We start from the raw sequence: 57,671 nt of genomic DNA, 5'->3' as shown, positions 1-57,671 counted from the left end.
GCAAAAAAACAATTGGAGTCTTTCGAAAAAGCGTATAAAAACGCCGAGATCCGCTTTAATAACGGTATTCTGAACAGCACCGATTTCAATGTTTCCAAAAATAATTACATAAAAGCCCAGTCCGATATTATTCAGGCAAAATACGATTATACATTTAAGCTGAAAATTCTCGACTTTTACCAGGGAAAACCGATCACGTTCTAAAAAAAACTATGGCTGCAAAAAGCTCCAACCGCCTGATCTATATTTTAGGTGCGATTGTTTTGGTATTATTGATTATTGGCCTGGTGGCCAAGAAAAAAGGCTGGGTCGGCAAACCGGCGGGCACCGCTGTAACCGTAGATAAAGTTAAACGTGCCGACATTACTGAACGCGTAAGCGCCTCGGGAAAAGTGCAGCCGGAAGTAGAAGTGAAGATCAGCCCGGACGTTTCCGGTGAAATAATTGAACTGCATGTAGCTGAAGGCGATTCGGTAAAAAAAGGCCAGTTGCTGTTAAAGATTAAGCCGGATAATTACCAAAGCATGGTTGATATGCGCGTGGCAGCCGTGAACCAGGCAAAAGCCAACCTTGCCCAGGCCCGGGCGCGGCTTTCGCAGAACATTGCCAACAATGTGCAGGTAAAACAAACGCACCAGCGCAATACGTCGCTTTTCAAGGAAAAAGTAATTTCGCAGGCTGAATTTGAAACCAGTAAAGCCAATTTCGATGTAAGCCAGCAGGAAATAGAATCGGGTCGGGAAAGCGTAAAAGCGGCAGAATACGGCGTACAAAGTGCCATTGCCTCTTTAAAAGAAGCCCGCGAAAACCTGAATAAAACCACGATCTATGCACCGGTAAGCGGTACTATTTCCAAACTGGGCGTAGAGCGCGGCGAACGGGTAGTAGGCACGTCGCAAATGGCGGGTACGGAGTTGCTGCGCATTGCCAACCTCAACACCATGGAAGTGCGCGTAAACGTGAATGAGAACGACATTGTGCGCGTAAAACTCGGCGATTCGGTAATTGTAGACGTTGATTCTTATTCGAACCAGGACCAGAAATTTAAGGGCGTGGTAACCCAGATTGCCAATACCGCCAAAGATGCTTTAACGCTGGAAGCAGTAACGGAATTTGAAGTGCGCATCCGCCTGCTGAATGAATCTTACAAAGAACTGGCGCGCACCAGAAAACGCAATCCTTTTCGGCCGGGCATGACCGCCTCAGTAGATATTATTACTGATCAGAAACGCAATATTGTAACCGTTCCCCTGGCTGCGGTAACGACCCGTACCGCCAATTTCCTGACCGGCAAAGAGAAAAAAGAAGACCGCCGGAAGGATAAGAACGAGGCAGAAGATGAAAATAAACCGAAGGAGGAATTGGTGGAGATCGTATTTCTGCTCGAAAACGGCAAGGCGGTAGCTAAGAAAGTAAAGACCGGGATTTCCGACTTTGATAACATTGAAATTCTGGAAGGTTTGAAAGAAGGGCAGGAGGTAATTTCCGGACCGTTCCGGGCGGTTTCCAAAACCCTGAAAAACAACGACAACGTAGTGGTTAAAGATGCGGAAACCATTGCAAAAGAAGCCAGCGAAACCAAAGGCGACGACAAAGAATAAACCGGAAAACGGTAGGTAAAACATACAAAAAACCGGTCCCGAAGCAATTCGGGACCGGAATTTTATTTTTAAAGCGAAACTAAAATTGGAAAAAATAGCGGTAATTGGCGGCGGCAGTTGGGCCACCGCACTCGTAAAGATCCTTTCGGAAAACAAATCGGAAATTCACTGGTGGATGCGCCAGCAGGACGATGTAAAACACTTGTTGCAGTACCGGCATAATCCGCGTTATTTAAGCGGTGTAAGCTTCGACCTGAACTACGTAAAACCGTTCAACGACCTGGCTGCGGTAGTAAAAGCATCGGATTGGGTAATTCTGGCGGTGCCGGGAGCTTTCGTGCAAAACGCTATTGCTTCGCTGCCCAAAACTGCTTTTGAAGGCAAGGTGATGGTTTCGGCCATAAAAGGCATGATTCCGGACGAAAACTGCCTGATAACTGATTACCTCGAAAAGCATTACAACGTACCCGCTTCGCACCAATGCGTAATTGCGGGCCCCTGCCACGCCGAGGAAGTGGCGCTCGAAAAGCAATCGTATCTTACTATCGGCTCGCACGACCTTGACCATGCAAACCGATTCTGCGAATTGCTCCGCAACCGGTACGTAAAAGCCAACCCGCTGGATGATTTGGACGGTATTGAATATTGTGCCGTTATGAAAAACATTATTGCCATGGCCTGCGGAATTGCCCACGGTCTGGGTTTCGGAGATAATTTTCAGGCAGTAATGGTGTCGAATGCGATGGATGAAATTGAGCGTTTCCTGACCGCCGTTATGCCGCAGCACCGCAACCTGGTAGGTTCGGCTTATTTAGGCGATCTGCTGGTAACGGCCTATTCCCAATTCAGTCGTAACCGTACGTTCGGCAATATGATCGGCAGGGGTTACAGCGTAAAATCGGCCCAATTCGAAATGAACATGATCGCGGAAGGTTATTACGCCGTGAAAAGCATTTTCGAACTGAACAAGACATATAAAGTTGATATGCCAATTACCACAGCCGTTTATAATATTCTTTACGAACGTATTTCACCAGCGGTAGAAATGGAAATTCTGAAAGAAAAATTCAAGTAAAAAACGGTAGGGTTTCAAGCATAAAAAGTAAAAGGCCGGATAATGATTTATCCGGCCTTTTTTATGAATCAGAATCAGGATTTTGAGGGCAATTGTCTGCACTATGATTCTTTTGATTTTTATGATTCCTTTGTTTTCGGCTATTATTGAGGTGCAGGTAGCGACCTGTAAGCGCGTTATCTGATCAATAGTTTGAACACGATTATCATGATTTAAAAGATGGGCAGGATTTAATCTGTCTGAATTAGGATTTATAAGATTTGAGGATTAAAGGATTTTCAATTGTTGCGAATTGAAAAGTAGTGTGAAACACTACAGCCCTAAAGTCAACCACCCCAAGCTCGTTCCTGAAAAGGAGGGAGCTTTTCTGTCAGCTGAAGGAGACGGGGATGAAGTCTGAACACGATTTTTATGATTTATGGGATTGGCAGGATTATTTTTCTGAATCAGAATTTGAGAATTTACAGAATTTCTCTTTCAAATTCCTTTCAAGCCTATCGCCAGCGCAGCGTCACATGAAATCAAGGACTGAAGATAACTAAACTAAAAGAAAGTTCACTACGAAGGGAAGCTGACACCAGTTTCTGTGCGAGCGGCCTCCAAGACTTCCGGTGCCGAGGAACGAGGCAGCCCGCAAGGGCAGGAAGGGTTGCAGCCGCGAACGCAGAAACGAAGCCACCCGGCTTGAGGGAGAAAGCTTAATTAATAATTAAAAATTAAGAATTAAAAACTAAAGCAAGCTATAAAAACGCTATCCTTTTAGGCTCAAGAACTCAATAGCAAACATTTAACCAACCCGATGGGACCTCTCCTGACGTCGGGATGACTAAGAAAACGCTGTCATGTATAACATAAAAACTGTTTTCAGCTTAAATGCTTTCAAGATCTAAACCAAAACCCTTTAGCTTCTCATAAACTAAATGCACGGGCAAACCCATTACGTTAAAGTAAGAACCTTCGATCCGCTCAATGCCAATCATGCCAATGAATTCCTGAACCCCATAAGCCCCCGCTTTATCAAGCGGTTTAAAATGCTCCAGGTAAAAATCGATCTCCTTTTCGCTTAACTTCCGGAAATAGACTTTGGAAACATCATGAAAAATTTCCTGTTTTTGGCGCGATTGCAGGCAGACGCCCGTAATTACCTCGTGCACATTGCCCGATAAACGTTGGAGCATTTCCTTGGCTTCGGCCAGGTCTTTGGGTTTGTTCAGTACGCTGTTTTGCAGCCACACAATGGTATCGGCGGTAAGCACTACTTCATCGGCCTGCAGATCGGTTTTATAAGCGGCAGCTTTGTGTCCGGCTAAATGTTCAGCAATTTGTTCGCGTTGCAGATGCGGTTCAAAGTCTTCGGCTACGTCTTTGATCTTAATGGTAAACGGAATGCGCAGGCCGCTTAGAATTTCTTTACGGCGCGGCGAATTAGAAGCCAGGATCAGTTTCACGGGCAAATTCCTCTTCTTTAATAGAACTAAAAACAAATCCGCAGATCACTTTCGGGTAAAAAAACGTAGATTTCTGGGGCATAATGGCACCGCTGTAGCAAACTTTTTTTACCTGCTCCATCGATACTTCATTCGTAATAAAAGCGGCTTCTGCTGCGTGCGTATCTACCTTGGAAATACATTCGGTAAAGTTTCGCACGTAACTCAGGCCCGGGTAATTCCGTTGCGCTTCCGAGGCAATGCCCAGCACTTTCTCGAAAACGAAGAAATGCAGCACCGTCAGATCCAGTTCCTTTACTTCCGGCGTGGTTTCCCAATCGATCATACCGTGCACTTCCGGTTTCAGCCGCAATTTATAAGCCTGGCCGTCTAAATATAAACCAAAAGCCCAGGGCTTGCCGGCAATTACTTCGTTCAGTTCAAACGGGTCTTCCTTGGGCGTAACGACAAAAAATTGTTCCAGCTTTTGCAGAAAATCTTCTTTCGGGATCGGGAGTTTCTCCAGCAAACGGTGCGTAGGCAGAATGCGCAGGTCATCCGATTCGGAATTGGTCAGGTACATTAAATGATAGTTGTAAGCCTCGTTCCCGGTATGGTGCGGGTTGGCGGCCATCATCTTTTTGCGGTATTCCAGCGAGCCTTCGTAGCGGTGATGGCCATCGGCAAGCAGTACCTGCTTTTCTTTTAAAACGCTGATAAACTGCTCAATAACCCTGGCGTCCTGAATGATTGCTAATACATCGCGGGCGCCCTGGTAATCTTCCGTTTCGTAAACCGGGTCCAGCATGGCTTCATCCATAAATTGCTCTAAACGGAAATCAGGATCGGCATAAAGTCCGTGGGTGGCGCTGCTGTTGAGCAGGGTTTTTTCCAATAATTCTATCCGGTCGTTTACCGCATCGGGAATGGTGTTTTCGTGGCGCAGCAAAATCTTCTCATCCCAGTCGTAGGCTTTAATGTGGCACAGAAAACCTTTGCGCACATAAGCTTTATTCGATCCGGCTAACTGAAAATGCTGGTAATAAACGTAAATGGCCGGCAGCTCATCCTGGTGCAGCACCTGGTCACGTTTCCATTCGTGCAGCAGTGTGGCAGCATTTTGGGCCGGTTCTTCGCCCCGGGGCACTGATAAGTGAATACTATTTAAAGGATTCTGGTAGAGGGCTTCGCGCTGCTTTTTAGAAACCACATCGAATAAGGGCGACGTGAGCGAATCGATCTCAGGGGTAAATTTAGAATGATAGCGCCAGGCGCGGAGTGGCTTTATTTCGGCCATGTTTTCGTATGTTCGATTTTCGAAGTTTCGACTTAAAACCTAAAAACGGTACCGTTTTCACCTTTTAAAGTCAGAGGTATTAATTCTTAATTTTTAATTAAAAAAATCAGGGCGCAATGCGGTTAATCTGCCAGCCGCCGTGTTCGTGTCTTTCATATACTATGCGGTCGTGCAGGCGGTTAGGGCGGCCTTGCCAGAATTCCATATAAGTGGGCACCAACTGATAGCCACCCCAATGATCAGGGCGAGGGATTTCTACCGTAGAGCTGAATTTCTCGGCATAGCTGCGTTCGGCCTGTTCCAGAGCGGCACGGTTATTTACCACCTGGCTTTGGGGCGAGGCCCAGGCCCCGATTTGGCTGCCTTTCGGGCGCGAATGGAAATAAATATCGGAAGCCGTTTCGGAAATTTTCTCTATTTTCCCTTCTATGCGCACCTGCCGTTCCAAAGCCGGCCAGAAAAAAGTAATGGCTGCATACGGATTATCGCTGAGATGCTGGCCTTTGCGGCTCAGATAGTTCGTAAAAAAGATAAAGTTGCCGTTTTCTATACCTTTTAAAAGCACCACGCGCGACGAGGGCCGGCCATTGGAAGTCGCGGTTGAAAGCACCATAGCCGTAGCCTCTTCTACCTGGGCTTTTAAAGCTTCATTCAGCCACAATTCAAACTGATTGATCGGGTTAGGCACTACGCTTTGCTCGGTCAGTTCTTCCCGGGAATAATTCTTCCGGATATCGGCAAGGGAAAGGGGGTGGTTCATAGTTTTGGGCATTGCTGTTCAAAATTAAAAAAAATAGCCGGTAAGCCTTCATTTAATTCCTGAAAACCTATTGTTTGCCAAATGGTTTTTAGGGTATACAAGACTAAATACTGAATGGAACAATTTTTTTTACGATTATCGGTTATTTAATTAACATTTTTGCCATTTAAGGAGTATGTTGTGCGTACTGTGAAATGGCATAACCGGAAACGGTAGTGTTTTAGGCTTGAAAAGTATAATAAGAATGCAAATGACAGATATTAAAGCCGGCAGCATCCTGATCTCTGAACCTTACCTGGGCGACCCGAACTTTGAACGGACCGTGGTGCTGATATGCCGGCACGACGAGGAAGGAAGTTTCGGGCTTGTGCTGAACCGCCGTTCCAATTTAAAACTGGCCGACGTACTCGATTATTTCGATAACGGCTTTGAAATGGAGCTTGGGATTGGCGGACCTTTGCAGCACAACACGCTGCATTATATTCATAACCGCGCCGATTTTCCGGATGCTATAAAACTGAGCGAAACCTTGTTTTGGGGCGGGAATTACGATTTTGTAAAAAGCAAACTCGAAGCCGGTGAAATAGACCCGGAAGAGATCCGCTTCTTTTTAGGTTACTCCGGCTGGACGCCCGGGCAGCTGGAAGAAGAGATTGAGAAAAATGTTTGGATCGTGAACAACAATGCCTCGAAAAAATTATTTACTTTGAATACCGATACGCTCTGGCGCCAGATCCTGAAAGAAATGGGCGGGAAGTACAAGATCCTTTCTAACTACCCGGTAGACCCGAGCTTAAACTGATACCGATTTTAAAAAAAATACACCAACCGTAAATAAACGCTAACCCCCGAGCTAATGACCTTAGAGAACGAAAAACCGACGAACGAGAATAACGCTAACCAAAATAAACCCGATAATACCCCGCCGCCTGCGCCCAAGGAAGACGCAATGAGTATTCTGGAAAAACGTCTGGCCGAGATCAACGCCCGAAAAACCGGAGGTGCTGAGCCCGCGGCCCCAGTTGCACCAACGGCTTTTGCCGAAGGGATGCCCGCCGAACCCATAGCACCCTCAGCCGCCCCGGCCACGAATTCCATTCCTATGCCGGAAGCACAAGAAGAGCAGAACATTCCGGAAATACGTATTGAAAAAACGGAAGAAACTCCCATTGCAAAGACCGAAGAAACTTCGATTGCGTTGCCGGAAAACATGCCCCGCACCGAACCGGTATCTACAACTTCCACTACTACTCCAACTCCAACTCCAACAGAAACTCCTGTTTCCCTGCCGGATGCTGCCACAGTCGCCGGTGGTGCTATTGCAGCCCGCGAAGTAATTCCTCCTACAGAATTGCCCATTACCCCTGTAAGTGAGCCTGCAAGAGAACCGGAAACATTTGAGACCCGCGTTGCCGAAACCCCGGCTTCAGAAACCGGACAGGCGATCGGTACTTTTTCAGGCCAGGAACCTACCGTTTCTAAAACAACCGAAGCAGAACGGGATGCAGCCTTAGGCGATGAGAATTCAATCGGGAACGTAATTTCTGGTGCTATTGCTGCCCACGAAGTAATTCCGGAAATTATGCCGGCGCAGCGCAAAGCCGAGGAAATTGAAAATGCCGGTACGTCTGAAACGACTGCTTCCTCCGATAAACCGGTAGAAGTTTACGAGTTAAGCACAGAAGACGAACAGTTTACCGATACCGATTATGCGGCTATGCCGGCAGCAGAACTCGAGCGGCAGTTAACGGCCATTCTGAAAACCGATAACCGCAAAAACTACCGGCAGGTAAACGAAATGTACCGCGAATATGAATTGAAACTGGCCGCCGAAAAACACGAAGCGCAGGAAAAATTCATTGCCGAAGGAGGAACCGCCGACGATTTCGAATACCGGTTATCACCGGAACGCCAGCAGCTTGAAAAAGCCATGCAGCAATTCCGGGAAAACCGCCACCGCGATCTGCGCAGCGAAGAAGAACAGAAACATAAAAACCTGCAGCGCAAACAGGAGCTTATTTCCCAGCTTCGCGAAGTGGTAGAAGCCGCCGAAACCAAAAGCAGCGCCGATAAAATGAAAGCCATTCAGGAAGAATGGAAAGCGATCGGGCCGGTGCCGCAAAACGAAAGTCAGCAGCTCTGGAACTCGTACCACGCCTTGCTCGATATTTTCTACAACAACCGCAGCATTTACTTTGAGCTGAAAGAGCTGGACCGCAAACGAAACCTGGATGCTAAACTGCAACTGGTAAACCGCGCCGAAGCCTTGGTAAATAATCCTTCCATTAATGCCAGTTTGCAGGAACTGCGTCATTTGCACGAAGAGTGGAAAAATATTGGCCCGGTACCCAACGAACAGCGCGACCAGATCTGGGAACGTTTTATTCAGGCATCGGAAAAAGTACACGAGCGCAAAAAAGAATTCATGGCCGGCCGCCGCGAAGTGGAAACCGCCAATCTTGCCCGTAAAACCGAAGTGCTCAGCCGCCTGGAAACTTTCCAGAATTACAATACTGACCGCATAAACGACTGGCGCGATAAAACCGACGAAATTCAGAAAATTAAAGAAGAGTGGGATGCCATTGGCTTAGTGCCCAAAGAAAATGCCGATGTGATCAACAAAAAGTTCTGGGGCATTTACAAGGCTTTCTTTCACAATAAAAATCAGTTCTTCAAAGCCCTGGATGAGCAGAAAATGCAAAACCTGAAACTTAAAACCGAACTTTGCGAACAAGCGGAAGCGGTGAAAGACAGCACCGACTGGGACGCTACCAAAGAACAATTGATCCAGCTTCAGAAAAAATGGAAAACCATTGGCCGCGTTCCGGATAAATATTCCGATAAGATCTGGGAGCGGTTCAGGGCAGCCTGCAACGAATTCTTCGATCGCCGCCAGGCCGAAGCCCAGCACAAAGAAGCGGAACTGGATAAACTTTCAGAAGAAAAAACCACGTATCTGGAAGAACTTACCGAGCGGGTTACCCAGCACCAGCACCAACACCCGCAAGCGGGTAATCTGGAACACCTGAAAGAAATGGTAGCCAAATGGCAAAGTTTCGATGGCGGAAGCGGCCGCAGCAATGCCCAGGCCGAAGAAAAATTCTTTGCCCTGATGGAAAAATACCTGGATACTGTACCGGAACTGAGCAACGAACAAAAAACGGATGTGCTCTTTAAGCTGCAGATGAACAAACTGAAAGGCGGCCCCGATGCTACGAATAAACTTTATCAGAAAGAGCAGAGTATTCGCAAGGAGATCAGCCAGCTGGAAAATGACATTCGTACCTTAAAAACGAATATCGAATTTTTTGCCCGTTCTAAAAACGCTGAAGTGCTGCGCCAGGAATACGATGCCCGCATTGCCGAAGCTAACAAAAGGATAGAATTGTTGCAAAAACAGCTGAAAGAGATCCGGAGCTAATAATTTTTAGGATTGATTTTCAAAACGTTATTAAAAAGATGAAAAAAAGTAGCGGCAAAAACTTGTAAAATAAATTTGAGCCGCTACTTTTGCATCATCAATCGGGCCACAAGCCTGAACGGTAGAAGCCTCCATAGCTCAGCTGGTAGAGCAACTGACTTGTAATCAGTAGGTCGTTGGTTCGATTCCGACTGGGGGCTCAAAAAGAAAAGCACTTTCGAATATTTCGGAAGTGCTTTTTTGTTTTATTTTACAATTAATAAGATTCCGGAAAATGAAGCGTACAAACTTTACCAGAAATGCCTTGCTACTTGCCGGTTTTGTTTTTTTAGCTGGTTTTTCCTTCCGTTATGATATTAAATTTACAGCCGGTGGAGTTACCGATAATTTACCGGTGCCAAAAAATGTTAAGGATCTGCTGTTTTACGTGCAGCGCGATCCGGACGCCAATACCGTGATTTATCAGCTGAACCGCACCGGGGCCGGGCTCCTAAATGAAGCTGAACCAATCAGCATTTTCTGGATCCGGTATGCCGAAGGCGGAAGCCGGAAAGAATTAAATTACATTCAGCGGAAATTTGCCTACGGACTAAACACTAAAAAACTGGCGAAAGACCACTATGAACTGACCTTTGTTTCGTATAGCAAGCTGAAACTTTACCTGCGCAAAAACAGCCAGGGCGCTTTTCAGGTTTATACCGGCATTAACCAGGAACAAGTTATTTTAGACCGCGTGTTCGTGCGCATTGAAGGCGGTACTTTCTGGGTACCCAACGTTCTTTATGTAGAATTGAAAGGCCGGGATGCTGTTTCTGAAAAAGCGGTAATGGAACGGTTTAAGCCTTAAAGGTTGCGACTTTTTATACCGGAAACCATAGCGTTTTTATTAATTGTTTTCTTAAAATCACGGCCGGCAAAAAACAAGTTTACCACTAAAGGATTTATTCGTATTCTGGCGGTTCCTAATGGTTATTTTTTCGGCGTAATCTTCAGCAATTCTCCTTTCGATTCGTCCGTTACCAGGTATAAAGCGCCATCCGGTCCTTCCCGTACATCGCGAATGCGCCGATTCCGGTCAGTAAGCAAATGTTCTTCGCCTGTTACTTTGTTGTTCTCAATTTTCAGGCGCACCAGTCTTTGGTCGCGCAATGCGCCTACAAACAAATTGCCCTGCCACTCCGGAAACGCTTTGCCACTGTAAAACTGCGCACCCGACGGGGCAATTACCGGATCCCAGTAATATACCGGGCGCTCAAAACCGGCTTTATCGGTTACCGAATTTGGAACCGGTGCGCCCGAATATTCTTCCCCGAAGGTAACCAATGGCCAGCCATAATTCTTTCCTTTCTGGATCAGGTTTAGCTCGTCGCCGCCCTGCGGTCCCATTTCTACTACCCAGAATTGCCCTTTTTCGTCGAAGGCGGAGGACTGCACATTGCGGTGCCCCAGGGTCCAGATCTCGGGCATAGACCCGGATTGGTTTAGAAAAGGGTTTTCCGGTGCCGGTTTGCCATCTGGTGTGATGCGCAGAATTTTACCCATATGGCTGTTCATGTGCTGGGCCTGCGGCCGGATCTCTTTATCGGAGCGTTCCCCGAGAGTTACATACAACATACCATCCGGACCAAAAGCTAATCTGGAGCCAAAATGCATGTGGCCGTCATAGGTAGGCATTGCCCGGAAAATTACTTTTACCTGCTCCAGTCGGGTTTGGTCGGCAGAAAGCACGCCGCGGGCTACGCTGGTTGCATTGCCGCCTTTGCGGGGCTCAGAATAACTCCAGAAAATGGTGCGGCTGGTACTAAAATCAGGACTCAGGGCTACATCCAGTAGACCTCCCTGATCCTTATAATCCACCTGGGGTAACCCGGTTAGAGGTTGGCCCATAGCCCCGGAAGCCGAAATGATCCGCATCCGGCCGGGTTTTTCAGTTACCAGCAGGTTGCCATCGGGGAGGGGTTCTACCGCCCAGGGCTTTTCAAGTCCCTTGGTTAACACCTGCACCTCAAACGCGGCATTTGTTTTTATGGCGCAGGCACGGGTTTGTTCCGCAAAAGCTGGTTTCTGGTTTGGGGAATTGGGTTTGCGGGTTTCCAGCGGGTTGCATTTTTGAGGGTTTTGCTCGTTGCTGCCCGCCTGGCTTTGGGTTTGTGTAGTCTGGTCATGGCTGGTAGTCTGGCTCTGACAGGAAGCTCCGGTTAAAGCAAACACCATGGTAAGCGAAGCAAATAAAGACGGTTTTATCATGCGGGGTTCAGTAAGAATGTGGCCGAAAATCTTATAATATAAGAGGCGATAATGCTAAAAATAACTGCCGCTTAAATCTGCACTACGGCTGGCGGCCCTTAACTGTTTTACTCATAATAAATAAGGGGGTAAAGTTTATTGCTGGCTGATTTATTTCCGAAGATTTAAAATATAATGCCCGAATTAACCAACCCGATGTTTTTTGTTTTGACAAAAATTAAAATAAATAAGGCTGAACTTTTTGAAAACCAGCCAGATAGAACTGAATAAAAAAATGCTATCTTTTTTTAAGAAAAAAGTAGGCGTTAAAGTTTGGAATTTAAACTCAGCTTGCTACTTTTGCATCATCAATCGGGCAGCAGCCTGAACGGTAGAAGCCTCCATAGCTCAGCTGGTAGAGCAACTGACTTGTAATCAGTAGGTCGTTGGTTCGATTCCGACTGGGGGCTCCAAATTTGAAAAACCAGTCTTTAGGCTGGTTTTTTCTTTTTTAGCCTCTTTGTAATGTTCACATAATGAAGAAGTTAACTTGAAAATCGAGTTAACTCTTGGAGTTCGATAACCCTGTTTTTGACGGTCAAAGTACACTCCTTCCGGAAATACTAAGGTTTGGAGTCTTTGCTTATTCATGAAGTTAGCGCTTTCCCATGATTCACAGAGCGTTACACTAAAATTTAAGCCTAATTCAATGAATTTTTGATGGTTCGATAATGGTCCGTCGAGTTCTGCCAATTGTGCTTCGGTTGTCCTTAGCTCATCCTTTAATTTCTGGCTATACTTTTCATAAAGTTCTTTTGGGATTTCTCTAAATACAAAACGCTCTTCTAGGTCTTCTAATTTCTTTCTGGTTTCTGTAGCTTGCTGCTGAATGAGTTTTGATTGTTTTTTATTATTCTCATTCATTTCTCCGTAAACACCAGCTAATGCTTCTTTTAGAACTGGGATTAGCTCTCGGTCAACCTGGTACTTTTTAAGTAGCTCCAAGTAATTCTCATGCATCGTTTTAGCGCTCTTGTTGCACTTGCAGCCAATCTTATTGCATTTGTAATAATGAAGGCCCTTTTTCTTTACTTCATAGCCAGTAAATGGTGTGCCACAAGTTGCACAACGGATATGTTGCTTTAAAGGCAGATTCTCATCCTGTAACTGTACCTTGTAGCCTTGAGGATTTACAGACTGAATATCATTAACTTGTAAGAATAATTCTTTTGAGATTAGCGCTTCGTGTCTGCCTTCTATTAGCTCACCTTCTTCTAATAAACTGTTAGTAATGATGCCACAATAAAAGGGGTTTTTAAATATATGAGTAAGCTTTTGGTTGCTTACACGCAAACCCATGCTGTTAAGCTTGGCTTTGATGGAGGTATTACTCAGGCCTTCTTTGGCTTTCATCAGGAAAGCTTGTTTTATTAGTTTTCCCGTCTTATTGATAACAATACAATTCTGCCCATCTTTTATCGCCCTTTCATAACCAATTGGAGGTTTGCTCACCCAGTAACCTCTGCGCAAGGCTTCTTTCATGCCAGTTACTGATTTTTCCCTTCTTTGATCATTATCATACTTCCCGAATAATAACTGCATGCTCTGGTTGAGTTTACCAGCAGAAGTTGTAGCATCGGTTGGCTGTGAATAAGAAGAAATGGAAACGCCAATCTCCTCTAATTGATCTGCCAGATAAAGGGCATTTCCACCAGTACGGGAGAAGCGGTCGAAGCTATAGACAATGATGGTACTAACTTTAGCTTTTTGCCTTTTTACAAAAGAGAGCATTTTAACGAATTCTTTTCTTTCGTCTTTTTTAGCGCTTTCATAAGTTCCGCCAAAGTACTCCAGAACTTCATAGTTATTCCGCTGGGCATATTGCTGGCAATATTTAAGCTGGGTTTCTAAACTATTCCCTTCATCCGCCTGCTCCTTTGAGGAAACGCGGGTATAGATTACAGCATATTTGCCAAGTTTCTTTACTATCTTTTTATTCTTCTTGGCAAAGGAAGCGAACTGGTTAAATTTATTAGTTGCCATTGCAATATTGGGTTTGAAAAATGGAATAATAGGAATAACTAAGATCAAGAAGAGATTCTGCAATTTGTCTGTGGTCCTCTTTAGTTAAATGGCTGTAGTTTGGTAAACTGGCAACCATGGTGGTTAGCTTTTCAATAAGGGTTAAATTTTCTTTTTCCTTTAGATTTTCTTTTTCCTGATTTAAATTTTTAATTAAAGGTTTCACTGTGGTAGAACACAAGGGCTGCGGCTGAGGCTTTCAGGAGGGCAGCAGGGTTCTCGGATTGGTGCTGAGGCTTTCAGGACCATTCATCAGGCAGGCTCCGGCCTTGCCTGGTACTAATTATTTTTAGCTAATAGTGAGTTAATCCACTATTGCTGTTTTCTTTTTAGATCTATAGTTCTTTCCGGTATTCACTTTCAAAGTAAAAGCGGTTACCGTTCCTTCGATCAAATTCAAAGCTTTTATACTTTTTGTTTAGGAGTATATCCATAATAGCTTCCTGATCCTGCGAATCAATAACGCCTCCTTTTGTAGTAAACATCGTCTTGGATACTTTCTTTGATTTGGAATCTTTCTCTGTCTGGATAGTGATGGTCTTAATGGTATTATCCCTTAAAGCACGAAGCACCTGTAATTCTTCCGGGCTGAGCAGCTGTAAAGGAGCAATAAATCTTTCCTTGTCTGGGTCAGTTAAGAATTCCATTAAATGCTCGGTAATAGAAAGGTAAAAATGGGTGCGTTTAAAAAGCTTCTGAACTTCCGGATCGATTAAGCTAATCTCATCTAACCACGGAACAACCCTGCTATCCGGGTAAACCAAAATGGCAGCGTGCTGATGCTTTACTAAGGCAGCAATGAGTAAGCTTCTAAGCATGGACATGCCAGCACCGAGTTCCTGCCCTACAGCAGTCTCTTTTAACTGTTTGAATAACTCGCCGCTTTTAAAGCTTTCGATTTGCTTTGCTTCTTCGTCTGGCGATAAACTAAGTTTCTTTAATTCTGAGTAAAATCTTTGCTCATACTGCTTAAAGGCTGCTTCAAAATCAGGTACTACCAGCAGCTGTTGCTTAACGCTTAAGATCAATTCAGTAGAGCAGCCAAATTGCCGAAGCTGTTGAAGCATCTTCAGCCAGATATGTTGCTCAAAACTAAGCTTGGTCCAGGTGCGTTTCTCACTTTCATCATCAAACCACAAGTCCGCCCGGCGCCAGTCATTGAAGTTCTTTGAAGCTACTCCTGAGTCTTTCAATAAAAGCAGGGGGGTAGTGAGGCGCTCAAACAATGCTGCGAAAGATTCACTATCTGAAAGTTCAGTATCTACAGTATTCTGTTCCATGGGATAAGTTTAAAACAATACCCAAAGGTAAAAGTTAAAATGATTAAACAAACAAAAGTGTATTGTTTTATACTCGAGTATGCGTGTGTGTTTACTCAACTATGAGCTATAGAAAAAGCAGCTTAATTGTTCTGAATTGTACTGAAAAAATGGGACAGGTGATGGGAAGGACTGAATTTGCTACATTTTACCCACTGAAATCTTCTGTAGATACAAAAAATGAAGGTCAAATTTTCTAGCAATTAAAAGTACATGGAAATATGGTGTTTTTTAGGAGCTTTTTGTTTGGTTTTTAAAAGTGTTTAACACCTTGATTTTGAATCTTCTAAATGACTTAATTTAAAAGCAAAAGTCAGTTGTTTGATTGTGTGCGAAAATGGAGGAAAACAATATCCATTTTTCATTGGAAATATCTTCGCTGAAGAATTAGAAAAGTTATAAACCTTGAGCTTGGTTTATACAGATTTCTTAAAATTTGTGGATTTCAATCGAAAAACAAGTCGTCCTACATTCGTAACAAAGTGTAGTATGGTAGAAAAAGTAGCGTTTACTTTGGCGAAGTAAAATGATAGTGTTTAGGGCAAAGAAAATGCCCTAAAATTGCGTGCTCTTAAGACACAGAATTGAGGAGGGGTATTGTGAGGTAAAAGTGCTCAAATTTTCCTTCATTTTTAAGCCTATTTTAGTGCTATGAATCTGCATGATTTTGTTCGTTCAAAATAAGTGCCTTAATGCACTGATATATAATCAATTAAGTTGTTTATTTTCTTGTAAATTTTAGAGATTCAAGTGAGGCAAATCAAGCACTGAAAACTTAGTGCTTTTAATCGTGATTTTTTGCAGTAATCTTGGACCAAATTTTGATCAAATTTTCAGCAGTTTTGTCTATTGGGCATTTGAGTTTAAATCTATGCAAACATTGAAGCTAATTCAGTAGTTTGTAGATGAATTTTAACCTTTCAAAATATATGTGCGGCAGAGTAACCTTGACAAAGGAAAGTGTACCTGTAAATCACCGGTTTGCCAAGCAGGTAAATGAAGCTGAGTTGGTACCTAATTACAATATTGGTCCTACTCAAAAGGTTGGTGTGATCAACAGTGAAGAGCCGGAGCATTTGCAGTTTTTAAGCTGGGGCTTACAGATCACGGTTAATCATCATCCAACATTATTGCTCAATGCCAGGGCAGATACACTCCTTGAGCGTAAAACATTTGCCCCCTTATTGGAAGCTGGGCAGACTTGTTTTATGCTTGTAGATAGTTATTACGAATGGAGCACTACATCAAAAGCTAATCGCCATCCCTACCGCATACTGTTAAAAGATAACGATTTGTTTGGAATTGCTGGTTTGTACAAGCGAATAGTAGACGAGCAAACAGGAGAAGAAACCATTCAATTTACCTCCATAACTACGGAGCCTAATCCAATGCTTTCTAAGATACATGACCGCATGCCTGCTATTCTTCCCATTGGTCATGAAATGGACTGGCTGAAGCCACAGGCTAATCCCAAAGATTACCTAACAATGCTGCAACCACTTAATGAGAAGTTGCTCCAGATGTATACCGTTTCTAATGAAGTAGGAAAGCTTACTAATAATTACCCTGATCTTATTAAGCCCTACGAGTATCCTGCTCAGCCTGAACAGCTAAGTATGTTTTAGTCATTGCTCACACCTTCAATTATAGCTATGGGCATTAATTCTACTGCCCGTAGTTTACTTTCAGGCATCTTTTTCAGTTCCCTTCTAATCATGTCATCAATGCTGATGCGGTAATATTCTGCTAAAGCAATTAGCCTTTCCAGCTTCGGCTCACAAATTCCATTTTCATAGCTGTTTAGAGTTGAACGCTTTATTTTTAAGGCGTATGCTACATCGTCCTGCGTTTTTTTGCGCCTTTTTCTCAAAAATTTCAGGTTCTCTCTCAAAAACATAATCTCATATTTTCGGTAATAATACTAAATATTTTAGTTTTATATATTGTAAATCTAAATTTATTAGTAGTTTAAGCTCACTAATTTTGATAAAAAACTAATCAAATTAGCATAAACTATTCATACTGAAAGCTTAACCTGAGAAACTATGAAGAAGAAAAACTATCTACCCGTGTCCGAAAACCGGACCGTGGCTCACCTCGACCTCGACTCCTTTTTTGTGTCAGTAGAACGGCTCTTAAATTCCAGCTTAGTTGGAAAGCCCATCCTGATCGGTGGTATTTCGGACCGTGCAGTAGTAGCCAGCTGCAGTTACGAAACCCGGCAGTTTGGGGTACATTCAGCTATGCCCATGAAACTGGCTCGTCAGCTTTGCCCTGATGCCATTATCATTCGTGGTGATATGGAAGCTTATAGTAAGTATTCCCGTGATGTAACCGAAGTAATTGCTTCCCAAGCGCCGCTCTATGAAAAAGCCTCCATCGATGAACATTACCTCGACCTGACCGGCATGGACCGCTTTTTCGGGTGTTGGCAATGGTCGCAGGAACTCCGGCAAACCATTATGAAAGAAACCGGCCTACCCATTTCCTTCGGGCTTTCGGTAAACAAAACGGTATCGAAAATTGCCACCGGCCAGGCCAAACCTAATGGACAATTACAGGTAATTAAGGACGAAGTGCAACCGTTTTTATCGCCGCTTTCTATCCGCAAAATCCCCGGAGTAGGGCAAAAGAGTTACCAGCTTTTGCGCAACATGGGTGTGCCAACCATTGAAGTTTTGCGGGCCATTCCAGTAGAACTGATGCAGAAAGTTTTAGGCAAAGAAGGCGGGATAAGCATCTGGCAGAAAGCCAATGGCATCGATGCCACGCCAGTAGTACCTTATACCGAGCAGAAATCCATCAGCACCGAACAAACCTTCGCCAGCGATACTACTGACGTCGTAGGTCTGACCAGTTTATTAGTAGCCATGACTGAAGAAATTGCTTTTGAATTACGCAAGCAAGGTAAGCTGGCTGGTTGTATCACAGTTAAGATCCGCTACGCGAATTTTGATACCCACACGCTGCAGATATCCATTCCTTACACTGCCTCTGACCATACCCTGATCAGTAAAGCGAAAGAATTATTTCAGAAGCTATATCAGCGCCGCATGCTTATCCGGTTAATTGGGGTGAGGCTAAGCAACCTGGTACAAGGCTTCCAGCAGATTCATTTGTTTGAAGATACCACGGAGCTTACTAATCTCTACCAGGCCATGGATAAGATCCGCTTCCGCTACGGAGCCGAAGCTGTAAAACGCGCCGTGGGTTTGGGAGGAAAGCGGTTGAGTTAACGTCGTCTATTCAGCTAAAACGCTATCCTTTTCGAATTAAAACTAGTGGTTGAAATATCACATGGCAGAGCTTTGCCCAAACTTTCAGTCATAATTTAAATCTATTTCATCTCTTATTCATTACTTTTTATCAATCTAAATGTACGCAACCGCGCATTCTTATTTCAGTCTCCGATACGGCACTTTGTCGGAAGAAGACCTTGCGGCCATTGCGAAGCAGCACGGTTTTCCGGCGGTGGCATTGACGGATATAAATTGTTCCAGCGGTATTTTTCCGTTTGTGAAAGCGTGTGAGGAACAAAACATTCAGCCCGTAGTAGGAATTGAATTCCGGAAAAATAACCAATGGCTTTACACCGGAATTGCTAAAAACGAACAAGGCCTTCAGGAGCTAAATGAATATTTAAGCACGTGTAACTTAAACGAAAAACCACTGGCGGAAACTGCTGGAAATTTTGAGAATGCTTTCATTATTTACCCGCTAAGTTCTGGCAAAAAAGCAGAAGAATTAAAAGAATACGAATACCTTGGCGTGCAGCCTTCGGAAGTAAATAAAACGGTACTTGCGGCAAGCAAAAAAGTGCGGGAGAAACTGGTAATTCACGCGCCGGCGACTTATATAAATGCGGAAGGGCAGGAGTTACACCGGCATTTGCGGGCCATCGATAATAATATTCTGCTGAGCCAGCTACAGCCGGAACATGGACTTGCCAACGATGCTTTCTTCCGGCCAATCGATAAGTTGAAAGAGCAATACGCAATGCTGCCGGGCATTTGGGAGAACACTGAAAAGCTGCTGCAGCAATGCAATTTTACCTTCGATTTTAAGCAGCGGCGCAACAAGCAATCGTTTACCGGCGATCCTTACGACGATAAAATGCTGCTCGAAAAGCTGGCTTGGGATGGCTTGCGAAACCGCTATGGCGCCCACGACAAAGTAGCGGCGGCGCGGGTAAAGCACGAACTCGACATCATCGATAAGCTCGGTTTTTCTTCGTATTTTCTCATTACCTGGGATGTGATCCGGTATTCGATGAGCCGCGGTTTTTACCACGTGGGGCGGGGCAGCGGCGCGAACAGCGTGGTAGCCTATTGCCTGCACATCACCGATGTAGATCCCATTCAATTAGACCTGTATTTTGAACGTTTCCTGAATCCGAAACGCACCAGTCCGCCCGATTTTGACATTGACTATAGCTGGGACGAACGCGACGAAGTGATCGATTATATTTTCAAACGCTACGGCCGCGAACACACCGCCTTGATGGGCGCGATGAGTACGTTTCAGGAAAATGCGGCGATGCGCGAACTCGGGAAAGTGTATGGGTTGCCGAAAACGGAGATCGATGAACTGGTGAAAAATCCGGATAATCCGCTGCTGCAAAACGGTATCACGGAGAGCATAAAAAAGTACAGTGCATTGCTGCAGGATTTCCCGAACGTGCGCAGCATTCACGCCGGCGGCATCCTTATTTCCGAGCAACCGCTCACCTGTTTTACCGCCCTCGATATGCCGCCCAAAGGTTTCCCGACGGTGCAGTGGGATATGTACACCGCCGAAGCCATCGGGTTTGAGAAACTGGATATTCTGAGCCAGCGCGGCATCGGGCACATAAAAGAATGCGTGCAGCTGGTGCGGCAGAATAAAAACCTGAAAATTGATGCCCACGAAGTAGAGAAATTCAAGCAGGACGAACAGGTTAAAAAACAACTGGCCAGCGGCGACACCATCGGTTGCTTTTACATTGAAAGCCCGAGTATGCGCGGCCTGCTTACCAAGCTACGTTGCGACAATTATTTAACGCTGGTGGCGGCCAGTTCTATTATCCGGCCGGGCGTGGCCAAGTCGGGGATGATGCGCGAATACATCCAGCGGTTCCACTACCCGGAAAAGATCAAACACATTCATCCGGTTTTAGGCGAACAGTTGCAGGAAACGTTCGGCGTGATGGTGTATCAGGAAGACGTACTGAAAGTGTGCCACCATTTTGCTGGTTTAGATCTGGCCGATGCCGACGTGTTGCGTCGCGGGATGAGTGGGAAATACCGCAGCCGTTCGGAGTTTCAGAAGCTGGTAGATAAGTTCTTTAACAGTTGTCGCGAAAAAGGGTATCCGGAGGAAATTACGAAGGAAGTGTGGCGGCAGGTGGAGTCGTTTGCGGGCTATTCTTTTTCCAAAGCACACTCCGCTTCTTTTGCCGTGGAAAGTTACCAGAGTTTATATCTGAAAGCGCATTATCCCCTCGAATTTATGGTGGCCGTGATCAATAATTTCGGGGGCTTTTACCGCACCTGGGTGTATGTGAACGAGGCCCGGAAAGCGGGCGGAAACATCCTGCTGCCCTGCGTAAACCACAGCCAGCATTTAACTTCCGTAACTGGTCAGGATGTGTATTTAGGCTTCATCCACATCGATAGTTTAGAGCAGAAAATAGCGCACAGAATTGTGCAGGAACGCGAAAAGAATGGAGAATATTCCAACCTCCACGATCTTATTTCCCGCGCGCATTTAACTCTGGAAGCTACAATTTTTCTCATTAGAATTAACGCCTTGCGCTTTACCGGAAGAAACAAAAAAAAACTGCTCTGGGAAGCCCACCAATTACTCAACAATAAACCCGCTGCGCAGGAAACTTGTATGTTCCAATTAACACCGAAAGAATTCCATTTGCCCACCCTTTACCACAGCCTGCTGGAAGATGCTTACGACGAAATTGAACTGCTTGATTTTTCGGTTTCGATGTCGCCGTTTGAGTTGCTGAAAACGGAATTCCGGGGAGAAATAATGGCGCCGGAAATGGTCGGGAATATCGGTAAAAAAGTGAGGATGGTCGGCAACCTGGTATGTACCAAATACGTGCGCACGGTGCGCGGGGAAATTATGCAGTTCGGTACCTTTTTAGACGCTGAAAGTAACTTCTTCGACACGGTGCATTTCCCGCCATCGCTCAAGAATTATCCCTTCAATGGCATGGGCGTTTACCTGATCCTGGGGAAAATAACCGAGGAATTTGGTTTTGCGAGTTTAGAAGTAGAGAAGCTGGCGAAATTGCCATTTCAGAGTGATCCAAGGTATTAATGTGAATTTAGTGAGACAATTAAAAATCGATAACTTATAAACTTCTCATTTTCAGACACTTTTTATGATGCACAAAAAAAAGAAGGAGTGGATACTTTGTGTACCACTCCTTTAGAAAGTTTTTAATCAAATTACTTTTTAGTAACTCCTTTAAAGGGTTTACCATCTGCTTTTTGATCCATAAACTTTCCCGTATTACTATTAATTTTAGTCCAGCGTTCATTCTGCGGATTAAATACCTGAACACGATCTTTTACGGCACCTATTCTGTGTCCGTCACCATTTGGAGGGTTCTTAGCCATCTTTCTAAAAATTTAAGTAAATACTTAAGTTAAATCTTCAATCTGCGCAACTGGAGCATCCCGTTTCACCGCTGCAATACCATTATCTCTTCCATAAGAAGAATTATAATTTTCGCTCCGACCAATAATTTCTCCATTTCCAGCTTTTAGATTGAAGGTATAATTGCTGTAACTGTCTTTGCGGTCATATCTGCTATCGATTAGTGCATTAATTCTAACTGCATTAATGCCATCGTAGCACGATTGCTTCGACTTGTAACCTTCACCGTTTAAAATAATTTCATTATTACTGGAGCGCAGCCGGTAATAATATTCACTGTTACTTGTACTCTTAAATACTTGGTACTTTGGTAAACTTGCCATATCGTTTGTTATTTTGGTTTCTCAAAGCTATTTTAGATGAACGCAGTGTATATGTATTCAGAGAAAAAATTTAATTAAAACTAATATATTTTCATGCCTGTCAATAAAGACCTCCTTTCCCGCATTAGAATAATTGATGCTTGCCTGAGAAATAGATCCAGAATATATTGGTCTAAGGAAGCGCTTATTCAGAAAATCCTTGAAAAGAGTGATATCAAAATTAAGAAACGTACAATCGATAACGATATCTATTTGATGAGGAATAGTGAGCAACTCAATTATAATGCACCAATTGCATTTTCGAAGTTACATGGTGGGTATTACTATACTGATCCTGACTTTACTCTAGAAAAGTTGCCGCTAAATTCAGAAGACCTAAATGCCTTAAAACTGGTAGCTACAACTTTAAGGCAATACAAAGAAATCGCAATGTTTAAAGAGTTTTCAGCAAACGTTGAGAAGGTAATAAATTTAGTAGAGTTTGTTCCTTCTTTAAGTAGTAGTGATTTTAACGCTTTTATTGATTTTGAGAAAGCTCCCTTTTCAAAAGGTGGAGAATATTTAAATAGTATTTCTAATGCTATTAGTTCCAAAACTGTGTTATTGGTATCCTACCAAAAATTTCAGGACCAGCAGTCTAGTTTAAGAACCATTAGTCCATACCTGCTTAAAGAGTACCGGAACAGGTGGTATTTAGTGGGACTTCAACACGATAAGGCTGAGGTAAGAACATTTGCTTTAGATAGGATAATTAGTTTAGTCTTAAAAGATAACGAAAAATATAATGACCAAGAATCTATTGATTCTGACACTTATTTTAGAAATACAATTGGTATCTCATTAACAGATGGAATAGTTGAGGAAGTAATTTTATCATTTAAACCGTCCTCAGGATACTATATTAAAACCCAATACTTACATTCAACTCAAGAAATTTTAGTTGATAATGATAGAGAACTTAGAATTAAACTTAATGTTGTTTCAAACTATGAATTGATTTCTACAATTTTAAGCTTTGGAAATAAAGTTAAGGTAATTTGTCCAAAAGAATTGCAAAAGGAAATCGCTAATAAATTAAGGCAGGCGCAATTACAATATGAATGATAGTTTTAATAAATCGGTTTAATAGCTTAGATTATACTAATCACTAAGACTAACTAAAGGCTATTCAAAGTTCTTTTCGTTTCGCTGTTTATACACTTTTTACTTTATTGGGAAAGATTTATAAGAAAAGCTTTGCTAGCCTATTAAAATGTTTTCCGTCAATTCTTTATCTGAATTAACTGAAGCTTTATTTTGGGCTTTAACTATATTTCGCTTGTTCACTGAACTGACATATAGATTAATCCCATCATTTAAATCTTTTATAAGCGCTTTCCTTTCTTTAATTGGTGCTCTATCTAAAAAAATATGGAAAAGGGAAAACCGTTTTGTAAAGTCCTTAACCTTTATTTTAGCAAGCGAGTAGTCTGATTCAGATATAATTTTAGGAAGCAATAGTTGTTCCTTATAATCTACATACAGACCTGCGTTTTTAAATTCGTTCGCGCTATCCCACCAATCCAAATCACTTCTTGTTTCTCCAAGTCCATCTAGCACAATTTTAGCCTGACCAAGTATAGAAAGAGCTTTATTCAGCCATTTAAACCTTGATGAAGATGTTGGTTTATATTCCTGAACTTGGATAAAAGTATCTGCAAGTTTAAAAAGCTGAATCAACATAGCTACTTCATGCCTTTCCTTATGATTGTTTAAAGCTTTTCTAATATCATTAATTTTGAATAGCAGAATTCCTATACTATTCAGGTAAAGAATAGCTCCTTTAATAAATTCTTCCGACCCCAATATTAACAGAGATCTTGCCACTCCATAATTTCCTTTTGCTGCTGCATTATCAGCTGTTTCGAACAGAACTTTAGAATTGGCTTTTAAGGCTTTGTAAGCTGATACACAATCCTCTCCTTGGAGATTTTCAAATTTAAAAGTAACCATTCTTCAACTGACTGTTGGTGTTAAACTTATTTATTCAAAATTAAATAAAACTTACTTCTCCAAATCGAGCTTTCTTCATTTCACTGGTAGGTAATTCGGTCAGGTGGAGTGGTAGCTTTAGCAGATAAAATTACCTTTTTATATTCCAGGTAATACAATTAAGGACCCCTCCATCTTGGGCAATCTCATTTGATTCAACATGTATTATTTTTTGATTTGGGTAAAGCTTCACCAACTCTTTTAGGGCCAGTTGGTCTTCCGGAAGGTCAAAGAAGGGGAGTAGGATTGTATTTCCAACTTGGGCAAAATTAATGTAGCAGCCTCGGGCGGTATAGTCACCATACTCGTTCTTCTCATCGAGAACTACAGTAGGGAAATCAATTACGTTAAGCTTTGTATTATTGAGTGCTGCAGCGTATTTCTTTTTCCAGGATATACTTTCGTTTTGATAATCACTCACTAGCATGGTTCTGTCATTCAGAAAGCGAACCATTCCATCAGCATGGCCAGTCATATCATAAGGCTGTTGAGGGATAATGAAGATTTCTTCAGCCCTTAACAACTCCTTTAGCAGTTCTATCATATCGCTTTTTGAAAAACCAGGATTGTCTTTAAGGACCTTATCCGTTAGAATAACTTTGCCATTATACCTGACCACATTGCCTCCATCCAGAATCAAATCTGAATTCTGAATCCGAAAGCGAGGATCAAGTTTTAAGTCGACAGGCTTCGTAACCGTATGCTCCCAGGCGGAATCATCGCAATAATCAGGGGTGTATCGGAACTGAATGAACTCATTCATTGCAACCTGTAAAGGCATAAAATCCCGGCACCAAATGTCTTTTGTGCCCTCCAGCATTTTATAAGTAATGTTCTCACTTTGTAGTATTGGTTCTAACCGCTGCCAGAAAGGAAGATAACGTTCATTGGTTTCCAGATGCGCGGAAAAATAAACTAAATTGGTATCAGCGTCTTTTAACACTTTCAGAAATGGATTTGATAAGTTTGTGAATTGTCTTGCTAAATCCTTCACCAATGAAATATATTCTGAATCTACCCGGAACTCTTCTTTAGACTAATTCTATATGCTGCAATAATAGCTGGGGCTTTCAATTTATCCCCGTAGAGGAAAAGTTCAGCGGTCTGATCTGGTATTAGATCAACCATTCTAACTCCATATTTTTCCTTCATTAAATTTCCTATTTCCATAAACCTTTCATACCCCTCAAACAGCATCGGTTCCTGCCAGATAGTTTGGTCCTGGTGCTCGATAATATTGAGATCTTCTCCATCTATAGTATCAGATCTGAAAGTAAAGGAGATACTGTCTCCCTTAATATCCGGTAATTGATCTGCAGATTTAAGGCAGACCCTTTGAAAGTTTTCCTTGAATTTTATTTCCTGCTTTAATCTTTCACGGTCGCATTCCTTTCCTTTGTGTAAGATCTCACCGTAAGTAGGAGCATCTATGATTGCCAGCATCTTAAAGCACTTTGGACACTCGAGATCCATAACCATTTCAAAGTTTAGGCAGGCTTCTTCCCCTAGGCCAGTCCAGCTACAATCCGGGCAGGTGAATTCGGTAGCCTTATAGGCAGAATAATTTACTCTTTGGGCCATAGCTTAGAAAGGGATTAAATGTGGTGCATATTCCGGTGGTCTAGGGAGGTTTCACCATTCCAGCGGTAAGCCACCAGCTTGCCTTTATTTGCCACACTATAATCTACGCAGCAAACATTCTTTTCATAAACGCTCAGTTCCGCAGAACCTGGTAACCAGTAGTGCCCAAAGAATACCGGCTTCATAGATTCTGGATAATACTTTTGGTTATTAATCAATTCAGCAGGAATTTCCTGATCCGTTAAAGAATCATAATGCTGTACACTGTACTGCCGGTAGGTAACTTTATCCGGGTTCATCCACCATTTTATCCGCAACTCAGTCCGCTCGTGTCCATCTTTGTCCCTGAATGTTAGTCGGTCAGGCATTTGTAATTCCTTGCCCTTCAGTGTTACTTCCAAGGCTTCATAAAGTGGTGTGCCTTTTTGGTATTCATTAAGCAATAGCTGGTCAGTTAGCCGGCCTTCCGGCAATGCATTTTGAAGGGAATGGATATGTTCTTCATCCCAGCATGCATGAACCACTCTGATTTGCTTGTCCTCGTAAAACAGGGGTAAAGTTTTGAACCAGGAAATGTATTGATGATACTCTTGCATATTGCAAGCGAATTGTTCGAGCGTGTGTATGTGCTGGTGCTGGTTTTTTTCAGAATGTTCCCGCAGATAATTTCCGGCAGCATCCTGTAAGTTGTAAAGGATGGCATTGAATTCGTGATTGCCCATTAGAGCAATTGCCTGATCATTATCTGCCATGGCCTTTACTAACTCAAGTGTTTCCCGGATCTTTGGACCTCTATCTATATAATCACCTACGAAAATTACTTTCCGGTTTGGGTGCCGGTAAAAGCCTTCAATATTTTCGTAGCCAAGTTTCTGAAGCAACTGCTCTAGAGTATCCGCATGGCCGTGGATATCACCAATGATGTCGTACATATAGTAGAATTTAAGTTTTAAATTTCTTTACCCAGCAAGGGGATGTCTTAAGTATTTGTGATCCAATTTGCCAACTCAGAATAAATTGAGCTCTGCCAGTCTACAATATTTTCCTTTACACTTAAGGAAATTACACTGCATTCTTTTTCTGTTTTATCACCTGTGTCAAGGTGAAGGTAGCGGCCTTTTGTTTGGTTTTGAGTTGAACCCGGATAAACTAAAGCGACTTTGACCGCTTTGTAATATTCATGATAAACATAAAGCTGTCGCAGATCATCTGGAGAAGGATTATATCCATTCAGGTTTTTCCATTTGGTATCTAAAACCACACATCCCGGAATGTCCTTATTAAGGACAATGTCCGGGATAATCTTACTTCTAAATCCTTTTTCAGGCTGCCAAAAGTATTTCGAAGTCTGGGAGGCAATGGTAAAGTCCGGTTTGTTTACTCGCAGGCCTTTCCTAAGGCTTACATATACAAATCGCTCCCATAGCAAATTCATATCGAACATTAAGGCCAACACATAGTTGGCTCCCTTACTTACATCCGGATGATAATTAAGCAAAAGGAGTTTTGCTATATCAACTGCTTTCCGGTAACCCTCCGTTTTCCGGTTATAGGTTATTTTTTCAAAAATTGCTTCGGTAACTTTAAGCTCGAGCTGTTCCGGAAAATTAAGCAGTAGTGATCCTATTTTGCTTTGAAGTTCCGGATTGGTATTTATGCGGTTAATCAATACAAGCGTTTTGTAAAGGATCTGGTGCAATTGGTGCTGCACATCGTAAGTAGTATGCCGCACATAAAATCGTTCCTGATGCACAAGGTTTTTCTGAATGTGCTGGGCAAACTGAATACTGCCTTTTAATGCGGTAGAATTGCTTTCAGTTTTACGATAGCGCTTCACCAGACCACGGTGCAGCAGATATTCAATTTCCTGTAGGAACAAAGCAAAATAAAGGTCTAGGATTGAATTTGTTTTAAGTTTTAAGTTGCTGCTGCTTGGTGCCTGAATATCAAATATGCCAACGGCTTTTAACATCCCAATCAGCATTTCATGCCATTGCTTTTTATTCTCGCTTTTGTCGGCTTTCGGGAGCACTTCTATAGTTAAATTACCTACCTGCAGCACCCCAACGTTTTCATTAAACTTTACCCCTTTATGTACCAGCGAAAAATAAGGTACACCTTTATCTCCATAAAAGGCCTGGAGCGCTTTTAATTTTGACTCATCAAACTTCACTCCATCAACTTCCTGATCGAGTTTAAGCACTTGGTGCTCGAAAACGGTAATAAGTTTGCCGGAAAAAATCATTCTTATTAAACTAGTGCATCCAAGGCTGCTTTAAACTGGTTGTCATTCAGTTTTTTCTCATCCAGCACGTTTATTAGGTGGTAAACTTCTTTTTCAGCTAAGCCTGAAGGGTCGTAGTTTCGGAAAGTTGCGAAAATATTATTGTCAGTATTTTCAGACGTTTGAAAAAAGCCTTCGCCTAATACTAAACCTATCTTCCCAAAATCACCGAAAAAGTATTCCTGCAATAACGGTATTATTTTATACTGAAAAACTGCCCGCAGGTCTTTCAGGCTGTTAGCTGTCATAAAGTAGCTATGCCCGATCAGGTTGTCCTTACTTAATAGCTTTTCAATTCGCTGATTAATTTTCTGGAGAATGTTAGCTAGGTTGTATCCTTCCACTTCCCGGTTTATTTCCGGAAGTTCGTATTGCGGTGGCATCTCTACAAAGCTGAAACGGCGGCGTAAAGCAGTGTCTAAGGCTTCTACGCTGCGGTCGGCAGTGTTCATGGTTCCGATAATGTATAAATTATTAGGTACTGAAAAATCCTCTTTTGAATAAGGAAGTTTAATCATTAGACTCTCGCTATCACCTGACCTTTTATCTGATTCAATCAGGGTAATTAGCTCTCCAAATATCTGTGATACATTACCTCTGTTTATCTCATCAATAACCAGTACATGATTTCTGTGAAATTCTTCTTTATTAGGTAAAACAGCAGAAGTTTGGAAATAGTCCTGGTTAATGAGATTCTTATTTAAACCGTAAATTGTTTGTTGGGAGAAGGCCTTATTGTAAACTTCAGTAACAGGTAAGTTAATATTGGTAATCAGCCATTTTACTTCCCGGAATTGGCTGTATCTGATTGGCGAATCCTTTTGAAAATAATACCCGCCGCTGATTTGAGCAATGGCCCGGATCTTAAAATTACCGGATGATATAAAAACAAAATCTCCCGGTTTCATATCTACAACAAACATCTTAACGGCAGTAGATTCATAAGGACTTCTTTCAACTCCTTCCTCATCTAACCGATCTTTTATATCCTTTCTATTATTTACTCCCCTAAAATCTATTTCTCCGCCCCAACCTAAAGCAATGCAGCCGTTCTCAATACAATATTGGTAAATCTCATCATCTTCCGAATTGGCTGTATTACCAATTGACATTTTGTAGAAATTTGCTCTTTGAAAACCCTGGCTCATTTCCGTTTTAAAACTTTCGGGCTGGTTTTCAGGAGTGTAATTCATATAGCTTTCCGCCCTTTCGCAAATAGTTTTGAAAATGCCGTCGGCTATTTCATAGGTTAGTTTGCCTGAATTAGCTTCTTTAATCTCTTCATTCCCATTTGTTTTAGGAAGAACTGGTTTGATACCTTCAATAAAGTCTTCGTAAGTAAAGGACTGGTGGAAAGTAACAAATTCTATTTGTTTTCGGTCCTGAAAAAGGTCAAACCGTGCATTTAAGGATTGGCGGTCAGGATATTTTTTTGAACATTCTTCTTCAGATAAATTCTCAATTAGCTGAATTGCATATTGCTTAGTATTGTAGGTCTTCCCAGTACCCGGAGGGCCGAAAAGAATCGTGTTCAATGGGTATTGTATTGTCATAGTTTTGGTAGGAGGTCCAGGTTTAGGATCGGGGATACTTGGAGGGAAGTTGTTCTGATTTATTAACCTTCGTTTAATAAAAATTGTAAAATCCTGCGCCACCCAATTATACAAAGTTTCAAGGTTTAAAGGATTGACTAACTGTTTATTAAACAGAATCGTAATTTCTTGGGCGTAATGCTTGATGTATGCTACTATGGCCTTCCCGAATTCTTGATTAGCAACGAAGCCAGGGTAACCTTTTTGAGGGTGTTTTTGAAGATTCCAAATTTTAATGATAGCGTCAACTTCTTCGAGCGCTACTACAGGTACATATTGGTTAGGGAAAAGTGTGCCTAGCCACCCGGTTAAACCTGTATAACTTATTCCTCGGTTTTCAAGGTCTTTCTCTGATAATAACGTTCCTTGAGCGGCCTTCCTGAATAGATCAATATCAGAAGGAGTTAAAAAGATGCTTCTTTTTTCATTTCCGGCAGATAAAAGGAAATTTACGCCTTTGGTTGAGGTATTAGTGTAACGCTGTTGCTGGCTTTCTAAGCAAATATCCAGAATTTGCTCATTAGTCTGGTAATTAAAATCAACTCTTGAAGTTAACCATTGGGCAAATTCAAATTTATAGATTTCCTCGTTTACCCAATTACCGTTTTTGCAAGCTTCGGAATAGCTAAATAAACATTTATTCAGAATGGCTACTACCTGTGGGGTGAGGAGAGGGTTTAATTGTATATTGGGCATGTTGCTTTTTTCAGTTTCTTGGCTCTTTCCAGAGAATTGGGAAAAAATCGATGCTTATTAATCCAACCCCCAAACCTTCATATTCCCAGTTCTCCACCGTTCTGTATCCCACCAAAGCATTTCTGGCATATAATCTGGCAGTGAAGGCCTCCTTAAACGGGGTATTCCCTCCTGAGTACACCATTGAGAGATGATGCATCCCGGTTTTCTAGGCTGATATAGTTTATTTTTATTCTTATCAGGAGCAGCAAAATGACATAAACAATTCTCACCTAGTTCAAGTAAGTTTCGTTTGTAACGAGAGGGATAATGTATATGACCTAGCCAGATGCTACTTTCTGGGAACCGGAGTTCATGACATCTATGATTAGGGTCCTTAAAACGGTCAGTAAAGTTTTGTTCAGTTATTCCGATGTACTGAAACCGATGGTTTTTTTGCCCCTTTGTTTTGCCCCAAAGAAAGTATAAACCATTGCCTTTCTGTTCTGGGGTAATATCTTCTAGAGACCGAAATGGCCCATGCCAATTTATGATAACCGTTTTAAGACGTGATTTCATAGTTTATTCTGAGTAAGAACTATATAGCTGATAGTGCAGCTCTCATTGCAACTGCAATTGGTTTGAATTCCTCAGCAGTAAAGAAATTGGATTTGGCATTATTACACCAATAGCAGCACCATACAAGATTTTGTAAGTTATCATAGGGCTGGCGAGGATCAACTCTATCTAATTCGAGTCGTTTCCCTCTTTTACCTCCACGGGTAGCATCTGGTCTTAAACCAGCGCGTTGCATTTGATAAAGCTCTAAACTTCTATGGTTGGTTGTGCCACAGTAATTGCACCCTTGGTTAAATGTTGTTTCATCAAACCATTCCTCGAATTGCTCAAAAGTTGTATTTTCAAAACCAGGAATTACCTTTTCTGTAATTATTCCCTCCTTATTAGTTCTTCGTTCAACCTTTTTCTTTTTTTGATTAAATATCTTTAACCTATCCTGTCTTGTAAACATTTGAATGAAATATTAATAAAAATTTAAAGATTAAAAATGATATACAATTTTAAGATCTACATAATTACTGAGCTTCTCAATCTTCCATAAAATCGCTTAACATAACTCCTTCAGGGACAAACTGGGTTACTCCAGAAATCTCATAACCATAGTCAAACAAGCCGTTATCACCCATGTGGTAAATAAGGCCCTTAAAAATGGCTCCAGCTTGGGCGGGATTTATTCCAAAATCAAAGTCCAATACTAAATAATCTTCAGTTACTGGATTGATATTAATATATTCTGCAAGATCTATATGTATCTTCTTGACATCTAATGGATTGTACGCTTGATTGGCAGTTGGAACTACAAATTCAAGCAGCCAATTACTATTATCAGGATAGTCTTTATGATTTTTTATTAACTCAACTTCAATTATTACTTCACCTCTTACTTGGTCTATCCCATCAGTACAACAATAATATTTTAGTTGTGCGGTTGTGCAATTTATGGAAGGCGAAATTTTAATCATAGTATCAGATTTTAAGAATTTAAAACTAAGCTGCAGCTGAATCCGGACCTCCGAAATTTGGATAATGGTCGTAAATGAAGCTGTAGAGGGTTTTGGCTTTTTCCTGTATTTCTTCCTGGTTAAACGATCCTGGCAGACCTTTTTCTTCATCCCATAAATAGTTCAGGATGAAGGTCCTTACATCAGCTTTGGATGCTTCGTTATTGCGCCACTGTTGGTATTTGTCTTTCTGATCTTTTAAGCCCTGTAGCAATTCTTTGGCCACTTGCTTCAGCTTTTCCATATCTTTTTTTGCAAGGTTAGGTTTCTGGAGCTGATCGAACAAAGCCAAGTTTTCTTCTGACAGGCCTTCGCGCATTCCGCGCTTTTCCTCCTCGTTGAGGTCCTGCATAAACTTCATCAGTTTTTCGAAGGTTTCCTCTATCGTTTTGCGGTCTTTTTCGAAGTTGTAGTCGGCGATTATTTCCTGGTAGCGTTTATAATAATCAATGCGAGTCGGGTTGTTCCGCATCATCTTCGCCAGTTTCTGTTCGATATAAGTTTTCAGGTCATGAACAGTACTGTTTTTCTTTTTCGATTTGGCAAATTCTTTCCGCAGCAGTTCAAAGTCTATTTTACTAATGTCGTAAAGTTTTCCGTTCTCTGCAGCCATAGAAGCGGTACCAATTGCTACGTTTACTACCTGACCTAGTTCGCGCAGGATGTCCGATATATTAGCTTTCTCTTTATCTGCCTGCAGGGTTTTGTAAATGAAGTTTATGGTATCGTAATCTTTGCCGAAAGCTTTTACACCAGGAATGGTAAGGCAGGCCTTGAATTTCTTAAATACTTCCCGGGCAAGGATCTCGAAACGCTTGCGGGTTTCTTCGCTTTGGTTTATGGCTTCTTTAGCAGCCAGAATAGCGGAAGCCTGGCTAAACGCGGCACTCTTATCGAAAATATTATCTAACTCAAAGCCACGTTCCGAAAGTAAATTGCGTACCATAAGGATAGAGGTTTCCAGATCGGAAAGCAATTCTTCGTTTGGTTTTACGGGGTCCGGGTTTGGGTTTAGGGTATCATCCTGAGGGGTACCGGATGCAAAAAGTGCAAGGGCTTCGCGCAGGCTTTTCAGGATGCCGCAATAATCTACGATCAGGCCATTGTTTTTACCTTCGTGTACGCGATTGGCGCGGGCTATGGCCTGCATTAAGGTATGGGCTTTAAGTGGCTTATCTAAATAAAGCGTGCTTAAACTTGGCACATCGAAACCGGTAAGCCACATGGCACAAACAAAAGCAACCCGGAAAGGATTTTCGTCTTTCTTGAAGGCGGTTTCCAGGTCTATGCGTTTGCCATCGGGCGTTTCGAAGCCTTGTTTTTCGAGTTGGCGGTGCGGCAGAATTTCGAGACCTTCTTTCCGGAATTTCTCAATTTCGCCTTGTTCCTCGCTTACTACCACGGCCATTTGGGTTTCCTGCATCCAGGTTAGTTTCCGGCGCAGTTCCTGCATTTCGGCGGCATTGTTGCTTTCTTCCAGTTGCTGTTGCAATGCTTGTTTCTCTGCTTCCCAGAATTGCTGCACCAGGTTATACATTTTAACGGTGGTGAGCTTATCGAGGCAGACAAACATAGCTTTGCCGCTTTCCCATTGGGTGGTATAATGGTTTACAAAATCCTGGGCAATGGGCGTGAGACGGCTGGAGGCGGTTAGAATATGGTAATCGCGGCCCAGTTGTTTTTCCAGCAGTGCCTGTTCGTCTTGGTTCAGGTCAAGTTCCAGCTCTTCCAGTTTTTCAGCAATCCTGTTGTTTATTTCGGTGGTTTCCAGTTGCAGTTTTTCGCCGCGACTATCGAAATATAAGGGTACGGTAGCACCATCTTCCACAGCCCGCTGGAAATCGTAAGTGGACACGTAATCGCCGAAGATGCGTTTGGTGATTTCGTCGTTCTTGAAAAGCGGGGTACCGGTAAAACCGATGTAGTGCGCATTGGGCAAAGCCGACCGCATGTTAAGGGCTAGGCGGCCGTACTGGCTGCGGTGGGCTTCGTCGGAAACTACGATTACGTCGGAGCGGCGGGTGTAGGGATTTTCTTCGGAAACTTCCTGGTTAAAGAGGTTTATGAGCGAAAACAAATAGGGTTTATCAGCTTTGAAGAGTTCCTGTAAATGCTTGCCCGAAGATGGCCGGCAGGTGTTTGCCTTATTATCTACTATGCCGGTGCCGGCATAGGTGCGGTAGATCTGATTATCGAGGTCGGTGCGGTCGGTAACGATGAGGAAGGTGAAATTACCGGGCAATTTGCGGCGAACTTTCTCGGAGAAGAACACCATAGAGTACGATTTGCCGGAGCCCTGCGTATGCCAAAAAACCCCGAGCTGACCGTTCCGGTTTTGGCGATCTTGCACGGCCGCTACAGCGCGATTTACGCCCAGGAACTGGTGGTTTTTAGCTACAATTTTGGCCAGGCTGCCGCGGCTCTCGTCGAACAGGATGAAGTTTTCGAAGAGATCCATAAAGTTTGCTTTGGTGCAAAGGCCTTTTAAAAGCGTTTCCAGCTGTACTACGCCGGGGGCTTCTTCTTCCAGGCGCTTCCATTCGTGGAAATGGCCGAGCTTGCCGGTTACGGAACCTACTTTGGCTTCAAGGGCATTGCTGATAATTACAAAGGCGTTGGCATCGAAAAGGTGCGGAATGGTGTTTTTGTAATCGGAGAAGTTGTCTTTATAAGCGCTGTTTATGTGGACGTTGGCATTTTTAAGCTCGATAAAAAGCAGCGGTAGGCCGTTTACAAAACCGACAATATCGGGGCGACGGTGGTAAATGGAACCGTAAACCCAAAGCTCTCGCACGGCCAGAAAATGGTTGTTTTCGGGATTTTCGAAATCGAATATGCGTAGACGGCGTTTTTCAATTTCACCTTTCGCGTTGCGGTACTCTACAGGAACACCGTTTTTAAAAATCTGATATTTCTCGCGGTTAAGGCGGATGTTAACGTTATGCCCAGCCCGAGTTTCGGTAATATCCCTGATAGCAGTATCGAAAGCAACTGGCGGTAAGTTAAGATCTCTGTTGAGCTCCTCCAGAGCTGTGCGAAGGTAACGTTTCAAGTAAACTTCTTGCCGGGTAATACGGCCCAAGGTTCCATCTTGTCCCAGCACTTCCTGGTTGTAAGCAAATACTGTTTCCCAGCCCAAGTGCTCCTGCAGGAATTGGGCGGTGGCTTGCTGCACTAAGTTGTCTTCGCTCAGATCGTTCATACGGGTATTTCGCCGTTAATCAGTTTAGGTAAAAGTAGGTTGCGGGCTTGTTTTAGTTTTTTAGTCTGAAGTAATAGCGTTTCAGTTTGTACAAATACAGGTCTTATAGTTTCTTCAAATATGTTCACTAAATTTTCAGTTGGAATATTTAATGTAATCATTTTGAAGGTATCAACAACAATTGCATCGAAGACCGAACCCACGGCGTGGCTTTTAATTCGTTCTACAGCGTCAGCCATAGCGCAATAAAGAAACTTTTGGGTTATGTAAAATTTACCTTTTAGTGCATAACAAGATTGGTTCATTGCCATTGGCTGTTGCGCTAAATTTAATTTACCTACCGTTCCTCTGGCAGTAATAAAAAGAGTGTCTTTCGGATAAAATTTGCTATTACAGTTTTTTAATCCTTGTTCAGTTAGCGTTTTAAGCGTTTCTAAGACATAAAAATTATCTGAGGCATCCTTGGGTGTATAAAACGGAATCTCCCCGTCGTAAAAATTTGGGTTTGAAGTTTTAGGAGTACCACCGCTCATAATTTCCATTGATTCATAAGCAGTCTGACTTTTCCAGCCTTCAGGGATACCATTTTCTATTTTGGTATGTTCGTAGCCGGGGAAGCGGAGGCGCACAAACCATTCTTCGTAAAGCAGCCGCGCCGATTTTTCCAGCAATGCAATCCGCTTCAGGTTGTTCTCTATCAGGTCATCGTAAGCAGAAAGAATGGAAGCTATTTTTTGCTGGGTTGGGAGAGGAGGAAGTTTGAAGTTTAGGTTCTTAACCGCATCTTTTGTAATAGTTTTTGTAGTCGATCCATTAGTAAAAGTTTTTATATAAGGTTCATTGACTTTCATTAAGTAGAACATAAATTTTTGATCTACTCTTTCATCAAACCTCAATAAAAAGAGATTCATTGCAAGTGAAACAGGCTGGCCTAGATTAGGCATCAAATAAACCGAACCTGCATTAGCAATTTTATTCATAACAATGTCATAGGGCTTAACCTTTGACTTTGCTAGAAACTCATACTCCTCTTCATTTAGGTAAATAAGATCATCTTTAAAATCTCCTCTTTCAAAATTTAATGTCCTGATCATTAAAGCATAATCCGGTTCATATTTAAGGGTAACATTTTTCTTTAATTTTTCATAAGCACCATTTGCGTGGTAATCAGTAAGTACCGTTAAATAGTCTCCAACTCTGATATCTTTCCAACTCATATTCCTAACTCCTCAAAGTTTCTTTGAATAGCTAAAGCAAGCTCAGCAGCATCTTCATTTAAGCCTGCCAATTCAATATGAATATCACGCAGTGTTTCTTCAAAGTCGAAATCTTCGTCTATTTCCTTTGGTGCAACGCCTACGTATCTGGCAGGCGTTAAGCTCCAATCGTTATCTTCAATCTCTTTCCGGCTTACCAGTTTCACCAGGCCTTCCACATTCTGAAGTTTCGCCTCCGGGAAACGGCTTTGCAGCCAAACCACTTGCTTATAAAAATAAACCGCCAGCTTCAGTTGTTCGGTTGCCTGGTGGCGGCGTCCGTCTAGTTCTTTCCGGAGTTTGTTTACGGCTTTGTTGTCGTAGTCAGCATTGTTTTTTGCATCCAGTTCCTTTTCGGCAATATCGAGGATACGCAAAGCTAGTTTGTAAAGCAAGTCCAGCTGTTTGCCTAAACCTTTCCCTTTTTCAGATAATGGCCCGAACGCTTTGCTCGCCTGGTGTTGCCATTCGTTGTTTGCCATTACGCTTGGGCACCAAGTATTGCAGTAGTTGGCCAATTCCTGCACTAAGTTCTGGCGGTCTTCCCGGTAAGCAGCATCTGCCGTTTTCCATTCCTGTAAAGCGGCAGTAAGGTCTGGTAGTTTTTCTGCCGTTTTTGGGACCGTTTCCAGGAAAGTCAGCACTTCAGTTTGCAGGTCGTGCAGGTTCTTCTCAAAACTTTGCAGGTCCAACGGAATAATAGTGCATTCTTCACAAACCCGGTTCAGATATTTGTTCAGGAGTCCTAAATAGCGGTCTTGCTGGCCTCGGTAAAGCCAGGTTATGGCCGTAAGGTTCTGCAATTGTTCTTCAGAAAAATCGTACACTTTGCGGGTTACTTTCCGGAAAATGTTGCGGGCATCCAACATCAGAACCTGGTCTTTGCGATCAGTAGGTTTGCCTTTGTCCAGGAACCACAATTCGCAAGGCACGGTACGGGTATAAAAGAAGTTCGAGCGGATAGCCACCATCATATCCACGTCGCCGGTTTCAACGAGCTTGCGTCGCACATCCTTTTCGCCGTGCCCCGCACTGGAAGCCTGCGACGACATTACAAAACCAGCGCGACCAGTATCAGTAAGGTAGCTGTGGAAGTAGGAGATCCAGAGGTAGTTGCCGTTGCTTACTTTTTTGCTTTTGTTTACACCAGGCAAGCCAAATTCCAAGCGTGGGTCGTTCTTAATTTTTTCGGCATCCACCTCGTCCACGTTGAACGGCGGATTGGCCATCACGAAATCGGCGCGGGCCAGTAAATTGTGCTTGTCTTCGTAGAAGCTGTTGCCTTCTTCGATGCGACCTTCCAGGCCGTGTACGGCAAGGTTCATTTTCGCTAACTTAATAGTAGCCGCCGTTTTCTCCTGCCCGAAAAAAGAAACTGCTTCGTGAGCTGGTTTACCTACCTTTTCCAGGAAATGGCTGGTTTGCACAAACATTCCACCAGAACCGCAGGCCGGGTCCGTTACAATACCGTGGTCCGGCTCAATTAAGTTTACAATGGTTTGCACCAATGAGGGCGGGGTAAAGAATTCGCCGTTATCCTGCGCGCCCTGCATCGCAAATTTCATCAGGAAGTACTCGTAGATCCGACCGAACATATCGCCGGAGGCAGTGCGCAAAGCCTCGTCGTTAAACGTTTTGAGCAGGCTCTTCAGCAGGTCGCTTTCAAAGATCTGGTAATCTTTAGGCAATACGCCGGCTAGGGTAGGGTAGTCCTGCTCAATCAGCTGCATGCCGTAAATAATAGCTTGAGCAATATCCTTATCGGAAGGCAGGTTCAGCATGTGTTCATATTGAGATTCCAGCTGCAGGAATAATGCGCTTTTGCGGGTAAAGTCTTCTTTGGTAATCGGGCGGGTTACGCCTTGACGTTTTGGTAGGTTAGCTTCAACTTCGTCTTTTACAACCAGGAAGCGGTTAAAAGCGTGGCGCAGGAAAATAAGCCCCAGCACCGGCATTGAATATTCGGTAGAGGTAAGTTTAGAATTTGCACGTAATTGGTCAGCAGCCGACCAAAGCCGGCGCTCAATTTGTTCCAGGTTCTCCATGGATAAGGGTAAATGGTGTTTAGGGGTTCAAGCTATTAAAATTTGCTTGGTTTTGCAATATGGTGGTAACAAATTGCATACAATATATGGTGTTTCTCTAATATAATGTTTAAGTTCGCTGCTTATTGTAGAAACCTTGAATCACATAAATTAAGTCATATAAGAATTCATAACTACCGAAGCATTTTTGAAAGTAGTAATTATCTATAACATAGATTAGAAAAAGGAACATAATTTAATTATGCATTTATATTTCGTTTGGATCAAAAAATATAGGAATAATATACAAAATCTACCTTTCAATTTAGGAGGCCCTTATCGATTTCACTATGATGAAGATCAAAAATCCTTGAACATAACTGATAATCCGTTCTACCTTGAAGGATTCTATAACCATAGGGATGAGTCTGATCAAAATGGAATAGCAAATATATCAGATGTTAGTGCTATCATAGGTGAGAATGGGGTCGGTAAAACTTCTTTTTTTGATTTTATTAAGGAAAATCTATTAGAGGGGCAAATAGGGGTTAACAGCACTTGTATATTTGCATTTAGAACATCTGATTCCAAAAACATTATTTACCACGATAAAATACTTAAAATTGAAAAGGGTAATTTTAAAGAAAAGGGATTTATTATTAAATCGTATACTTCAGGTGATAATGGAGAGGAATTAGATTCACCTGGTAGAAATGGTGAACAAATTAAGGAATTTGTTAATACTAGCTTTATATTTTTCTCAAATATTTTTGATGGAAAAGATGAAGTAAGTCTTAGTGGCCTAAATAATATTTCCACAAATTTTTTAATTAGAAATGATTTAATACGAGTAAAAGAAAGTCACTATGATTATAAATCTCAAGCCAAAAGTGAAGTAGAAATATTTCAAACTGAAGAATTGCAACGTCAGTTGGATTTCCTTAGTAATACTAAATTTAATAAAGTAATCCCATTCCCATTACCTGAGGTTTTATTAATTAGTTCTAAAGCAAAGTACTTAGGGGCCAGTTCATCTTATGAAGAAAAACTATATTTAGACATTTTGCCTGAATTTAAAAAAATAGCAAATGATATTTTATTATTAGCTAGAAAAGAGGAGGATACAGAAACTTCATATCATAAAAAGGCTCTTATTGCCTTTAGTGTGGAAGCATTTATTAATCTTTTAACGGAAGCCTCTTATTCTGATAGAGTAAAGTTAATTAGTTTATCACAGAAAAGAATTAAAGAATTATTAAAGATTAAAAAAAATACGGTTGAAACAATTAAGACTTTATTAAATGAGATTATTGAATCTCTGAAAAATGGTAATCCTATAAAAGTTAGTGATCAAATTATTGATTGGCCCACAGGTGTTCTAAAATTTATCAACTATTTAGAGCAATCAGTTAAATCAGGTAAATTAAAGGTTTCTTACCAAGCATCTTATAATTTAAAGACTTATTTTTTGTACTTAGAAATAAAGGATAATTTTAGTTTAGCACAGAAGTTTTTTAATATTTATAAATCTTCTTTTAGCTTGTTACCTTATCTTAACTTTTCTTGGCGTTCATTAAGCTCTGGAGAAAAAGCACTCTTAAATATTTATTCAAGGTTTTATAGCTTAATTGATAATCAACGATTTAATAATAGACAACTTAAAAAAGATGTTGTTATTATGATTGATGAAGGTGAAAACTTTCTCCATCCAAATTGGCAACGCCAATTTATTAAAATTTTATTGGATTTTATCCCGTTAATATATTCTTCAGCAAACATTAAAGATAAAAGGACTATTCATATTATTCTTGCTTCAAATTCTCCTTTAATTGCATCTGATATTCCTAGTACAAATTTAGTATTTCTAAAAAGAAGTTGGAATAATCTTGAGACTGAAGTACAAGATAGCTTAGAAGAAAAAAAACAAACGTTTGCTTCCAATATACATACACTATTATCTGACTCTTTTTTTATGAACCAAGGCACGATTGGTGATTTTGCTAAATCAAAGATCAATTGGGTTATTGAGCAGTTAAATGGAGATTTTAAGGAAATTGATCATAATCAAAATATAATTGAAACCATTATTAATTTAATTGGAGAGCCTCTAATTAAGGCAAAATTAATAAGTATGTTAAGGGATCGGCTTTCCATTAATATGATTAACATTAATGAAAGGTTAACAACTTTGGAAAGGGATATTAAGGTATTAAAAAATAAATAAAGATGTTCAAAATTGATTTAGGGAAGAATTCTAACGTTTTCTTAGATAATCATTATAATAGGTTAGTAGAGAATAGTTTTACTTTAGGCAGCCAAAAAATTAAAAATGAATCTTCATTAAAAAAAAGAATAGATAATAGAATACAATTGTTAAAAAGTTCTTTGACAAGTGACCCTTTATGTGAAAAATTTTTTCAAGATTTAAAAAAGGATAATTATAAATGGCTAAAAATAATTATCCAGGGTGACCCTAAACAGCTATCGAAGGTAATAGCTAATGTCAAAACAAGGATATCAAAAGGAGTTTATCCAAATATTGAATATATGAAAAAGGGCGATCCGGATAAGAAGTTTGGCGATCATATACGGTATGTATTTAATTATGATGCTTTTATCACAAAGCCAAAAATTAGTAAGTCCAAAGTAAAAGCAGGTATCCCTTATAAATATGATGCATATAAACTGGCTGAGGCAGTAAATGTTAACGTATGTCCTTATTGTAACCGAGGTTTTACATTCACTTTGACAAAAGGGGAGGAAAGATTAGTTCGCCCTGAGTTTGATCATTTCTTTGATAAAGCAACTTACCCATATTTAGCTCTTTCTTTTTACAACTTAATCCCTTCTTGTCATATTTGTAATTCAGGCTTAAAACATGATGCTGCTTTTACTTTAGGTAATAACCTGCATCCCTATTTAGAAGGCTTAGATGATTATTTGAAATTTACCGTTAAACTAAAAGATAAGAAACTTTTAGATGGAATTAGAAAAAAAGAAATTAAAGACTATATCTCATTATTTTATGGAAATTTAGATGGGTTTAGTTTAGATCTTATTCACAGAGTTGGTTGTGAAAGAAAAAATTTAAGAAGAGCAAACCAAACTCATAAAGTTTTTAAGACTATCGATTTGTTTGAAATGCATAAGGATTTAATTGTTGAGATGTTACAATCAGCACTTATATATAATGAAAGTCTTATCCAAGAATATATTATTAATTTTGAAGGAAAGCTTTTCCGAAATAGAGAAGATATTTTAAGATTTTTAAATAGAAATTACATGAAAAAAGAGGATCTGTCAAAGAGACCTTTTTCTAAAATTAATCAAGATATAGCTGTAGAATTTGGTATTCCATACTAAATCCATTTTATCGTATAATATTAAATTACTATTGGCTAATTAAGTTTTTCGGGGTATTTAAATTAAAATTACTTTCCTGAAGGTAAGGGAAACCCTTCTTTTTCTGCTATGTTTAATGCCATTAATTAAATCTGACTTCCTTCCAGCAATGCCATGTAACCAATTATATCTGGCCTCACCTCTTAATACTAGTAAACTCTGAGGTTCAAGATGTAAAGACTCTTTTTGTTTTAAATCATTCTTAGGGTAGAAATCCATTAAACAGGAAGAACCCAAACTAAGAGAAACAATAGTGTTTTCAAAGCATGGCTCGCAATCAATATGCTGGGCAATTCCTTGGCAAGGCTCATACTCATTTACTATGACCTGATCTGGCATGAAACTTAATATCCCATAATTATACATCCGAGAACCTATATCCAAAGCCCACTCTGGTAATTCACCAACTTTCATACTTGGATCAATAGATCTCTTTTGATAATCGTACTTATATCCATAATGTTGTACTCTTCTTTTAAGATCTAAAAGCCATGGCTCAGAATCTATTTTTTTTAATAAACTTTCATGTTCTGGTTTAGAGATAAACTTTGGCATATATTCAAGCCCATTGATTGCCGGAAGATTTACTTTTGGTTCTTCGGTATGGAAAAAGCCTAATTGCATATTAATTATTTGGGAATTGGCCGTTTAGAAAACTATGGAGAATTAACCTATTATTTGTAGAAGGACTTGCCATTACAACATACTTTACGAACTCTTGACTTGGGTCATAGAAACTGTTCGAATAGTTTTTGGTTCTATAAAGCACATGGTCATTACCTTCTCCAATAACGCTAATACTTACGTTTTTCTTAAATCGGTAAAACATTTTATTTTTTTCATAATCATCAGGATTTTGGAAAAGCAGGAAAATAGGGTTTGATGCTTGGTATTGATCAATAATAGCTTGAGTGAAATTCGCCAAGTCATCAGTTTGTTCTTCGTTCAGATTCGCAAACAAGTAACTAAAAATAAAAAGAATAGGCTGATCATTCTCCAAGTTTAGAGATACCTCATTCCAATTTCTATGAAATGAAAATTTGGAACCAGGTGTAAAGACAGGAGAACTAGCAAAATCTTTAGCCTTGTTTAAAATCTGGGAAGAAATATCTACTCCAAAATAGGTTACTTTTGTTTGGTTATTGCTCTCCCTATTAATAAAATCAGCATAGGCAAGGCCTGCAGTCAAAGGACCGCATCCAACATCAATAATAGTCGTGTTTTTTTCAAATAAGTTATTTGAAAAAAACTCTCTATGGTCAGATTTGTGGATCATGTCCAATATATGTTGCTTTGTGAAATTGTACGTCGTCAAAACAAAGTGGACTTTTAGGGCCAACTTTTAATGTGGGATTTGGCTTGTTCTGATTTATTTGTTTAAAGTTAAAAAAAGAAAAAATTAATAAAGCTTTTAAGTCACTAATTGTTTTGTTGCAGCTGCTCTCCGGTGCTGCTCTCGTCGTTTTTTCAGCGTCCTTTTTTTAGTAATTTGGCGCTGCCTGAGCACCTTTTCTGCCTGGTGGTAATATTTCTGGGCCGGGGTAAGGTTGTCAATAGCTTCGTGGTAGCGATGGTAATTATAATGCTCTACAAAGCTTTCTACGGCCCTTTCCAGTTCTTCAGGACTATAGTAGTTTTCCAGTTTGACCACGTTCTTTAAGCTGCGGTTATAGCGTTCGATCTTCCCTTGCGTTTGCGGGTGCAGCGGCCTTCCGTGAACCACCTGGATCTTCTCTTCTTTCAAAAAGCTGTTAAACTCACTGGCAATGTAGCTGCTACCGTTGTCACAAAGCAGCTTCGGCCGGTTTTCCTTTGCTACTCCAGCATGTAAAATAGCTTTCTCTATCGTGCGCTGCGCATCTTCGGCTTTCATTCCCTGGCAAAGCTCCCAGCCAACGATGTAACGGCTGTAGTCATCCAGTACGGTGGAAAGGTAATACCAGCCCCAGCCAATGACCTTAAAGTAGGTAAAATCTGTCTGCCACATCTGGTTAGGCCTGCTGGTCTTATCCTTGAAGGAATCACTGGCCGAAAGCACAATGTGGGCCGGAGCAGTCAACAGGTCATATTCCCTTAAAATGCGGTAAACGCTCGATTCAGAGATATAATAGCCGTATTGGTCGGTAATGTGCCAGGCCACTTCCCGGGCCGAATAATGGCTCTTCTCCAGGGCTATTTCCACTACCTTTTCCCGTTCCCTTTTGGGAATGCGGTTCCATACTTGTTTCGGACTTGCAGGCTGGTTTATTAACCCTTCCGGGCCTGATTGCTGGTATTTTTCATACCAGTTGTAGAAAGTGCTTTTATGAATGCCCAGTTCTTTTAACGTGCGGGTAACGCCTATGTCGGAGCCATCCACCAGGCGGATGATCTCCAGTTTTTCAGCAGCTGAATAGCGCATATACTTCCGGTATCGCTTCCCTATTCTAAGCCGCGCAAACTTTTTTTAAGTACCCGGACCTGGATCGAGAGTTCGGCTACCAAGTCTTTAAGCTGCATATTCTCTTCCTTGAGATCCTTTACTTCAGAAGTGGATGCACTGCGCTCGGTATCCCCGCTCAGGCGCTTCTTGCCAGCTTCCAGGAATTCTTTGCTCCAGTTGTAGTAGTTGTTTTCGTGGATGCCATGCTTGCGGCACAGGCCGGCAATAGAGTCTTCGCCGCGTAAGCCTTCCAGGACGATCTGGATCTTTTCTTCAGAAGAAAATACCCGCCGGGTTTTGCGTTTGATCTCGCGCACAATACTGCTGGCGCTCTGTTTTTGCTTTTCCATTTTCATGAGATTTAGGTGGTCTTTTTAAACCTAAACCCCACATAAGTCGCTACGTCAATTTAGTCCACTTTGTGCTGAAGATTTACATTCTTCTTCATTACTTCTCCATTTGATCATTTCAAGGAGATCATCCGTGGACTCATTTTCAAATTCTTTCCAACCCATAGGTAGTCAGTTTTCAAGTATATACTCAAAACCGTTAGTAACGCTTTTTGTAGTCTAATTAAAGTCCAATAAAAATTATACTAACGGTTTTTGTACTGTAAACAAGATTATAATAACAGCTAAATATATGATAAAATACGTTACCGCACTTGGTATTTTAATAGCATTTAAAATCTGGGGAGGCTCCTTCATTCCACACGAACCAACCTCAGACCTCCTAAGCGACTTAGCTATTGGTGGAATTGGTGGGATTATCGGCATGGTCATCAAAACTTATCTTGATCTCAAGGATAAACTTTGGGTATGCCTGTTTGCCAGAATGCGCTATCCTAATACTTATATAAGAGTATCAGTTGCTTACCTCTTCAAAATATATGTGGATGGTAAATATCTTCTTGTAAAAGGTAGAAATATTGATCAACTGCAGCCTGTAGGGGGAGTTTATAAGTGCCTTCCTGAATCTTCCATGCTTTTCAATCAATTAGACATCCTAGATGATAAGGAAATACCCATTTGTGACACAAGTAGGCATGATCTACGGATAAGGGTAATGGGAAAGAACCTTCACAAATTCATTAGTTGGTTCGAATCAAAACAAGATAGAGAGATTTCGAACTGGCGGGAGTTCTGCGAAGAGTTAGTCCAACCAGGCTACCTATCGAGAGAGAATTTCCCGCATATCAACTATAGATATTTGCATCAAAACCCTTTTTACCTGCACTGGTCCACTTACTATCAGTGTCCAGAAATTCTTATTCATGAAGTTTATGAGTTAATACCAACTGAAAAACAACAACAAGAGCTTAAAAGCCTTTTACCCACAGCAAACTCAAATTACCAATGGGTTGATGAAGATACAATCAAAAGGCTAGGTAGAGCAAATGGTGCAAAGCCGTTCGCAGTAGCTGAGCATACCAACACCCTCTTTAACAAGGACTTTAAATTAAATTAACTATGAATAACAATTCCATACCTCAAACCATTAATCAGCAAATAGATGACTTGCTGAACCGCATTGCCGAATCGCTGCAACTAGATGATACTAGAAGAGAGTCTGCAGAGAGAAGTTATCGTTCAGTATCAGATTGGATAAGTACCGATACTGGTTTTTTCAAAGATGTGCCCTTTGATATTTACCCACAAGGCTCATTTAGGATAGGTACAACTGTAAAGCCTTTTTCGGGAAGTGAGTTTGATCTTGATATTGTTTTGCATTTTGAAGGACCCTATGAAAGGTTTAACCCAATAAGCACTTTAAATGAAATAGTAAGGCGCTTAAAAGAAAATGGAACTTATGCCCCTATGGTTGAGAGAAAAAATAGATGCATCAGATTGAATTATGCCAATGAATTTCACATGGACATTCTGCCAGGTTTCTATGAAGCCAATCATGACAATAACAGAATTATGGTTCCTGATCGAATTCTAAAGGACTGGACACCCAGCAATCCGAGAGGTTATGCGCAATGGTTTGAAACCAAATATGTGAAAGAAGATTTGCTTCTCTTAGAAAAAGCAAGAAGTGTTGAAAAATTACCTGATAATATTCCATACCAATTCAAGCAGCCTTTGCAGCAGGCTGTTCAGCTTATCAAAAGGTATAGAGACGTCTACTTTCAAGATAAACCAGAATTAGCAACGTCAAGTATTATCTTAACCACCTTGGCAGCAACATTCTATAGTGGCCAGACATCGGAGTATCAAGCTATCAGATCAATAATAGATGGAATAAACAGAGCTGTTCCTTTACTACAGGGGCAAGTATTAGAAATTGTCAACCCAGCCAATCCAGCTGAAAAATTTAGTGATAAATGGGAGAAGGAGCCAGAGCTATATAAAGCATTTGTATCGTTTTCACGAGATTTTAAAAAGCTTTGGGATCAACTTCACTCTCCCGCTGGAATACATAAGGCTGTGGAAATAATAAAGCCTGCTTTCGGAGATACGGTAAGCCTATCCGCTTTAAGAGAGCAAGTATTATACGTTGAGAAGGCTCGTAACAGTGGATCGATTGGACTTGTAAGGAATACCGGGCTTTTAACGGGAGCTTCCGGAGTGAGCATAACCAATATCGGGAGAAATAATTTTTATGGGGGCTGATAATAAAATGCATAGGCAGTACACAATTACTCAACAGTATGCAGCATTTCGCTGCAAGTTCCCTGAATGGGATGTCGTGTGGAAGAGAGGCGGTTTCGAAGCGAAAGGGCATCTCAGACCTTCAGCTTTAAGTGATTTGTACTTTATCAGCATTACCTATTTTCAAAACCAAGCACCTAAAGTCAGAGTTATCAGCCCTTTACTTTTTCCACGGGAGGAGAACGGTAAGATAAAACATACTTACGCAGATGGCTCCTTGTGTCTGTATTACCCAAAATCAAGAGAGTGGACACCTGCCAGGCTTATCTCTGATACTATAGTAGGCTGGGCATCACTATGGCTATATCATTACGAGGTATGGCACTCTCTAGGAGAATGGCTCGGAGGAGGTGTAGAACATTAATATTATTCAACTCCACTCGATATTGAAATTAGTACGTAAATATGTACGCAAGTTAAATAAAAAAGGCCTTCAGAGTTAACTGAAGGCCTTTTTAGTAGACCAAAGGAATGAAATATCGAACTTTATCCACAAGGATTTTGCGGCTTTAAACGCCTTTTTCCATTAATAGAAGTTCTTAATATTTGTAAATTTATAAGGGAAGAAGATTCACGTTGACATCCTTAGAGAATTTGAAGGCTTAATAAAGAGGATTGTTTTTTTTATGTTATTATTTAACAATGTGTTAATTAATATTTATATTTACTCATATCTCACCTTAAATGAGTAAATATATGATACGATTCCTTGTAGGTCTTTTCATTTTACTTGCTTATTACCCATTTTATTCAAAAGCTCAATGCCCGGTAGCTAATAGCTGCACGCCCGGCAATGCCCCGGCTTCCTCTTTTCCTTTCGGGATGGGCATTTACAATGTGACTATTGGTAGCGGAACAACTGGTATTTCCTACCCAACAACCGGCGGTGCTCCGGCAGGCTATCAGGATTATTCCTGCACCCAAAAAGCTACTATTTTGGAAGGCGTAAGCACAACCATTTCCGTTACTACCAATCCGAACCTAAATGAAAATGTGAAGGTGTGGCTGGATATGAACAACAATGGCATTTTCGATAATACTACAGAATTGATCTTTTCTTCAGTAAATGCGAAAGTGCATATCGGTTCATTCACCATTCCTGTAAGCGCTTCCGTAATAAAAAATACATTGTTGCGTTTGCGGGTTTCGGCCGATAACTTTTCTTCACTCTTGCCAACACCATGCTCTACACCGCAGTATTCGCAGGTTGAAGATTATGGGATAACGGTTTTACCGAATACAAATAAACCAGCCGTTGCTTTTTCGGTGAATAATCCGGTTACTTGTTCGCCTACGGTGCAGTTTCAAAACCAAACACAGAACGGAGCAACTTCTTATTTCTGGTATTTCGGCGATGGATCTACTTCTAGTTTAGCCAATCCCATCCATACTTATGCTACTACCGGAACCTATACCATAAAATTGAAAGTCTGTAATGCTAACGGCTGCGATTCTTTAACCCGTAATAATTATATCAATTATCATACAAATGTACCGGTAGCTGCCAGTTGCTCTCCAATTACTACAAACTATTGTTGTGGGTATGGCATTACCAATTTTAATTTTGGTAACGGCTTAATGACCAATGCTTCGGCCGATGGTTCTGTAGGATATGAAAATTTTAGCTGTACAAAATCGGTTACTGTTCAAGAGAGTAATACTTATTCTGTTTCCATTACAAATGGTTCAAATAACTCACAGGATTCATGGATTTACATTGATTATAATAATGATGGTAGTTTCTCGACAAATGAACTTGTTTTTACGAAACTTGGAACAGTAAATCCGAGCGGCTTTATTGTAATACAGAATAACGGGTTAAAGAATATACCTCTTAGGATGAGAGTAATAACAGATTCACAAGGCTCCCCAAATGGCCCTTGTGCTAACAGGACGAATGGCCAAGTTGAAGATTATACCATAATTATTCTTCCAAATACCAATAAGCCAATTACAATTTTTTCAACCAATTTTAACACACTTTGTGATACCTTAGTACAGTTTACCGACCAGAGCCAAAATGCCCCAACTTCCTGGCAATGGGAGTTTGGCGATGGTTCAATTATTAATACTCAACAAAATCCGCTACATCTTTATACAGCAACGGGAGCATATACCGTAAAATTAATTTCCTGTAACGTTAATGGATGCGATACACTTATTAAGAAGCAAAATATCTATATTCGGAAACCTTGTCCGCAATATTGCATACCTAATTGGAATAGCTCGGGGGCTGCAATTTTAAATGTAAGTTTCAATTCTCTGAATAATAATTCTTCTGTTGAACCCAATGCATATGGTGATTACACGAACCTATCAACAGCAGTAATATTAGGGAGTACATATAGTTTTTCAAGTACAACTAATCATTTTAACTCTCAAATTTATGCATGGATTGACTTTAACCAGGATGGAGATTTTGATGATTATCGGGAGTTAATTTGTTACGGAACTGGAATAACCAATTTGACTAGGAATATTCAAATTCCTAATAATGCTAAGCCTGGCCCAACTCGTATGCGAGTAGCAGCCAGGCCAGTAGGTGGGGTTATAGTCCCATGTGTAGATTTTACATCTGTTGAAATGGAGGATTATACGATTAATATTGTTCCAAATAATCAACCGCCTACAGCTTTATTCTCAACCTATAATCAAACTGTTTGTAGTAATACTGTTTTATTTTCAGACAGTAGCGCAAACGCTCCATTAACATGGTACTGGAATTTTGGTGACCCTGCATCGGGGAGCTCAAATAACTCTACATTAGAGCATCCAACCCATAACTTTAGTAGTCCAGGAAAATATGCTGTAAGTCTCAAAGTTTGTAATGAGTTTGGTTGCGATTCTATAGTAAAAATTGATTATATAACCATTTTGAGTAGTCAAGGACCGCGAAGTATTGCCTGTCGGCCTGGTACTTATGATCGTACACCTCGCAATAAACAGGGTATTTATTCCTTTGCCCTTAATACTATCAATTACAGCTCGCCCGCTGGAAACGGATATGAAGATTACTCTTGCAGTCAGCAAACTACATTAATGCAAGGGACTAGTTATCCTGTAACTATCAACACCGGTCCTTTTCAAAATTCCAATGTTAAAATGTGGATCGATTTTAATAACGATGGGGCTTTAAATTCAGTTACTGAACTTGCTTTCACATCAAGCATGATGAAGGTGCATACCGGCAGTTTTACAGTACCAATGAATACCGTTTTGAATACTCCTTTACGTTTGCGAGTATCAAGCGATGCAATTGGACCTTGCGATGCATCCGTATTCGGCCAGGTAGAAGATTATGCTGTTATTATTGTTCCTAACGCTGGTAAACCGATTGCATCTTTTAGCCCGAGCAGCTATTCTTCCTGCAATCCACAGCTTACATTTACAGACCAGTCCGTTGGCATTGCAACAACCTGGAGCTGGGATTTCGGAGACAATGCTTCGGGTGGAGCTAATAGTTCAAGTCTGCAAAACCCTACCCATACTTTTTCCGGACCCGGAAATTATGCAGTAATGCTTACAGCATGTAATGCAGCTGGTTGTCATTCGGTAAAAAGAATTGTTTCTATTATCGCTCCACCGAATGCTCAAGCCGGTTGCGTATCAACGTCACCTTCGAACATTTTCGGAGAAGGAATTTTAAACGTACAGTTTTTAAATGTAAACCAGTCTTCGGGAAATTCTTCTGAAGGATATAAAGACTTTACTTGTGCAGCTAATGCCGTTACTACACCAGGTAGCTTTTTACTAAATGTACAAACGAATCCCAACCGTTTTGAAACAATGGAGGCATTTATTGACTTTAATAATGATGGAAATTTTTCTGGAACAGTTGAAGAAGTCGCCTCTACATTTAATAAAGGCTTACACTCAGCTATTATAGTAGTACCAAGAACGGCAGTGAGGAATACGTGGCTAAGATTCCGGATTGTAGATCTGGATCAGGATTTCAGTCATCCATCACCATGCGGATCTGCAAGAGCTGGTCAGGCAGAAGATTATGCTATTATGATTCAGGATAAGATTGAAATGATTACGAATGTGGTAGGAATAAAAGATGATAAAACTGATCTTGTTAAAAAGGTAAACGTTTACCCTAACCCAAGTAATGGTACTTTTTCTATTGAAATCCCTACCGTTTTGAAAGGTAGCTGTCAGTTAGAAATACAAAATATGGTTGGGCAGGTTTTGGCTACCAAAATGTACTCGGGTAATGGAGGACTTATTCCAATGGATTTAAAATATTTACCCAAAGGAATGTATCTGCTTAAGATTAATAATGAAGAAATAGGTGTAATAAAAAAGATATTGATCGAATAAACAAAGTATTTATAACCTATTGCTTAAATAGAATTAAGACGAAAGCTGAAAAGTTCATCTTAACTTATTTCATTAAAAATGGTATCCTTTTTAACTATAAAACTCTAACTATATATCAAGCATATAGCTGGAGTTTTGACTCCCAAACAGTAGATAAAGATTATGTTGCTTCATTTGTGTTTACTTGTAAATAAGACAAAAATGTTTTGATTATTTAGTAGCAGTAATAATACGGACTTTCAACTGACCAAAATCTTTTAACACTGTTGAATCTCTGAAAACTAATCGGTTTGTTGTAAGAGAATCTATATACAAAAAGTTTGTTCGGAAATAGCCTTCATTTGGGTTGAAATTGCTCAAAATTATTTTATTTCCACTAAGTGTATAATTACAGCTTGAAGTCCAATAGACAGGCCCGGAGCTTCCTGACGTATCTTTGTAGGTAAAAGCAAGTACATTATCAGATCGAAATTCAATAGTAGCATCGTTCTGATACAAATAGGGCTCAGATGTGTTGCCAGGGAAAGGAGTCATATCTGGCAATGAATACAAAGCTTCTTTAAAATATGCTGCTTTCCATTTGCCTGTTAGCCTTGGTTTTTGAGGCTGGGAATCCTCATCTTGGCAAGAGGAGATGAAAGTTGACAATAATATTAAAAGTTTATAAGGTAAATTTTTCATCTTCTTGTTTTAATATTAATTAATTGAAAACTCCTTATTTTTCATTTTTTTGAAGCAATTTAATTACCACAGCTAACGTGATATAATCTATGTCATTAAATTTTGCCATTTTAATGGCAAAAATTTAATTTAAGTTTTTTAAAGCTTCCTTAGATTCCCTAATATTTTTAAATTCATAATTTTTATACTTATCAACAAAATATACTTTTTTTACATGGCCCTCAAAATGAATCTCTAGAAGTAATTTTTCACCATCTTTTAAGATTAACAAGTTTGATTTTTCATACTTATCGACTAGTGCTTTAGAATTGTATTTTTGATTTATGTAATACTTGAAATTTAACAATTTGTATATCTTCCTGTTATTACAGTCAGTTATTTGTTTTACTTTAATCGGACTTACTTCTCCTTTATAAGTTAAAATCAAAAAACCTTTATTTGAAATATCAAATCCTTCAATAGGTTTTAGGTATTGCTCAATATTATTTGAATGTTTCTGGGTTGCGGCAAATACATATTCTTCTGGTAACCAACATCCATTTATAGATTCTGACTGGAAAATACTTTGAAAATAAAGAACAGATAAAATAATAATATTAATCATAATTGAATTCTATTTAATTTCCCAAAACCAAATACTGCTACCTTCATAATAACCAGAACCTGTATTTCCTTTATTAAAAATATCTATATGTCCTATTCCCCCTTCTGGAGGCGCGATATATATTATTCCAGTTTTATTCCAATATTTTTTCTCAAATACATCTTGCGCAATATTTTTTTCATAGTTTAAGAAGTTTTTCGACAAATAATATTTGAGTCTATTAGCAGTAAGAGCCCATTTCTTATGATCTGCATCTAAATCGTCTTTTGGATATCCCTTTAGTGAAACACCAGACTTAATTAGACTTTCAGATAATCTAATTGCGCATTGATTTTGATATAAAGGATTTGAACTTGGATGTTGATGCTCTCCATCAATATCATGGGGGTAATTTGTCCAAAGGGTGTTAAAAGAAGGAAATTTTCGACCTCCTGTTTGAATGTTATATATTAAATTTGTATTAGTTAGGATAAAATCAATGTTTGCATTGGAATTAGCGAAAATTGGTCCTATAGAATTTTTCCCAATTAAACTGGAAAATTCATTACCGATTTTACTAAAGAAGTTACCAATACTATTATAGTCAATATTATGTGCAAATCCACCTGCAATAGCTCCACCGACTGCTCCAAAAGCACCAGCCCAAACTAAGTCCTCACCCCGAGCGCCATGCTGGTAGGCTGTATAAACGCCAAATCCTGCACCAATTCCAGCTCCAAGTGCCATAGATGCTAACTCGCTCCAGCCACCATCTGGGTCAATTTGGTTTACTGGGTTATTACCCATGCCTGTATAAGGAGAAATATTTTGTCCGTAGGGGTCAGGTGCTAACCACCGGCCAATACTTCCATTATACATCCGCAAGTCAAAATTATTTAGTCCGGTTTCTTTATCCCGTTCTGCGTACATCCCCTGGAAGCCATGCCGGTAAGCTGAAGCGCCATTTACTACATAACTCATTTCCTCCATTTGCTGGCCGTATGGGTACATATGGTTTTCTTCAACCACTTCAATACCCGTAAAACTTACACGCATGTCATCAAACCAGGTATCTACGGTGCTTTCATTCAAAACGGCAATCCGCACGTAACCATCTTGTTCTGCTTTGTAAGCTATGCTTAATTGCTCATAACCAAGTGTCGCCGCGGTGCTTAGTAATTCCCTTTTGGTTTCAACTAGATTGCTGTCAGCATCATAAACTTGCAATTGCAGATAAGCCAGAGGCATTTCTTTTTTTCGTTTTGAAATTGCACCCGGAGCAAAGCCAATACCTGCACCAATAACTGGGTTTATTCTTCCTTGTGGAGAGGCATTACCTGCTTCCTGTTTTTGGTCTATCCCTAAACCCAGAATACTCAAAGCAGGAGCAAGGCTTTCAGGTAGCCAATGCTTACGTTTTTTGGCGGTTTCATAATAGCCAAAAGCCTCTACGCTTATACTATCACCTTGCTTAACTGCAATATTCTTTGCGGGCCCTTCGCGTTTTCCCCGCGCTAAACTCAGCAACGCCGCATAACTTCCAGTTCTTGCCCGGGCAATATCCAGATGTCTGGTTGTTGCAACATTTTCAAATTCGTCTTCTCCCTGTGCCATTCTGGACTGTTCACCACCTCCATTTCCGGGGGCAGTAGGTTCCATACCGGTTGTCTGTGAAGTTGTAGACGGCTCCCGGAATACCAACCTCGTACTTCCTAAATGATCGGTTAATTCATAATTGTAAGAGGAAGTATTATCTGGGTTTCGCCGCCACATCCCAATGCGGCTTGAGCCATAAACCGGTACTTCAGTGCGCTTTAGGGTACTTCCTGGTTTTTCTTCGTAAATACTTGCTACATTCCCATTCCCATCATTCACATACCAAGTTGTGAGCGCTAAAGTACCATTTGCATCGTAGCTCCGTTTCCGTAATCGTTTCCCTCTGTCGTCGTAATCAATTTTAAGCAATAACTTGGTTCTTCCAGCATCCTGATGAATATCTGTAACCTGTCCGTAGGCATCATAGGTAAAATACTGGTTACCATTTATATTATTTTCACTTATCGTTTTTCCTTCTGCATCGTAGCCAAAACTCATTATCTGAGCATTGTTTTGATAAATACTGCTTAGTCTATTCGTATTTGCCCTGTACTCGTAATTAAACCCCGCATTGATAGTCCCAAATTTATCAGTTCGCTTCATTAAAGTTAAATTCCCATTCAAATCATACTCTGGCTTCTCTTTAAATGCATCAACCGGATCTGGGGTAAACTGCCTGTTAGTAATACTGCCTGTTAAACTTCCAAAAGAGGCATTCTCGAACTGGTTCTTTTTATCGTAAGTATAAGCATACCCAATAGGACGTTGCCCTAAAGTATGCCAATATGAAGCGCTAATTAAGCCATCAAACCTATTGCCTCCGGCAGCTACATTGTTCGCCTGATAACTCGAAGCAGTATAATCACCACTAAAATATTCCAAGGTCATGCCAAACAGATCCGGCCTTATTCCATTAGTGCCATCATTACCTGGGTCTTGGGTAGGATCAGCATTATTTATTGATTTAAGCCAACCCTGAATGGTATAGGTATAATCAATTCCTTGTAATGAAAATCCTAGTTCCACTCTTTTAAGCGGGCCGTGCAGGTAATAGGTATAAGTTGCTTGTTTTCTCCAATAAGTATTATCACCGCTCGTTTGAACCATGCTTAATCTGCGGTCTGCATCATAAGTATACTTATGATAAAATTGCTCCCCCACAACATTTTTTTGGTAAACCGCTTGTAATAAGTTTCCATTAAAATCGTAGGTATAATCAAATGTTTTAGTGCCAAGCCCAGTTTTAGTAATCATCCACTCTAATCGTCCCTGATCATCATAACTATACCAGGTAGTCGCGTTTTCATTTTGCGTTTTAGATACCCTGCCAATTAGAAATCGTTGTGTACGCGTTCCCAATTCTGAATCAGTGAAAGGTAAATCATACCACGTTCTGGTTATTTGGCTACAATGTGTCTGATTTAATGCTCCTCCTAAATCAGTAAACTCAAGTAGATATGGGTCTAACACGCTATTGATCGAAGGAACGGAGGTCGTTAATTGACTTTCAAATAATGTGGTTTGGGAAGGTGGTAAAACTAAAAGGGTTGTATATTTTCCGGTTTCTATTATTCTACCGGCTTTATCATAATTAATAAAAGAAAAAGTATTCTCTAATTTTTGTTGCGCACTTTGTGAAAACTTTAGCTTACCGTCTTTTCTATACACAAATTCTGTAACACCTTCATCATTGCTATTAGTTTGTAAAAGATTACCAGTAGCGCCGTATTTATATAATTTAACAAAATTTGGATAACCAATAGAGCCTCTATTAACTCCTTTGGGATCAACTGAAGCCACAAGTCTTCCAGCATCATCATAATAATTGTAACTGAATTGACTATAATATAATGGATAAGTAACTGATTGGGTGCCAGTTAAAGATGTTAGTCGATAGAAGCCTGGGACTAACGAAAAACTTATAGATCCACCAGAAGAAACAGCCGAAGTACCTGTAGCGCCAGTAATCACATTTATATACTTAATGCTACCACTCGTTACCCCAGTTACCGTAATTGAAATTAAAGGGGAATTGCCAGTTGCAACATGTATATCCATAAATTCAGGATAGGAAGAGCCAACTTGTTTACTTAAATTGAAACTAACATTTAATGGATTTGGCAGATATTCAGAAATACAAGTTGCAATAGTGTTACCATTCCCGTCTTTGAAGCTAATAGTTTCTTTACCTAAGGCATCAATCGTAATTACTTTGGTGCCTTTAGAAAAAAGGGTATTATTTGGAATAGTTGAATTTGTAATAAAATGAGAACGTAGCGCTACATAATGATCCATTTCACTTAAAATAGGCATTTCCCGCGTTTTTAATTCCTTTCCTAAACCCATCCTATGTGAATCTCCTGGTAAAGTGTTACTTTTTACACCGCCAAGTGGCCCATCATAGTAAGCAGTTCTTGAATACGGAAAGCTAGTTTGAGGAGTAGAAAGCTCAAATGTATTGTTTGAGCTATAATACCAGCCCAAAGTTCCTATTGCTGAGGAACCGAGTGGGTCAGGCATAGTTTCTTTGGAGTCTTCAAAGCTACTTGGGTTGTATATGCCTCCAGCCAGGTCTGTTACAAAATTAGGTCTATAATTAAATGCTTCATTATTAATAGGTGCTGGCAAAGTAGTTATTGCAGTGCGGCCTCTGGAATCATAAATTGTTTGGGTTGCTAAGATATGCTCATTCGTGAAATCCTTAAATTGGGTTTGAATAGGTCTCCCAAAGCCATCAGAGAATTCTTTCGTTTTGCTTATTTCATTCCCGTTTGCATCAAAAGTAGTTTCCATTACCCATGAAATTTCTAGATTATCTGAAGGATTATATGGGGCATAAGGAATAACAGAATTTTGTCTAATTTTTAAATAAATCTCTTTACTTGCATGTGTTACCTGTGTTGCCCAATCATGTGAAATCATGCAACGATATAAGCCTTGGTCATTAGACGAAGTAACATTAATGAGATAAGAGTATGAAGTTTGTCCAGGAATGTCTACCCATGCATTATTTACTTGCCGTTGCCATTGATAATTAAATTTACTGTTCCCCTGAGTAACTTCGAGTCTAGCCGATAACCCAGGTGTAAAGGTTTGTACTTCTGTTCTTACTATAGGATCTTGAGGGGAATATGTAAATACACCAAAATTAGTGGCTGATTGGCTTATAAAATATGGGTCTATGTCATATAAATCAATTTTATTTCCTCCTAAGTGTAAAGTAATAGAGCTTTTATTTGATAGGTTATTTAAGTGAGGAAGAGCTGAAAGCTGATTATTATTAATTGCAAGCAAATTTAACTGAGTGAGTTGTTGAATCGAAATTGGTAGCTCACCAGAGAAGTAATTCCCTGCAAGGTCTATATACATTAGTGTTTGTATGTTCCCTATTGTAGTTGGTATTATGCCGCTTAAGCGATTATTAGAAAAATTAATATTAATTAGATTAGTTAAATTAGAAATAGATGAGGGTATAGGGCCAGTTAATTGATTATTATTAATAAGAAAATACTTAAGTTTAGTTAAATTGAAGAGTTGATAGGGAATTTTACCAACAAGAGAATTTCCAGATAAATTTAAGTCTTGAAGAAATGTTAG

43 protein-coding genes and 2 tRNA genes (2 of these 45 only partly in view) are annotated in these 57,671 nt (G+C 40.6%); 17 read left to right on the top strand and 28 right to left on the bottom strand.

Going from position 1 to position 57,671, the window contains the following annotated elements:
* The 3 genes from I5M27_RS08840 to I5M27_RS08830 form a co-directional block, all read left to right on the top strand.
* Nucleotides 1-204, top strand: partial view of a TolC family protein gene (locus I5M27_RS08840; RefSeq protein ID WP_200505826.1) — the final stretch only. Its footprint begins 1,248 nt before the window's first position; 204 of the gene's 1,452 nt are visible here — the last part of the coding sequence; the start codon falls outside the window, past its left edge; it ends in the stop codon at nucleotides 202-204.
* An 8-nt stretch (nucleotides 205-212) separates the two neighbouring features.
* Nucleotides 213-1,601, top strand: a complete 1,389-nt coding sequence (locus I5M27_RS08835) for an efflux RND transporter periplasmic adaptor subunit (protein ID WP_200505825.1) — start codon at nucleotides 213-215, stop codon at nucleotides 1,599-1,601.
* 85 nt (nucleotides 1,602-1,686) lie between these two features.
* A complete protein-coding gene (locus tag I5M27_RS08830) occupies nucleotides 1,687-2,676 on the top strand; it encodes an NAD(P)H-dependent glycerol-3-phosphate dehydrogenase (RefSeq protein ID WP_200505824.1) in 990 nt (329 codons plus the stop codon).
* 869 nt (nucleotides 2,677-3,545) lie between these two features.
* On the opposite strand, the gene I5M27_RS08825 is transcribed toward I5M27_RS08830, so the two are convergent.
* The 3 genes from I5M27_RS08825 to pdxH all read right to left on the bottom strand — a co-directional run bounded on the left by I5M27_RS08825 (nucleotide 3,546) and on the right by pdxH (nucleotide 6,160).
* Nucleotides 3,546-4,124 (bottom strand): Maf-like protein, encoded by a 579-nt coding sequence (locus tag I5M27_RS08825; protein ID WP_317193572.1) that lies wholly within the window; start codon nucleotides 4,122-4,124, stop codon nucleotides 3,546-3,548.
* Entirely contained in the window at nucleotides 4,102-5,400 is a 1,299-nt protein-coding gene (locus I5M27_RS08820; RefSeq protein WP_200505822.1) for a DUF1015 domain-containing protein, read from the bottom strand. The genes I5M27_RS08825 and I5M27_RS08820 overlap by 23 nt, the downstream gene beginning before the upstream one ends.
* A gap of 106 nt (nucleotides 5,401-5,506) precedes the next feature.
* Nucleotides 5,507-6,160 carry a pyridoxamine 5'-phosphate oxidase gene (gene pdxH / locus I5M27_RS08815; protein ID WP_200505821.1) on the bottom strand — a complete coding sequence of 218 codons (654 nt, stop codon included), beginning with the start codon at nucleotides 6,158-6,160 and terminating at the stop codon, nucleotides 5,507-5,509.
* Between the two features lie 250 nt (nucleotides 6,161-6,410).
* Between pdxH and I5M27_RS08810 the strand changes: the two genes are divergently transcribed.
* The 4 genes from I5M27_RS08810 (at nucleotide 6,411) to I5M27_RS08795 (ending at nucleotide 10,428) form a co-directional block, all read left to right on the top strand.
* A complete protein-coding gene (locus tag I5M27_RS08810) occupies nucleotides 6,411-6,962 on the top strand; it encodes a YqgE/AlgH family protein (protein ID WP_200505820.1) in 552 nt (183 codons plus the stop codon).
* Between the two features lie 54 nt (nucleotides 6,963-7,016).
* A complete protein-coding gene (locus I5M27_RS08805) occupies nucleotides 7,017-9,581 on the top strand; it encodes a DUF349 domain-containing protein (protein WP_234462453.1) in 2,565 nt (854 codons plus the stop codon).
* 127 nt (nucleotides 9,582-9,708) lie between these two features.
* A tRNA-Thr gene (locus tag I5M27_RS08800) sits at nucleotides 9,709-9,781 on the top strand.
* A 74-nt stretch (nucleotides 9,782-9,855) separates the two neighbouring features.
* On the top strand, nucleotides 9,856-10,428 hold the full coding sequence (locus I5M27_RS08795; protein ID WP_200505819.1) for a DUF4833 domain-containing protein: 573 nt from the start codon (nucleotides 9,856-9,858) through the stop codon (nucleotides 10,426-10,428).
* Nucleotides 10,429-10,550: 122 nt separating this feature from the next.
* Here I5M27_RS08795 and I5M27_RS08790 read toward each other — a convergent pair whose 3' ends face one another.
* The gene (locus tag I5M27_RS08790; protein WP_234462452.1) at nucleotides 10,551-11,828 is read right to left on the bottom strand and encodes a PQQ-dependent sugar dehydrogenase; all 1,278 of its coding nucleotides are present in this window, start codon (nucleotides 11,826-11,828) and stop codon (nucleotides 10,551-10,553) included.
* Nucleotides 11,829-12,204: 376 nt separating this feature from the next.
* Between I5M27_RS08790 and I5M27_RS08785 the strand changes: the two genes are divergently transcribed.
* Nucleotides 12,205-12,280: transfer RNA gene (locus I5M27_RS08785), tRNA-Thr, on the top strand.
* Here I5M27_RS08785 and I5M27_RS18875 read toward each other — a convergent pair.
* The 3 genes from I5M27_RS18875 to I5M27_RS08770 all read right to left on the bottom strand — a co-directional run bounded on the left by I5M27_RS18875 (nucleotide 12,243) and on the right by I5M27_RS08770 (nucleotide 15,169).
* Nucleotides 12,243-13,850 carry a recombinase family protein gene (locus I5M27_RS18875; RefSeq protein WP_394369083.1) on the bottom strand — a complete coding sequence of 536 codons (1,608 nt, stop codon included), beginning with the start codon at nucleotides 13,848-13,850 and terminating at the stop codon, nucleotides 12,243-12,245. The two genes, I5M27_RS08785 and I5M27_RS18875, sit on opposite strands and share 38 nt — an antisense overlap.
* On the bottom strand, nucleotides 13,840-14,055 hold the full coding sequence (locus I5M27_RS08775) for a hypothetical protein (RefSeq protein ID WP_200505818.1): 216 nt from the start codon (nucleotides 14,053-14,055) through the stop codon (nucleotides 13,840-13,842). Before I5M27_RS08775 ends, I5M27_RS18875 begins: the two co-directional genes overlap by 11 nt.
* Before the next feature lie 169 nt (nucleotides 14,056-14,224).
* Nucleotides 14,225-15,169 (bottom strand): hypothetical protein, encoded by a 945-nt coding sequence (locus I5M27_RS08770; protein ID WP_200505817.1) that lies wholly within the window; start codon nucleotides 15,167-15,169, stop codon nucleotides 14,225-14,227.
* 944 nt (nucleotides 15,170-16,113) lie between these two features.
* Here I5M27_RS08770 and I5M27_RS08765 point away from each other — a divergent pair.
* Nucleotides 16,114-16,833 carry an SOS response-associated peptidase gene (locus I5M27_RS08765; protein ID WP_200505816.1) on the top strand — a complete coding sequence of 240 codons (720 nt, stop codon included), beginning with the start codon at nucleotides 16,114-16,116 and terminating at the stop codon, nucleotides 16,831-16,833.
* Here the strand turns inward: I5M27_RS08765 and I5M27_RS08760 are convergent.
* Entirely contained in the window at nucleotides 16,830-17,099 is a 270-nt protein-coding gene (locus I5M27_RS08760) for a helix-turn-helix domain-containing protein (protein WP_200505815.1), read from the bottom strand. The genes I5M27_RS08765 and I5M27_RS08760 overlap by 4 nt on opposite strands.
* A gap of 154 nt (nucleotides 17,100-17,253) precedes the next feature.
* Between I5M27_RS08760 and dinB the strand changes: the two genes are divergently transcribed.
* Nucleotides 17,254-18,444 carry a DNA polymerase IV gene (dinB, locus tag I5M27_RS08755; RefSeq protein WP_234462451.1) on the top strand — a complete coding sequence of 397 codons (1,191 nt, stop codon included), beginning with the start codon at nucleotides 17,254-17,256 and terminating at the stop codon, nucleotides 18,442-18,444.
* Between the two features lie 139 nt (nucleotides 18,445-18,583).
* On the top strand, nucleotides 18,584-21,523 hold the full coding sequence (locus I5M27_RS08750) for a DNA polymerase III subunit alpha (RefSeq protein WP_200505814.1): 2,940 nt from the start codon (nucleotides 18,584-18,586) through the stop codon (nucleotides 21,521-21,523).
* 131 nt (nucleotides 21,524-21,654) lie between these two features.
* On the opposite strand, the gene I5M27_RS08745 is transcribed toward I5M27_RS08750, so the two are convergent.
* Both I5M27_RS08745 and I5M27_RS08740 read right to left on the bottom strand, forming a co-directional pair.
* Entirely contained in the window at nucleotides 21,655-21,825 is a 171-nt protein-coding gene (locus I5M27_RS08745; RefSeq protein WP_200505813.1) for a hypothetical protein, read from the bottom strand.
* A gap of 24 nt (nucleotides 21,826-21,849) precedes the next feature.
* Nucleotides 21,850-22,188: a YegP family protein gene (locus tag I5M27_RS08740; protein ID WP_200505812.1), complete on the bottom strand. Its 339-nt coding sequence runs from the start codon at nucleotides 22,186-22,188 to the stop codon at nucleotides 21,850-21,852.
* Nucleotides 22,189-22,281: 93 nt separating this feature from the next.
* Here I5M27_RS08740 and I5M27_RS08735 point away from each other — a divergent pair, with 93 nt between their 5' ends.
* On the top strand, nucleotides 22,282-23,292 hold the full coding sequence (locus I5M27_RS08735; protein ID WP_200505811.1) for a helix-turn-helix transcriptional regulator: 1,011 nt from the start codon (nucleotides 22,282-22,284) through the stop codon (nucleotides 23,290-23,292).
* Between the two features lie 135 nt (nucleotides 23,293-23,427).
* On the opposite strand, the gene I5M27_RS08730 is transcribed toward I5M27_RS08735, so the two are convergent.
* From I5M27_RS08730 to I5M27_RS08675, 12 genes are all read right to left on the bottom strand, one after another.
* The gene (locus tag I5M27_RS08730; protein ID WP_200505810.1) at nucleotides 23,428-24,180 is read right to left on the bottom strand and encodes an AbiV family abortive infection protein; all 753 of its coding nucleotides are present in this window, start codon (nucleotides 24,178-24,180) and stop codon (nucleotides 23,428-23,430) included.
* Between the two features lie 130 nt (nucleotides 24,181-24,310).
* Nucleotides 24,311-25,213 (bottom strand): agmatine deiminase family protein, encoded by a 903-nt coding sequence (locus I5M27_RS08725; protein ID WP_200505809.1) that lies wholly within the window; start codon nucleotides 25,211-25,213, stop codon nucleotides 24,311-24,313.
* Between the two features lie 20 nt (nucleotides 25,214-25,233).
* The gene (locus I5M27_RS08720) at nucleotides 25,234-25,800 is read right to left on the bottom strand and encodes a hypothetical protein (RefSeq protein WP_200505808.1); all 567 of its coding nucleotides are present in this window, start codon (nucleotides 25,798-25,800) and stop codon (nucleotides 25,234-25,236) included.
* Nucleotides 25,801-25,814: 14 nt separating this feature from the next.
* Complete coding sequence (locus I5M27_RS08715) at nucleotides 25,815-26,732, bottom strand: metallophosphoesterase (protein WP_200505807.1); 918 nt, start codon at nucleotides 26,730-26,732, stop codon at nucleotides 25,815-25,817.
* 47 nt (nucleotides 26,733-26,779) lie between these two features.
* A complete protein-coding gene (locus I5M27_RS08710; RefSeq protein ID WP_317193571.1) occupies nucleotides 26,780-28,003 on the bottom strand; it encodes an McrC family protein in 1,224 nt (407 codons plus the stop codon).
* A gap of 47 nt (nucleotides 28,004-28,050) precedes the next feature.
* Nucleotides 28,051-30,372, bottom strand: coding sequence for an AAA family ATPase (locus tag I5M27_RS08705; protein ID WP_200505805.1), 2,322 nt, complete (start codon nucleotides 30,370-30,372; stop codon nucleotides 28,051-28,053).
* Nucleotides 30,373-30,429: 57 nt separating this feature from the next.
* The gene (locus I5M27_RS08700) at nucleotides 30,430-30,930 is read right to left on the bottom strand and encodes a hypothetical protein (protein WP_200505804.1); all 501 of its coding nucleotides are present in this window, start codon (nucleotides 30,928-30,930) and stop codon (nucleotides 30,430-30,432) included.
* 19 nt (nucleotides 30,931-30,949) lie between these two features.
* Nucleotides 30,950-31,381, bottom strand: a complete 432-nt coding sequence (locus I5M27_RS08695; protein ID WP_200505803.1) for a hypothetical protein — start codon at nucleotides 31,379-31,381, stop codon at nucleotides 30,950-30,952.
* Between the two features lie 76 nt (nucleotides 31,382-31,457).
* Nucleotides 31,458-31,892, bottom strand: coding sequence for a hypothetical protein (locus I5M27_RS08690; RefSeq protein ID WP_200505802.1), 435 nt, complete (start codon nucleotides 31,890-31,892; stop codon nucleotides 31,458-31,460).
* A 25-nt stretch (nucleotides 31,893-31,917) separates the two neighbouring features.
* A complete protein-coding gene (locus I5M27_RS08685; RefSeq protein ID WP_200505801.1) occupies nucleotides 31,918-35,133 on the bottom strand; it encodes a type I restriction endonuclease subunit R in 3,216 nt (1,071 codons plus the stop codon).
* A complete protein-coding gene (locus tag I5M27_RS08680) occupies nucleotides 35,130-36,350 on the bottom strand; it encodes a restriction endonuclease subunit S (RefSeq protein ID WP_200505800.1) in 1,221 nt (406 codons plus the stop codon). The genes I5M27_RS08685 and I5M27_RS08680 overlap by 4 nt, the downstream gene beginning before the upstream one ends.
* Nucleotides 36,347-38,434: a type I restriction-modification system subunit M gene (locus I5M27_RS08675; protein WP_200505799.1), complete on the bottom strand. Its 2,088-nt coding sequence runs from the start codon at nucleotides 38,432-38,434 to the stop codon at nucleotides 36,347-36,349. Before I5M27_RS08675 ends, I5M27_RS08680 begins: the two co-directional genes overlap by 4 nt.
* 241 nt (nucleotides 38,435-38,675) lie before the next feature.
* On the opposite strand from I5M27_RS08675, the gene I5M27_RS08670 reads away from it, so the two are divergent.
* Nucleotides 38,676-40,637 (top strand): AAA family ATPase, encoded by a 1,962-nt coding sequence (locus I5M27_RS08670; protein ID WP_200505798.1) that lies wholly within the window; start codon nucleotides 38,676-38,678, stop codon nucleotides 40,635-40,637.
* 2 nt (nucleotides 40,638-40,639) lie between these two features.
* Nucleotides 40,640-41,776 carry a hypothetical protein gene (locus tag I5M27_RS08665; protein WP_200505797.1) on the top strand — a complete coding sequence of 379 codons (1,137 nt, stop codon included), beginning with the start codon at nucleotides 40,640-40,642 and terminating at the stop codon, nucleotides 41,774-41,776.
* A gap of 57 nt (nucleotides 41,777-41,833) precedes the next feature.
* On the opposite strand, the gene I5M27_RS08660 is transcribed toward I5M27_RS08665, so the two are convergent.
* The 3 genes from I5M27_RS08660 to I5M27_RS08650 form a co-directional block, all read right to left on the bottom strand.
* Nucleotides 41,834-42,439 (bottom strand): alpha-ketoglutarate-dependent dioxygenase AlkB, encoded by a 606-nt coding sequence (locus I5M27_RS08660; RefSeq protein ID WP_200505796.1) that lies wholly within the window; start codon nucleotides 42,437-42,439, stop codon nucleotides 41,834-41,836.
* A 1-nt stretch (nucleotide 42,440) separates the two neighbouring features.
* Nucleotides 42,441-43,091 carry a hypothetical protein gene (locus I5M27_RS08655; RefSeq protein ID WP_200505795.1) on the bottom strand — a complete coding sequence of 217 codons (651 nt, stop codon included), beginning with the start codon at nucleotides 43,089-43,091 and terminating at the stop codon, nucleotides 42,441-42,443.
* Between the two features lie 135 nt (nucleotides 43,092-43,226).
* Nucleotides 43,227-44,593 (bottom strand): IS3 family transposase gene (locus I5M27_RS08650; protein ID WP_394369082.1). Its coding sequence is split into 2 segments (ribosomal slippage): nucleotides 43,227-44,252 and nucleotides 44,255-44,593, totalling 1,365 coding nucleotides; the frame shifts between segments, so codons are not numbered across the junction.
* 286 nt (nucleotides 44,594-44,879) lie between these two features.
* On the opposite strand from I5M27_RS08650, the gene I5M27_RS08645 reads away from it, so the two are divergent.
* The 3 genes from I5M27_RS08645 to I5M27_RS08635 all read left to right on the top strand — a co-directional run bounded on the left by I5M27_RS08645 (nucleotide 44,880) and on the right by I5M27_RS08635 (nucleotide 51,214).
* On the top strand, nucleotides 44,880-45,704 hold the full coding sequence (locus I5M27_RS08645) for an SMODS-associated NUDIX domain-containing protein (protein WP_200505794.1): 825 nt from the start codon (nucleotides 44,880-44,882) through the stop codon (nucleotides 45,702-45,704).
* A gap of 2 nt (nucleotides 45,705-45,706) precedes the next feature.
* Complete coding sequence (locus I5M27_RS08640) at nucleotides 45,707-46,852, top strand: nucleotidyltransferase domain-containing protein (RefSeq protein WP_200505793.1); 1,146 nt, start codon at nucleotides 45,707-45,709, stop codon at nucleotides 46,850-46,852.
* A 735-nt stretch (nucleotides 46,853-47,587) separates the two neighbouring features.
* On the top strand, nucleotides 47,588-51,214 hold the full coding sequence (locus I5M27_RS08635; RefSeq protein WP_200505792.1) for a GEVED domain-containing protein: 3,627 nt from the start codon (nucleotides 47,588-47,590) through the stop codon (nucleotides 51,212-51,214).
* Nucleotides 51,215-51,424: 210 nt separating this feature from the next.
* Here the strand turns inward: I5M27_RS08635 and I5M27_RS08630 are convergent, their stop codons facing one another.
* From I5M27_RS08630 to I5M27_RS08620, 3 genes are all read right to left on the bottom strand, one after another.
* On the bottom strand, nucleotides 51,425-51,895 hold the full coding sequence (locus I5M27_RS08630; RefSeq protein ID WP_200505791.1) for a lipocalin-like domain-containing protein: 471 nt from the start codon (nucleotides 51,893-51,895) through the stop codon (nucleotides 51,425-51,427).
* 124 nt (nucleotides 51,896-52,019) lie between these two features.
* On the bottom strand, nucleotides 52,020-52,499 hold the full coding sequence (locus I5M27_RS08625) for a hypothetical protein (RefSeq protein WP_200505790.1): 480 nt from the start codon (nucleotides 52,497-52,499) through the stop codon (nucleotides 52,020-52,022).
* Nucleotides 52,500-52,508: 9 nt separating this feature from the next.
* Nucleotides 52,509-57,671 carry the 3' portion of a T6SS effector amidase Tae4 family protein gene (locus I5M27_RS08620; protein ID WP_200505789.1) on the bottom strand. Its footprint extends 576 nt past the window's final position, so 5,163 of the gene's 5,739 nt are visible here — the last part of the coding sequence; its start codon lies beyond the right edge, outside the window; it ends in the stop codon at nucleotides 52,509-52,511.

This window comes from Adhaeribacter terrigena (assembly GCF_016623615.1).
In the GTDB taxonomy this organism is placed as follows: domain Bacteria; phylum Bacteroidota; class Bacteroidia; order Cytophagales; family Hymenobacteraceae; genus Adhaeribacter_A; species Adhaeribacter_A terrigena.
Note: the sequence above shows the minus strand (reverse complement) of the source record. Positions and strands in the feature narration are given on the sequence as shown.

What these genes read in the sequence shown, in the direction of transcription:
- I5M27_RS08675 (WP_200505799.1), bottom strand. Translation starts at nt 38,434, where the DNA reads ATGGAGAACCTGGAACAAATTGAGCGCCGGCTTTGGTCGGCTGCTGAC.
- pdxH (WP_200505821.1), bottom strand. Translation starts at nt 6,160, where the DNA reads ATGAACCACCCCCTTTCCCTTGCCGATATCCGGAAGAATTATTCCCGG.
- I5M27_RS08625 (WP_200505790.1), bottom strand. Translation starts at nt 52,499, where the DNA reads ATGATTAATATTATTATTTTATCTGTTCTTTATTTTCAAAGTATTTTC.
- dinB (WP_234462451.1), top strand. Translation starts at nt 17,254, where the DNA reads ATGAAGAAGAAAAACTATCTACCCGTGTCCGAAAACCGGACCGTGGCT.
- I5M27_RS08685 (WP_200505801.1), bottom strand. Translation starts at nt 35,133, where the DNA reads ATGAACGATCTGAGCGAAGACAACTTAGTGCAGCAAGCCACCGCCCAA.
- I5M27_RS08770 (WP_200505817.1), bottom strand. Translation starts at nt 15,169, where the DNA reads ATGGAACAGAATACTGTAGATACTGAACTTTCAGATAGTGAATCTTTC.
- I5M27_RS08810 (WP_200505820.1), top strand. Translation starts at nt 6,411, where the DNA reads ATGACAGATATTAAAGCCGGCAGCATCCTGATCTCTGAACCTTACCTG.
- I5M27_RS08665 (WP_200505797.1), top strand. Translation starts at nt 40,640, where the DNA reads ATGTTCAAAATTGATTTAGGGAAGAATTCTAACGTTTTCTTAGATAAT.
- I5M27_RS08655 (WP_200505795.1), bottom strand. Translation starts at nt 43,091, where the DNA reads ATGATCCACAAATCTGACCATAGAGAGTTTTTTTCAAATAACTTATTT.
- I5M27_RS08820 (WP_200505822.1), bottom strand. Translation starts at nt 5,400, where the DNA reads ATGGCCGAAATAAAGCCACTCCGCGCCTGGCGCTATCATTCTAAATTT.
- I5M27_RS08645 (WP_200505794.1), top strand. Translation starts at nt 44,880, where the DNA reads ATGATAAAATACGTTACCGCACTTGGTATTTTAATAGCATTTAAAATC.
- I5M27_RS08630 (WP_200505791.1), bottom strand. Translation starts at nt 51,895, where the DNA reads ATGAAAAATTTACCTTATAAACTTTTAATATTATTGTCAACTTTCATC.
- I5M27_RS08745 (WP_200505813.1), bottom strand. Translation starts at nt 21,825, where the DNA reads ATGGCTAAGAACCCTCCAAATGGTGACGGACACAGAATAGGTGCCGTA.
- I5M27_RS08805 (WP_234462453.1), top strand. Translation starts at nt 7,017, where the DNA reads ATGACCTTAGAGAACGAAAAACCGACGAACGAGAATAACGCTAACCAA.
- I5M27_RS08720 (WP_200505808.1), bottom strand. Translation starts at nt 25,800, where the DNA reads ATGGCCCAAAGAGTAAATTATTCTGCCTATAAGGCTACCGAATTCACC.
- I5M27_RS08765 (WP_200505816.1), top strand. Translation starts at nt 16,114, where the DNA reads ATGAATTTTAACCTTTCAAAATATATGTGCGGCAGAGTAACCTTGACA.
- I5M27_RS08635 (WP_200505792.1), top strand. Translation starts at nt 47,588, where the DNA reads ATGATACGATTCCTTGTAGGTCTTTTCATTTTACTTGCTTATTACCCA.
- I5M27_RS18875 (WP_394369083.1), bottom strand. Translation starts at nt 13,850, where the DNA reads ATGGCAACTAATAAATTTAACCAGTTCGCTTCCTTTGCCAAGAAGAAT.
- I5M27_RS08690 (WP_200505802.1), bottom strand. Translation starts at nt 31,892, where the DNA reads ATGATTAAAATTTCGCCTTCCATAAATTGCACAACCGCACAACTAAAA.
- I5M27_RS08750 (WP_200505814.1), top strand. Translation starts at nt 18,584, where the DNA reads ATGTACGCAACCGCGCATTCTTATTTCAGTCTCCGATACGGCACTTTG.
- I5M27_RS08670 (WP_200505798.1), top strand. Translation starts at nt 38,676, where the DNA reads ATGCATTTATATTTCGTTTGGATCAAAAAATATAGGAATAATATACAA.
- I5M27_RS08705 (WP_200505805.1), bottom strand. Translation starts at nt 30,372, where the DNA reads ATGCCCAATATACAATTAAACCCTCTCCTCACCCCACAGGTAGTAGCC.
- I5M27_RS08660 (WP_200505796.1), bottom strand. Translation starts at nt 42,439, where the DNA reads ATGCAATTAGGCTTTTTCCATACCGAAGAACCAAAAGTAAATCTTCCG.
- I5M27_RS08835 (WP_200505825.1), top strand. Translation starts at nt 213, where the DNA reads ATGGCTGCAAAAAGCTCCAACCGCCTGATCTATATTTTAGGTGCGATT.
- I5M27_RS08695 (WP_200505803.1), bottom strand. Translation starts at nt 31,381, where the DNA reads ATGTTTACAAGACAGGATAGGTTAAAGATATTTAATCAAAAAAAGAAA.
- I5M27_RS08735 (WP_200505811.1), top strand. Translation starts at nt 22,282, where the DNA reads ATGCCTGTCAATAAAGACCTCCTTTCCCGCATTAGAATAATTGATGCT.
- I5M27_RS08680 (WP_200505800.1), bottom strand. Translation starts at nt 36,350, where the DNA reads ATGAGTTGGAAAGATATCAGAGTTGGAGACTATTTAACGGTACTTACT.
- I5M27_RS08640 (WP_200505793.1), top strand. Translation starts at nt 45,707, where the DNA reads ATGAATAACAATTCCATACCTCAAACCATTAATCAGCAAATAGATGAC.
- I5M27_RS08740 (WP_200505812.1), bottom strand. Translation starts at nt 22,188, where the DNA reads ATGGCAAGTTTACCAAAGTACCAAGTATTTAAGAGTACAAGTAACAGT.
- I5M27_RS08715 (WP_200505807.1), bottom strand. Translation starts at nt 26,732, where the DNA reads ATGTACGACATCATTGGTGATATCCACGGCCATGCGGATACTCTAGAG.
- I5M27_RS08730 (WP_200505810.1), bottom strand. Translation starts at nt 24,180, where the DNA reads ATGGTTACTTTTAAATTTGAAAATCTCCAAGGAGAGGATTGTGTATCA.
- I5M27_RS08795 (WP_200505819.1), top strand. Translation starts at nt 9,856, where the DNA reads ATGAAGCGTACAAACTTTACCAGAAATGCCTTGCTACTTGCCGGTTTT.
- I5M27_RS08790 (WP_234462452.1), bottom strand. Translation starts at nt 11,828, where the DNA reads ATGATAAAACCGTCTTTATTTGCTTCGCTTACCATGGTGTTTGCTTTA.
- I5M27_RS08700 (WP_200505804.1), bottom strand. Translation starts at nt 30,930, where the DNA reads ATGAAATCACGTCTTAAAACGGTTATCATAAATTGGCATGGGCCATTT.